The sequence below is a fragment of the Verrucomicrobiota bacterium genome, from assembly GCA_019247695.1.
Lineage (GTDB): Bacteria > Verrucomicrobiota > Verrucomicrobiia > Chthoniobacterales > JAFAMB01 > JAFBAP01.
In genome coordinates, this window is record JAFBAP010000008.1 from 1 (window position 1) to 44,037 (window position 44,037).

Annotated in this window: 46 protein-coding genes and 1 tRNA gene; 38 read left to right on the forward strand and 9 right to left on the reverse strand. The window is 61.2% G+C overall.

Going from position 1 to position 44,037, the window contains the following annotated elements; genetic code table 11:
• Positions 1–292 (forward strand): hypothetical protein (locus JO015_00690; protein MBV9997609.1); only part of this gene is annotated, 292 nt, incomplete at its 5' end.
• Positions 293–420: 128 nt separating this feature from the next.
• Here the strand turns inward: JO015_00690 and JO015_00695 are convergent.
• The gene (locus JO015_00695; GenBank protein MBV9997610.1) at positions 421–1,563 is read right to left on the reverse strand and encodes a two pore domain potassium channel family protein; all 1,143 of its coding nucleotides are present in this window, start codon (positions 1,561–1,563) and stop codon (positions 421–423) included.
• Between the two features lie 251 nt (positions 1,564–1,814).
• Here JO015_00695 and JO015_00700 point away from each other — a divergent pair, with 251 nt between their 5' ends.
• From JO015_00700 to JO015_00725, 6 genes are all read left to right on the forward strand, one after another.
• On the forward strand, positions 1,815–2,606 hold the full coding sequence (locus tag JO015_00700) for a hypothetical protein (GenBank protein MBV9997611.1): 792 nt from the start codon (positions 1,815–1,817) through the stop codon (positions 2,604–2,606).
• 198 nt (positions 2,607–2,804) lie between these two features.
• Positions 2,805–4,178 carry an FAD-binding protein gene (locus JO015_00705; protein ID MBV9997612.1) on the forward strand — a complete coding sequence of 458 codons (1,374 nt, stop codon included), beginning with the start codon at positions 2,805–2,807 and terminating at the stop codon, positions 4,176–4,178.
• On the forward strand, positions 4,178–5,545 hold the full coding sequence (locus JO015_00710; GenBank protein ID MBV9997613.1) for a (Fe-S)-binding protein: 1,368 nt from the start codon (positions 4,178–4,180) through the stop codon (positions 5,543–5,545). The genes JO015_00705 and JO015_00710 overlap by 1 nt, the downstream gene beginning before the upstream one ends.
• 189 nt (positions 5,546–5,734) lie before the next feature.
• Positions 5,735–6,124 (forward strand): acyl-CoA thioesterase, encoded by a 390-nt coding sequence (locus tag JO015_00715; GenBank protein MBV9997614.1) that lies wholly within the window; start codon positions 5,735–5,737, stop codon positions 6,122–6,124.
• A gap of 93 nt (positions 6,125–6,217) precedes the next feature.
• Positions 6,218–6,523: a hypothetical protein gene (locus JO015_00720; GenBank protein MBV9997615.1), complete on the forward strand. Its 306-nt coding sequence runs from the start codon at positions 6,218–6,220 to the stop codon at positions 6,521–6,523.
• A gap of 30 nt (positions 6,524–6,553) precedes the next feature.
• Complete coding sequence (locus JO015_00725) at positions 6,554–7,426, forward strand: aldo/keto reductase (protein MBV9997616.1); 873 nt, start codon at positions 6,554–6,556, stop codon at positions 7,424–7,426.
• A 23-nt stretch (positions 7,427–7,449) separates the two neighbouring features.
• Here JO015_00725 and JO015_00730 read toward each other — a convergent pair whose 3' ends face one another.
• The 3 genes from JO015_00730 to JO015_00740 all read right to left on the reverse strand — a co-directional run bounded on the left by JO015_00730 (position 7,450) and on the right by JO015_00740 (position 9,822).
• Positions 7,450–9,012 carry a response regulator gene (locus tag JO015_00730; protein MBV9997617.1) on the reverse strand — a complete coding sequence of 521 codons (1,563 nt, stop codon included), beginning with the start codon at positions 9,010–9,012 and terminating at the stop codon, positions 7,450–7,452.
• A 248-nt stretch (positions 9,013–9,260) separates the two neighbouring features.
• A complete protein-coding gene (locus tag JO015_00735; protein ID MBV9997618.1) occupies positions 9,261–9,614 on the reverse strand; it encodes a hypothetical protein in 354 nt (117 codons plus the stop codon).
• Positions 9,615–9,745: 131 nt separating this feature from the next.
• Positions 9,746–9,822, reverse strand: a tRNA-Met gene (locus JO015_00740).
• A gap of 183 nt (positions 9,823–10,005) precedes the next feature.
• On the opposite strand from JO015_00740, the gene pdxY reads away from it, so the two are divergent.
• The 8 genes from pdxY (at position 10,006) to JO015_00780 (ending at position 16,619) form a co-directional block, all read left to right on the forward strand.
• Positions 10,006–10,875 (forward strand): pyridoxal kinase PdxY, encoded by an 870-nt coding sequence (gene pdxY, locus JO015_00745; protein ID MBV9997619.1) that lies wholly within the window; start codon positions 10,006–10,008, stop codon positions 10,873–10,875.
• A 21-nt stretch (positions 10,876–10,896) separates the two neighbouring features.
• The gene (locus JO015_00750) at positions 10,897–11,748 is read left to right on the forward strand and encodes an SDR family NAD(P)-dependent oxidoreductase (protein MBV9997620.1); all 852 of its coding nucleotides are present in this window, start codon (positions 10,897–10,899) and stop codon (positions 11,746–11,748) included.
• A 122-nt stretch (positions 11,749–11,870) separates the two neighbouring features.
• Entirely contained in the window at positions 11,871–13,163 is a 1,293-nt protein-coding gene (locus JO015_00755; GenBank protein ID MBV9997621.1) for a DNA integrity scanning protein DisA nucleotide-binding domain protein, read from the forward strand.
• A 337-nt stretch (positions 13,164–13,500) separates the two neighbouring features.
• Positions 13,501–14,676 carry a glutamine-hydrolyzing carbamoyl-phosphate synthase small subunit gene (carA, locus tag JO015_00760; GenBank protein ID MBV9997622.1) on the forward strand — a complete coding sequence of 392 codons (1,176 nt, stop codon included), beginning with the start codon at positions 13,501–13,503 and terminating at the stop codon, positions 14,674–14,676.
• A 395-nt stretch (positions 14,677–15,071) separates the two neighbouring features.
• Positions 15,072–15,290, forward strand: coding sequence for a translation initiation factor IF-1 (gene infA / locus JO015_00765; GenBank protein MBV9997623.1), 219 nt, complete (start codon positions 15,072–15,074; stop codon positions 15,288–15,290).
• A 104-nt stretch (positions 15,291–15,394) separates the two neighbouring features.
• Positions 15,395–15,832 carry a DUF883 domain-containing protein gene (locus JO015_00770; protein ID MBV9997624.1) on the forward strand — a complete coding sequence of 146 codons (438 nt, stop codon included), beginning with the start codon at positions 15,395–15,397 and terminating at the stop codon, positions 15,830–15,832.
• 2 nt (positions 15,833–15,834) lie between these two features.
• On the forward strand, positions 15,835–16,257 hold the full coding sequence (locus JO015_00775) for a phage holin family protein (GenBank protein MBV9997625.1): 423 nt from the start codon (positions 15,835–15,837) through the stop codon (positions 16,255–16,257).
• Complete coding sequence (locus JO015_00780) at positions 16,224–16,619, forward strand: hypothetical protein (protein ID MBV9997626.1); 396 nt, start codon at positions 16,224–16,226, stop codon at positions 16,617–16,619. The genes JO015_00775 and JO015_00780 overlap by 34 nt, the downstream gene beginning before the upstream one ends.
• 53 nt (positions 16,620–16,672) lie before the next feature.
• Here JO015_00780 and mutL read toward each other — a convergent pair whose 3' ends face one another.
• The gene (gene mutL / locus JO015_00785) at positions 16,673–18,568 is read right to left on the reverse strand and encodes a DNA mismatch repair endonuclease MutL (protein ID MBV9997627.1); all 1,896 of its coding nucleotides are present in this window, start codon (positions 18,566–18,568) and stop codon (positions 16,673–16,675) included.
• Positions 18,569–18,719: 151 nt separating this feature from the next.
• Between mutL and JO015_00790 the strand changes: the two genes are divergently transcribed.
• Positions 18,720–19,013 (forward strand): iron-sulfur cluster assembly accessory protein, encoded by a 294-nt coding sequence (locus tag JO015_00790; protein ID MBV9997628.1) that lies wholly within the window; start codon positions 18,720–18,722, stop codon positions 19,011–19,013.
• A 36-nt stretch (positions 19,014–19,049) separates the two neighbouring features.
• A complete protein-coding gene (locus JO015_00795; protein MBV9997629.1) occupies positions 19,050–20,648 on the forward strand; it encodes a hypothetical protein in 1,599 nt (532 codons plus the stop codon).
• 68 nt (positions 20,649–20,716) lie between these two features.
• Here JO015_00795 and JO015_00800 read toward each other — a convergent pair whose 3' ends face one another.
• The 3 genes from JO015_00800 to JO015_00810 form a co-directional block, all read right to left on the reverse strand.
• A complete protein-coding gene (locus JO015_00800; GenBank protein ID MBV9997630.1) occupies positions 20,717–21,859 on the reverse strand; it encodes a sulfite reductase subunit alpha in 1,143 nt (380 codons plus the stop codon).
• Between the two features lie 104 nt (positions 21,860–21,963).
• Positions 21,964–22,947, reverse strand: a complete 984-nt coding sequence (locus JO015_00805; GenBank protein ID MBV9997631.1) for a DUF21 domain-containing protein — start codon at positions 22,945–22,947, stop codon at positions 21,964–21,966.
• Positions 22,944–24,206 carry an HlyC/CorC family transporter gene (locus JO015_00810; GenBank protein MBV9997632.1) on the reverse strand — a complete coding sequence of 421 codons (1,263 nt, stop codon included), beginning with the start codon at positions 24,204–24,206 and terminating at the stop codon, positions 22,944–22,946. Before JO015_00810 ends, JO015_00805 begins: the two co-directional genes overlap by 4 nt.
• A gap of 203 nt (positions 24,207–24,409) precedes the next feature.
• On the opposite strand from JO015_00810, the gene JO015_00815 reads away from it, so the two are divergent.
• From JO015_00815 to bioD, 20 genes are all read left to right on the forward strand, one after another.
• Positions 24,410–24,904, forward strand: coding sequence for a DUF309 domain-containing protein (locus JO015_00815; protein MBV9997633.1), 495 nt, complete (start codon positions 24,410–24,412; stop codon positions 24,902–24,904).
• A gap of 52 nt (positions 24,905–24,956) precedes the next feature.
• Entirely contained in the window at positions 24,957–25,907 is a 951-nt protein-coding gene (locus JO015_00820; protein ID MBV9997634.1) for a D-alanyl-D-alanine carboxypeptidase, read from the forward strand.
• Between the two features lie 215 nt (positions 25,908–26,122).
• Positions 26,123–26,602, forward strand: coding sequence for an Lrp/AsnC family transcriptional regulator (locus JO015_00825; protein MBV9997635.1), 480 nt, complete (start codon positions 26,123–26,125; stop codon positions 26,600–26,602).
• 23 nt (positions 26,603–26,625) lie between these two features.
• Positions 26,626–27,810, forward strand: coding sequence for an aminotransferase class I/II-fold pyridoxal phosphate-dependent enzyme (locus JO015_00830; GenBank protein MBV9997636.1), 1,185 nt, complete (start codon positions 26,626–26,628; stop codon positions 27,808–27,810).
• Positions 27,811–27,846: 36 nt separating this feature from the next.
• Positions 27,847–28,599 carry a nucleotidyltransferase family protein gene (locus JO015_00835; protein ID MBV9997637.1) on the forward strand — a complete coding sequence of 251 codons (753 nt, stop codon included), beginning with the start codon at positions 27,847–27,849 and terminating at the stop codon, positions 28,597–28,599.
• A 20-nt stretch (positions 28,600–28,619) separates the two neighbouring features.
• Positions 28,620–29,297 carry a CAAX prenyl protease-related protein gene (locus JO015_00840; GenBank protein ID MBV9997638.1) on the forward strand — a complete coding sequence of 226 codons (678 nt, stop codon included), beginning with the start codon at positions 28,620–28,622 and terminating at the stop codon, positions 29,295–29,297.
• Between the two features lie 143 nt (positions 29,298–29,440).
• Positions 29,441–30,316: a polyprenyl synthetase family protein gene (locus JO015_00845; protein MBV9997639.1), complete on the forward strand. Its 876-nt coding sequence runs from the start codon at positions 29,441–29,443 to the stop codon at positions 30,314–30,316.
• A gap of 640 nt (positions 30,317–30,956) precedes the next feature.
• On the forward strand, positions 30,957–31,271 hold the full coding sequence (rplU, locus tag JO015_00850; GenBank protein ID MBV9997640.1) for a 50S ribosomal protein L21: 315 nt from the start codon (positions 30,957–30,959) through the stop codon (positions 31,269–31,271).
• A gap of 49 nt (positions 31,272–31,320) precedes the next feature.
• The gene (gene rpmA / locus JO015_00855) at positions 31,321–31,593 is read left to right on the forward strand and encodes a 50S ribosomal protein L27 (GenBank protein ID MBV9997641.1); all 273 of its coding nucleotides are present in this window, start codon (positions 31,321–31,323) and stop codon (positions 31,591–31,593) included.
• Between the two features lie 72 nt (positions 31,594–31,665).
• Positions 31,666–32,127 (forward strand): tRNA (cytidine(34)-2'-O)-methyltransferase, encoded by a 462-nt coding sequence (locus JO015_00860; protein ID MBV9997642.1) that lies wholly within the window; start codon positions 31,666–31,668, stop codon positions 32,125–32,127.
• A complete protein-coding gene (locus tag JO015_00865) occupies positions 32,120–32,821 on the forward strand; it encodes an ABC transporter ATP-binding protein (GenBank protein MBV9997643.1) in 702 nt (233 codons plus the stop codon). Before JO015_00860 ends, JO015_00865 begins: the two co-directional genes overlap by 8 nt.
• Before the next feature lie 2 nt (positions 32,822–32,823).
• Positions 32,824–33,702 carry a branched-chain-amino-acid transaminase gene (gene ilvE, locus JO015_00870; GenBank protein ID MBV9997644.1) on the forward strand — a complete coding sequence of 293 codons (879 nt, stop codon included), beginning with the start codon at positions 32,824–32,826 and terminating at the stop codon, positions 33,700–33,702.
• Between the two features lie 171 nt (positions 33,703–33,873).
• The gene (locus tag JO015_00875; GenBank protein MBV9997645.1) at positions 33,874–34,359 is read left to right on the forward strand and encodes a UvrB/UvrC motif-containing protein; all 486 of its coding nucleotides are present in this window, start codon (positions 33,874–33,876) and stop codon (positions 34,357–34,359) included.
• Positions 34,356–35,477 (forward strand): protein arginine kinase, encoded by a 1,122-nt coding sequence (locus tag JO015_00880; protein ID MBV9997646.1) that lies wholly within the window; start codon positions 34,356–34,358, stop codon positions 35,475–35,477. Before JO015_00875 ends, JO015_00880 begins: the two co-directional genes overlap by 4 nt.
• Positions 35,477–37,945 (forward strand): ATP-dependent Clp protease ATP-binding subunit, encoded by a 2,469-nt coding sequence (locus JO015_00885; GenBank protein MBV9997647.1) that lies wholly within the window; start codon positions 35,477–35,479, stop codon positions 37,943–37,945. The genes JO015_00880 and JO015_00885 overlap by 1 nt, the downstream gene beginning before the upstream one ends.
• A gap of 470 nt (positions 37,946–38,415) precedes the next feature.
• Complete coding sequence (folP, locus tag JO015_00890; GenBank protein MBV9997648.1) at positions 38,416–39,261, forward strand: dihydropteroate synthase; 846 nt, start codon at positions 38,416–38,418, stop codon at positions 39,259–39,261.
• Positions 39,261–40,085 (forward strand): TIGR00159 family protein, encoded by an 825-nt coding sequence (locus tag JO015_00895; GenBank protein ID MBV9997649.1) that lies wholly within the window; start codon positions 39,261–39,263, stop codon positions 40,083–40,085. Before folP ends, JO015_00895 begins: the two co-directional genes overlap by 1 nt.
• A gap of 8 nt (positions 40,086–40,093) precedes the next feature.
• A complete protein-coding gene (locus JO015_00900; GenBank protein ID MBV9997650.1) occupies positions 40,094–40,246 on the forward strand; it encodes a hypothetical protein in 153 nt (50 codons plus the stop codon).
• Positions 40,247–40,368: 122 nt separating this feature from the next.
• Positions 40,369–41,721, forward strand: a complete 1,353-nt coding sequence (glmM, locus tag JO015_00905; protein MBV9997651.1) for a phosphoglucosamine mutase — start codon at positions 40,369–40,371, stop codon at positions 41,719–41,721.
• Complete coding sequence (gene bioD, locus JO015_00910) at positions 41,718–42,362, forward strand: dethiobiotin synthase (GenBank protein MBV9997652.1); 645 nt, start codon at positions 41,718–41,720, stop codon at positions 42,360–42,362. The genes glmM and bioD overlap by 4 nt, the downstream gene beginning before the upstream one ends.
• A gap of 7 nt (positions 42,363–42,369) precedes the next feature.
• Here bioD and JO015_00915 read toward each other — a convergent pair whose 3' ends face one another.
• Positions 42,370–42,528 carry a hypothetical protein gene (locus tag JO015_00915; protein MBV9997653.1) on the reverse strand — a complete coding sequence of 53 codons (159 nt, stop codon included), beginning with the start codon at positions 42,526–42,528 and terminating at the stop codon, positions 42,370–42,372.
• 295 nt (positions 42,529–42,823) lie between these two features.
• Between JO015_00915 and JO015_00920 the strand changes: the two genes are divergently transcribed.
• On the forward strand, positions 42,824–43,855 hold the full coding sequence (locus JO015_00920; protein MBV9997654.1) for a chemotaxis protein CheB: 1,032 nt from the start codon (positions 42,824–42,826) through the stop codon (positions 43,853–43,855).
• The last annotated feature ends 182 nt before the right edge of the window (positions 43,856–44,037 follow it).

Sequence of the window (44,037 nt, forward strand, 5' to 3'; positions counted from 1 at the left end):
CAGCTTTGAAGGGCTGCTGCCGGCGGCCACCCGGGCCAAGGCGCTGCGGGCGCGGGGGCAGTTTGAACGCTTGTACCTGGTGGTCGATCAGCAGCAGCGCTGGCAAAGCGCGCTGTTGCCGGTGCCGGCCTCGGTGCTGCTGGACCCGTTGCTGGTGGGCGAAAAGCGGGAGGGCTTCCGCAGCCGCTATTACCTCATTGACCAGTTTGACCTGACGCACGCCGAGGACTACCTGGCCAGCGAATTCCTCTGCGAACCGGCTGAACCCCGGCCCGCTGAAGATCGAAGTTAGTCTTGCGGGCGAGTCGCGGCCCGGATTCGCACAGTAAAACTCTATTGTGAACTGACCCGGTCGCGTTGAACCACCGGTCCGGTGCGGGTGCATGCCCCCCACGCGCCGGCTTCCGGTTCGTGTCCGTGTTACTCGGCCGCGGTCCGGAGGTCGCTGTCCCCGGTCACCTCATCCCAATCGTACCCCAGGAATAGGGCGAATCCGGCCAACTCCAACTCCCAGCCGTGACGACGACGGCGGTATTCGCGCCAGCCCGCCTCCGGATCGGAAGGAAGGCGAACACCCGCACCTTTTAACCGGCGCAAGGTATCCTCGTAACGGTGACGCCAGCGCGCGGGCTCCTCGGTCGTGGGCACGCTCTCGCGGCCGGGTTCATCCTCTGCGATGGCCGTACCCCGGCCCACCCCGACGGCGACGGCGAGTTCAGAGAGCACATGGCGGCCGGTTTCCTCCAGGGTTCGCAGCTCAGGATGACGGCAAAGATCTTCGTAAGCCTGGCTGTCCAGGCAGGCCCGTGTGACTGCGCAACCCTCGAGCACGAGAAAGAGCATTCGAGGCAAACTTTTGTGCACCTGCGTGGGATGGAAGTAGTGGATAAGCGGGTGCTCGATGTGGCTTTCCAATAACCCTTGAAGGTCCCGGGCGGCGCTCGCAAAGAGCGATTCAAGCCCGACAAAGCGGCCGTTTACAAAATGGTGCACGAGCAGGCCGGCGACATCGGCGCCTTGGCGAGCCTGGTGATAGAAGGAAAGGGCCACCGCGCGTTTGCGTTCCAGGGCTACAGTGAGGGAGACGAGGTAGGTAACGCCCAGGGAAATAAAGGCAAAGCCGGTAAGCGCCTCACTCAGGGACAGCAGGCGCATCGCCGTCGAGCGCGGGGCGATGTCGCCGTACCCCAAGGTTGTAAAGGTGATCCCGCTGAAGTAAACGGCTTCAATCTCGCGCGAGCTTTCCGCCTTTGCACTGACGATGAAGCTCGCCGGCATGTGCGGCAGGTAAAGGAACGCATAGCCGATGATCAGCAAGACCACCAAGCCGGTAACGAGGCCGGGTAACAGCAACGGACCTACGCCGTTAAGCAGGCGATGACGGCCGGCCCGCGAGCGGCGGAACGCCACGGCGCGCGCCAAACGCCAAATCGTGCGGGTAAGCGCTTCGCTTACAGGGCCCGAGCGGCCGCGTGCATGGAGGATGGTGCCGTAGATATCAACGGCCACCAACCCAAGCAGGCCGAAGCCGAAGGCGGTAGTGATCTGAGCAGCAACGTCCATTCCCTTTCACTGTACCTTACCGGAAACCCGGCGGCGGGGGTGCAAAAACACTTCCAGCCGCCCGGATGGCCCGACATTTCAGTTCTCCCGCAGGCGTAAAATCAGGTCAGGGCGACGCCGGCATGCGGATTTTCAACGGCGCGCCGTGCACCCCCCTGACCGGATGGGAGTAACGGGTTGCACGCCATTTGGAAACCCTTTTCTTTTAAGTACATAGAAATACCGTTCGTCTTGCGATTGGGAGTGAAGCGATGCTGCACCTGAGCGAATCTGACTTACGTTTCCTGGTAGAAACGGTGGCCACCAACCGGCGCGATTACGATCACGTGGTCGACCTCGTGCGCGGGAAGGATGATCTTCTCGAGCCGATGCTTGACGATCCGAAACTCGTGGAGCGGCTGTTTCGCGAAGAGGAAACGTTTGTCCGTGTCTCTCCGCATCTGCTTTTCTCGGTCCTTCTTCGCCAGATACGAAGGGAACTGGAAAAAGAGGTATACGTCCTCGAGGTAGACTCGAGGGGGAAACGTATCCCGGTGTTTGAGGCCCCGGCTGTCGCGGCATTGCTCGCGAACCAGGCGACGCGGGATTACCTCGCCGAAATGCTTGCCGCTTTCGCGCGAACCAGCAGCGGAGTCATCTACTGGAAAGAGCATGGCACCTGGCATAAAAGGCGATTCAGCGACATCGACATGGACGACATGATCGAACTCGCCCGCATCATTGACCCGGAAACGCGCCCGGCGCTCTACAAGCGCATCGCCGATATCGCGTTGTTTCTAAGCGGCATCTTTCCGGACCACACGACCGCGGTGACTCGCCGGAAGGGTGCGCTCTCCGCAAAACGGACGCTCGCGGATTACGAGCAGGAGGGGATGCGCTTTTACCGGGTCGCCGCCCAGGAGACGGACCAAGGTCACTGGCGACCGGTATTCGAGACGCTCGCGGAAAAATTTTCCCTGGCCAGGCGGGCGCTCAACACATTGAGCGATCGCTATTTCAGGACGCACCGGGCCCGGTATTTTCAGTTTGGGGGCCAGAGCTAGCCGGGCGGCATCCGATAGAGATCATGGAAATTGCCGCCAGGCTTTACCAGAAGGCCAGGAACCTGTAGTCTCTTCGCCGGGATGACGCTCCGGCGAGGCGACGCTCATGCGCCGTCTCGCCGCGCGCATCGTTTATCCGGTTCCCCACCGCCCCCGTGCGCAGCACATCTAAAGTTCAGAAACGGACGCACCCGCTCCATGCAGAAAACAGCCGCCGACCTTAGCCGACTGTTCGGCTCCGAGCGCGTCCTTTGGGAACGCGAACACCTGGCGACCTACGGGTTCGACGGCACGGCAGCCTTGTCCGGTGAACCCGGATGCGTGGTGCTGCCTAAAACCACGGATGAGGTCGTCCAGGTGGTCCGTTACGCCGCCGCAAACAGGATTCCCGTCGTCACGCGCGGCTCCGGCACCGGGCTGAGCGGCGGGAGTGTGCCGGTACCTGACTGCATCGTGCTCTGTCTGGTGCAGATGGACCGCGTTCTCGAACTCGATCGAAAGAACCTCACCATCCGGGTTGAGAGCGGGGTGATAACCCAGAAAGTCGCTGACCTGGCGGACGCCGCCGGGCTGCTTTACCCGCCCGATCCGGGTTCGATGCGGATCTCGACCATCGGGGGCAACGTGGCGGAGAATTCGGGCGGCTTGCGTGGCCTGAAGTACGGGGTCACGCGCGATTACGTGATGGGACTCGAGGTCGTGCTGGCCAGCGGCGAGGCGGTTTCTTTCGGCAACAAATGCGTCAAAGATGTTGAGGGTTACTCGATGAAAGACGTCTTCATCGGTTCGGAAGGCACCCTGGGCATCATCACCCAGGTACTTTTGCAGCTGGTGCCGAGACCGGCGGCGAAGAAGACTTTGCTGGCCACCTTTGAGCAGATGGATGCGGCGGCGGAAACGGTATCGGCCATCATTGCCGCCAAGATCATCCCTTGCACCCTGGAGTTTCTGGACCGGATCACGATCAAGTGCGTGGAAGACTATGCCCATGTGGGTCTGCCGCTGGATGCCGAAGCGATCCTGCTCATGGAAACGGACGGTCACCCCGCGGTGGTTGAGGAGGAGACGCAACAGATGGCGGCGATCGCGCGCGAGCATGGGGCCCGGGCCGTGCAGGTGGCCGCGACCGCAGAGGAAGCCGGCCAATTGGCGACCGCACGCCGGATGGCTTTTTCGGCGCTGGCGCGGTTTTCGCCTACGACGATCCTGGAAGACGCCACCGTGCCACGCAGCGAACTGGCCAACATGATCCGTTTCATCCAGCAGACGGCTGCAAAATATAACGTGCCCGTAGGCACTTTTGGCCACATGGGCGACGGCAACCTGCACCCGACCTTTTTGACGGACGAAAAGAACGTGGACGAAATGGCACGGGTGGAAAAGGCGATGCACGAGATCTTCGAGCGTGCGGTCGAACTGGGCGGCACGATCACGGGTGAGCACGGAGTCGGATTGGCGAAAAAGGCATTTCTGCCCAAGGCGATCGGGGATGCGAGCCTGGACGTGATGCGCCGGTTAAAGCGCACGCTGGACCCGGACAACATTCTGAACCCCGGAAAAATTTTCGATTGATGGCTGGTCCGGAAGAGTTACACCAGGCTGCCGTCCGGATCGGCCGGGCTAACCCGGAAGGGCGGCAGGGGCAGTCGAGGTACCTGAAGCGCCTGGACTATTCGGTGCTCCAGCAATGCATCCACTGCGGCATGTGCCTCCCGACGTGCCCGACCTACGACGAAACGAAGCTGGAACGCAACAGCCCGCGGGGCCGCATCGCCCTGATGCGCCGGATCGCAGACGGCCGGCTCGAGGTGACGCAAGCGTTTGGCCAGGAACTCTATTTTTGCCTCGGCTGCCTGACGTGTGAGACCGTATGCCCGGCCGGGGTACGGTACGGCGAGATGTTTGAGCACGCCCGTGCCGACATCGAACAGGCGGGCGTGATGCGCAACCCCCAGCGGGACGTCGTTCGTGCGTGCACCCTGAAGTGGCTCTTTACGCATCCGCGAGCGTTGCGGGCGATCGGCCGGCTGGTGTGGCTTTACCAGGCGAGCGGCCTGGAGTCCATGGCGCGGCGTTTGAAGATCACCTCCCTTTTGCCGGGCAGGCTGCGGATGCTCGAGCCGCTGACCCCGCGGATGCAGCGGCATTTTTCCGACCAACTCATCCACCCGGTCGAAACGCCGCCGGACCGGAGGTTCCGCGTCGGTCTGCTGACCGGCTGCGTACAGGATTTGGCTTTTTCCCATGTAAACCGGGATACCGCCGACGTCTTGCTGGCGAACGGTTGCGAGGTGGTCACCCCGCGAATGCAAGCCTGCTGCGGGTCGATCCACGCGCATAACGGCGAGCTGGAAACCGCCAGGCAAATGGCCCGGCGAACCCTGGATGCGTTCGATCTTGAAAGCCTCGACGCGATCATTACCAATGCCGCCGGCTGCGGCACCCACCTTAAGAATTACGGTCACCTTCTTCAGGGGGATCCCGGTTACGCAGAACGCGCCGCGAAATGGCCGGCCAAACTCCGCGACATCCACGAATGGCTGGCCGAAATCGGGATCCGGACGCCGGCGGGCTCACGGCCGCAGAAGGTCACTTATCACGAGGCCTGCCATTTATGCCACGGCCAGAAGATTACCCGTCAGCCGCGCCAAGTGCTTAAAGCCATCCCCGGACTGGAACTGGTGGAACTGCCCGAATCGACCTGGTGCTGCGGAAGCGCCGGCATCTACAACATTACCCAACCGGAGATGTCGCAGAAACTGCTCGGCCGGAAAATGCAGAACATCGAAAAGACCGGCGCGACGACGGTAGCCTCGGCTAACCCGGGCTGCTCGGTGCAGCTGCAGGCAGGCGCGCGCCAGGCGAATAAGGGGTGGCGGATTATGCATCCCATCTCGCTTCTGGCGCAGGCCTACCGCGAGGCGGGTAACGGTCGTTGAGTTCGGGGTTCGATCACACGGCGACCACGGCAGGAATCATCCGCAGAACACGCAGAAGAACGCAGAAAAGAGGAAACCTCCACAGACTACGCAGATTAAGGACCCGTGGGGCGAGGCCGCTCCAGACCCTACTCGCCTGGGGTATGGATGCGTTCTTCTGCGTATTTTGCGGATGTGTCGCAACCTACTATGTCGGATCCCAACCAACCACCTGAACGCGAACCCCTGATCCGCGCGATCGCGATGCCCGCTGACGCCAACCCGGCAGGCGATATTTTCGGCGGCTGGCTAATGTCACAAATGGACCTTGCCGCGGCTAACGCCGCCGCCCGTCGTTCCCGGGGCCGCTCCGTCACCGTGGCGGTAGATGGCATGGTGTTTCATGAGCCGGTCTTTGTCGGGGACGAGGTGAGCCTTTATGCGACCGTGTTGCGAGTCGGCCGGACGTCGATGACCATTCGAGTTGAGGCTTGGCGGCGGCGACTGGTTGCCGAGACTCAGCACAAGGTGACGGAAGCCACCTTCACCTTTGTGGCCATCGATGAAAATCGAAAACCGCGGCCGGTACCGCCCGCGTAGAAGTTATGGTCCGAGCGAACAATGCCGGCTGGGCCAGGCGGCTCGGCTTGCATGCAATCCTTTTTTCACCGTGTTTGCCCCCGAGAAAATTTTATGAGCGTGAACGATGACCAACCGCTGCCTGTTCGGTATCCGGTGACGCAGGAAGACGCCACACGTCTTCACGAAAAGCAAGTGAAGTTCGAGGGGGTCCCCGCCGATTCCGGGCCGCAGGCAGGAACCTCCGTGTCCGGGGAAGGAACCCTGATGGTTTACAGTGACGGCCGGGAAGGCTGGGCGGAAATTCATTCCGACGCGCACCTGGGCCCCATCCCGGTCGGCCGGCAGATCATCGCCCTGGCCGAGGAAACGTTCCGGCGAATCGAGGAAACGCCCGAGGGATTGTTTTTACGAGGTTGAACGCGACCGCGAAAGAGGGAAGCTCCCGTTATGACGGTTCCCCATGACTTTTCGTTTCCGGATGGCGCCACGGTACGGCGGCTCGGTTATGGCGCGATGCGCCTGACGGGTCAGCCGAGCAACTTCGGCCCGTATGCAGATTGGGAGCAAGGCAAGCGCCTGTTGCAGCGTGTGCTCGAACTCGGGGTCAACTTCATCGACACGGCGAGGGCGTATGGGCCGGGATGGAACGAGAAGCTGATCAGCGAGGCTTTGCATCCGTACCCGAAAGGTTTGTTCATCGCGACGAAGGGCGGTGTGGTGAAGAAATCGGTAACCGAACGGCACCTGGACGGTAGTCCGGCCGGCTTGCGCCGTGACTGTGAAGAAAGCCTCAAGAACTTGCGGGTGGATTGCATCGACTTGTACCAGTTGCATTGGGTGGATCCCCAGGTGCCTCTGGCCGAGTCGGTGCAGGGGTTGATTCAGCTCCGGGACCAGGGCAAGATCCGGCGCCTCGGTTTGTCCAATGTCACCCTGGACCAGGTCAAGAAAATCGTCGCACTGACTCCGGTCGCGTCCGTCCAGAACCGGTTCAGCGTGGCGGAACGTGGAAGTGATCCGATCGTGGATTTTTGCGCTCAGGAAGGCATCGCCTTTTTGCCGTATGGCCCGCTGGGTGCGGACCCGATGCAGCCAGGCGCGCCCCTCGCAGCAGGTGAAGGCGCCCTTGGCGACGTCGCGGGTGAACTTAAAGCCACCCCGACGCAGGTGGCCCTTGCCTGGCTGCTTCATCGGGCGCCTAACGTTATTCCCATCGCCGGGACCCGATCCGAGCTGCACCTGCAGGAAAACGTCCGGTCGCAGGAATTAACTCTGTCTCCCGAACAATTGGAGCGGCTGTCAGGTTTGGCGCGGGGCTGACCCCTGCCCCGGCCCAGACGATCTCAATGCTCCAGCGCTCTCTGAACGGCGCACTGCAAATCCTGTATCAGGTAAGGTTTGCGGAGCGCTCCGCGAAACCCGTTCTCGCGGTACTCGCTAAGGAGCGGCTGGTCGAAGAAACCGCTCGTGACGACCAGGCGGGCGTCGGGGTTGGCGGCCAGGATGGCGGCGGCGATTTCACGCCCGCCGATCCCTCCCCGCAAGGTGAGGTCGGTGATGACGCCATCGAACCCGTCGCCTCCGGCGTGCGCTTCGTGGTACGTCTGAATCGCCTGTTCGCCGTCATCGGCAGTGGTGACCCGGTAGCCGAGTTTGGTCAGGAGCTTGGCGGTTAGCCGCCGGACGGGCTCTTCATCTTCCACCAGGAGGATACGCGCCAAACGAGTCCTTGCGGCAGGCAGTGGGACCGGCTCTTCCGGTGCCACCGGGTTTCCCTCTGCGGAGGGCAAAAAGAGGGTGAACGTCGAACCTGCACCCGGCGTGGACGCGACCGTCAGGAGTCCCCCGTGCTGTCGCGCGATCGAATAGCAAACGGCCAGCCCCAGGCCTTGCCCGGCGGGTTTGGTCGTATAAAACGGTTCAAAAATGCGCAACAGATCTTCCGGGGCGATGCCCGGGCCGTTATCGCTGAAATCGATCCGGACAAATTTGGTGCCCACCGTGGCGGCGAGTTCGGGCGGCAAGGGGACGTCTGCGACGACGTTGCGGCCGGAGATGCGCAGGGTGCCCCCGCTGGGCAGCACCTGCACCGCGTTCAGGGCGAGGTTCTGAACCACTTGGTTCATCTGATCCTGATCGAAGCTGACCGAGGACAGGTCCTCGTCGAGCGCAATCTCCAATCGCACGGCCGTTCCCGCCGTCGCGAGCCGGGCGACTTCTCGGACCACCTCGCCCAGCGGCTGGACGCGGCGTACCGGACTGCCGCCGCGCACGAAACGGAGCAATTGCTTCGCGGTTCCTGCCGCCGCGTGGCATGCCGCCTCGGCGTCTTTCAGCGCGGCGTGGGCGTCAGCGCTTGCCACCATCGTCCTGGCCAATTGCACGTTGCCGACGACGGAAGTGAGAAAGTTATTGAAGTCATGGGCGATTCCGCCGGCCAGCACCGTGAGAGGCTCAAGCCGCTGCAGCTTGCCGAGCTCCTGCTCGTGTTGCTGGCGCCAGCTTTCGTCGTGAAGAATCAAGATGACGTCCGCGGTACCTTCCTGGCCGGCATCGACCGGGATGATCCGATAACTCACCCACCGCTCCCGCCCATCCCCATCGACGATGCAGCCCGACTTGGGCGTTTCCACCGGTCCGCCGCTCCATGGGAAACGGACGGGCCTGCGGTCCGGCACCGAGAGGAGCCGTACCAGTTCGTCAACGGGCAGGCCAAGGGCAGGCTGATGAGTGATCTGGAACCATTCCTGGGCGGACCGGTTCACCGCGCGGGTAAGTCCGTCACGGCCCACCATCAGCGCGGCGTCCCAGACGTGGTCAAAGGCGATGGAAAACCAGCGTTCCCGTTCGGAAATGCGGGGGTGAAACTCTTCGCGACCAGGGTGAATAGCGAAAGCAGAACTCATAGCATAGGACGCTGGCACGATTTACGAGCGGTCCATGCGGCGGTGCCGGTAGCGGCACCAAAGGTTCCAACGGTCGTTCTCACGGATGCCAGTATCGACCGGAGCGAAGGCCGATTAAATTTCTCAGACGATGAAGTACGCGGAAATGACAGCGTAGCGGAGCTCACCCCTTTCGAGCCTGCGTAAGGACTTGCCCGGGCGGGGTCGGGTGTGCACGCACGAGCGTTGCGGAAATCAACCCGGGTAAATCATCCCAGGTATAACACCTTTCCGGCTGCATCCAGGACCGACACGGCGTTTCTGGGGTCGATCAGGGTAAACGAGACGCTCGAACCGTCCTCGAGGCGTAGTTCCAGTTCACCGTCGCCATCTGCCGCCTGCATCACCCTAGCTCCGGAAGGCACCTCTCTCACGGGTGCACCCGTTGCCCTGACGCGCATCAGCGTCCCGTCCTGGAAGCGAATCGTCACCGTGCCGTTGGCATTCTCGAAATCAGCGGCGGGCAGTCCTTGAATCACGTCAGTAAGCTTCTGGTTTGAGGTCATCGCAACGTTCCTAAGTTCGGGTTCGGTTCGCAGGCAAGCCACGATTTGCGCGTGCATTCGGTGACAAGCGCAAGGGTACTTGATTTATAGCTCAATTGCTTCATCCGGTCCGAACGCTTGCACGGGGGGTTTTTCAGAATGGCCCACGTGATATCCCCTGTAGATCGCGCGACCCGAGCAGGTCAAGATGGTTGCGGGGGCGGGATTTGAACCCGCGGCCTTCAGGTTATGAGCCTGACGAGCTACCAGGCTGCTCCACCCCGCGCTTAAAGAGGAGGATATATCCACGGTCCAAGCCGGAGCTGCAACAAAAAAATCGGCGCCGGTGTAATTTTCCTTCCGCAACCGGCGCCGCGTCGGCCGAGGGTAAAACGCCTTTCCTGAGAACCGCTCGGGTAAGGCCGGCCAATACCCACCTTCCCGATATTCCGCCTGAATTCCATCCGCCATGCCCATCTCTATTCCGTTCCATCTGCTATCGGTCCAATCGAGTGTCGCGTACGGCCACGTCGGCAACAACGCCGCCGTTTTTCCTTTGCAACTTCTCGGCGCGGAGGTCTGGCCGGTGAATACCGTGCACTTCTCCAACCACACCGGCTATGGGGCCTGGCGCGGCATCATCCTGCCGCTCGAGGCGGTTTCCGAGATCCTGCGTGGGATCGAGGAACGCGGGGTGTTTCCCCAATGCGCGGGCGTGCTGAGCGGTTACCTGGGTGACGCCTCGTTGGGGGAAGCGATCCTGGCAACGCTGGCGCGCATTCGGCAGTACAACCCTCACGCCGCGTATTGCTGCGATCCGGTCATGGGTGATGTCGGCCGCGGCTTTTTCGTCCGCCCGGGGATTCCGGAATTCATGCGGGACCGCGCCGTGCCGTCGGCGACCATGACAACGCCCAACCAATTCGAGCTGGAATTTCTGACGGGGGCTCGGGTAACTACCCTGGCATCGGCGCTGGAGGCCGTGCAAGGCCTGCGCCCGCGCGGCCCAGCGATTGTGCTGGTCAAGAGCCTTCGCCATGCGGACACGCCAGGGAATGAGATCGAAATGCTGGCGGTCGGGCCGGGCGAGGCTTACCTGGTGGCTACGCCGCTGCTGCCGATTCAGGTTAACGGCGCCGGAGACGCCACCGCCGCGCTTTTTTTCGCGCATTACCTCCTGACGGGATCGATCAAGGGCGCGCTGGAAGCCACCGCCAACAGTATTTTTGCGGTCCTGGAGAAGACGGTTGAGATGCAGACGCGCGAAATTCAGCTGGTGGCGGCGCAGTCGGCGATCGTGGCTCCTCCGCGACGCTTCCACGCTCGGCGGGTGGCGTGAAAGCCCGGCACGGTTTTGCGTATGCGTTCCATCGTCATTACGGGAGTCTCCACCGGGATCGGCTTCGCCGCGGCCGAACTGCTGGTCCGCCGCGGGTTCCGCATCTTCGGAAGCGTCCGGAACGGAGAGGACGAGGAGCGTTTGCAACGGCAGCTCGGGCCCGGGTTCAGGCCACTCCGGTTTGACGTGACCGACGAGGGCGCCGTGCGCGCCGCGGCGTCCCGCACAAGCGAGGAACTCTCCGGCGAACCGCTTTTCGCGCTGATCAACAATGCCGGCATCTGCGTCGTGGGCCCGCTCACCCACGTCCCCCTTGCCCGGTTCCGGGAACAAATGGAAGTGAATTTGATCGGGGTCTTGTCGGTAACCCAAGCGTTTCTTCCGCTCATGCTGCATCCGGACCACGCGCACGGTCACCGCCCGCGGCCGTGCGTCGTCAACGTCGGATCAATTGCGGGTAAAGTGGCCTCCCCCTTCGCGGGCCCCTACTCCGCATCCAAATTCGGGCTCGAAGGCTTTTCTGACAGCCTGCGCCGGGAGTTGATGCTTTTTGGCATCGACGTCGTCCTGCTGCAGCCCGGTCCGGTGGTCACACCGATCTGGGACAAGGCTGAAGCGCGCGTGCTCGACGATTATCCAGGGACCCCCTACGAACGGCCTTTGGAGAAATTCCGTAGCGTCTCGATGCTGGAAGCGAAGCACGCGTTTGCCCCTGCGCTCGTGGCGGAAAGGATCTACCGCTTGCTGCATCGGCGGCGGCGGCGCGCGCGCTACGCGATCGTGCCGAATCGCCTGATCAACTGGACGCTTCCGAGATGCTTGCCGGATAAAGCGCTGGATTTCTGTATCGGGAAGTTTTTCGGTCTGATCTGATCAAAATGATCCGCGCGAGTCCGACGGCGCGGGCCCGCCCGCACACGCGTGCGAGGCAAGCCGGCGTTGGCAAACCCGGCAGGTGCTGTTAGGGTAAGGGCCTCGCAGTCGTAAATCTTGTCATGACGCATCGGCTCCAAAGTTATCTCGGCTATTCGTACCCGGCGCAACTTGCGGAATTCGTAAAGCGGGAGTGGCCGGAGCAGGCCCGTAAAGCCCAGCCGAGCGACGTTCACCTTCGACAGTTGCTCGATGCTGCTTACCACGCCAGCCTGTTGCGCGAGGAACAGCGGCCCGTCACCTTTCGCCTGCTTTTCGGCGGTCCGGACGAACTGCCCGTGGATGCCGGTCCGCCAACGGGCCTTTTGCCGATCAAACTTGACCGGCCCCGCCCGTTCAATGAACAGGAAGTGCGCCGTATCTCAGTGGCAGCGGATTTTTTCCGATCGCTCATCGCGGTATCGGCCGATCCGGATAATGAGCTGCGCATCTGGGGCATTCTGGTTTCGGGCACGCGATGGGTCAACCAAGTGGACGGAGGCCGATTCATTGACGGGATATTGCCGCTTCGCTTGGTGGTGCAGGCGCCTGCCCCCGGTCGCTTGACGGTTTGCCTTGGCCAGCAACGGATCGCGGCGTTGACCGGCGGACGCATGCAGGGCTTGGCGTTTGACCTTTTCCAATCGCAGTGGCTCGTCGACGCCTTTGCCAACGTCAGGAAAAACGCGCTCCGGTCGTTCTTCGACAAAACGAGCGGCTACCCGCCCGTGCCGCCCAACAGCGATTTCATGCGGGTAATGTCGCAGAACGTGCTGCGCCGTGCGCTAAGCGTGGTGCGCAATTCCAAACACGGCGGCACTCTGGTTTTCATCGAACCCGAGGAGGAAGCTGAGCTCAAGCGTGAGAACGGTCCGCTTCGCTTCAAGTACCGCATTGCCGATACGGGGGCGCGGACGCGTTACCAAGCCCTGTTAAGGCAGGCCGTCATTCGTCTGCAGGAACTGGTTCACCAGGAAAAGCTGCGCGAGATCAGCTGGGCTGAATACCAACGCGTTCCGGATGAGGAATTGAACCGGCTGGACGAGGCGTTTTTTGAATTCGCGCACTTCCTCGCTGACCTGATGGCAGTGGATGGCGCCCTGGTGGTCACGAAACGCATGGAACTCGTCGGTTTCGGCGCCGAGTTGCGCGCGGAAGCGCCGGGCCTGGCCAGCGTGCGCCGCGCCCTCGACGTGGAGGCAACCTTGTGGGCCAAAGAAGCGCTGGACGACGTCGGCACGCGTCACCGCGCTGTCTACCGCCTCTGTGAGGAACATTCAAACTGCGTCGCGATCGTGATCTCCCAGGACGCGGCCGTTCGCTTCGTCAAAAACCACAACGGTGCGGTGACGTACTGGAACCAGCTATCGTGGTGAACGGGTAACGGGTAACGGGTAGCGGGTAGCGGGTAGCGGGTAGCGGGTAACGGGTAACGGGTGGCGGGTGACCGGCGGGTGCATTTGCCGAGGTTGCTTGCACCTGTTCTCAGGACGGTTGAGCTGTCGTTGCCCCGGAGGGATCGCCGGGACAAAAATAGCTCAACAAACTTGAAAACCGGTGTAGGCAGCGGCGCTGCCCGAACGATTGTTGTTCCTCCCATTTCAAGAAAGGTTGCGAACGCCGTCAACGCGTTACCCGTTACCCGTTACGCGCTACCCGTTACCTGTTACCCGATTTGACGCTGGGAGCCTATGCTCCCATATTGCGGCCCGAATGAAACCAGCCCTCGTAGCGCTTGAGGATGGACGGGTCTTCCAGGGTGAAGCGTTCGGCACCCATGGAACGACGGCCGGAGAGATTTGTTTCAACACCTCAATGACCGGGTATCAGGAATTGCTGACGGATCCTTCTTACCGGGGTCAGATCGTCACGATGACCTATCCCCTGATCGGGAACTACGGGGTGAATGATTTTGACGACGAGAGCAGCCAGCCGCACGTACGCGGTTTCGTGATTGGCGAGTTGTCGCCCGTGGCGAGCAACTGGCGGGCAGGCGCTTCCCTGGAGGATTACCTGCGCAAATGGAACATGTGCGGGATCCAGGGAGTGGACACCCGTGCGCTGACCAAGCATTTGCGGGTGCGCGGGGCGATGCGGGCCTGCCTGACGCATGAGCTTACGGCGGCGGAGGCCATCGCACGCGCGCAGGAAACCCCCTCGATGATCGGATCTGATTTCGTCAAAGAGGTGACGACGCTGCATAGTTATGATTGGGATCCTGAGGACCGGCTGAGCCGTGCATGGAGCATCGTGAAAGGCAATCCGGACCAGGTTGACGAGGTCACCGAGAATGGCCAGGTTTTTAAGAAGCTGCCGCCCGTCAAGCATCGGGTGGTGGCTTATGATTTCGGCATCAAACGCAACATCCTGCGCCGCCTCCGGCAACACGGTTTCAAGGTGACCGTCGTGCCGGCAACCGCCAAAGCGGAGGACGTGCTGGCGCTGAAACCCGAAGGATTGTTTCTGTCCAATGGTCCCGGCGATCCGGCTTCCCTGACGTATGCGCACGAAGAATTGCGAAAGCTGATCGGCAAGGTGCCGATTTTTGGAATCTGCCTGGGCCACCAGTTGCTCGGTTTTGCCTATGGCGGCCGGACATTCAAGCTGAAATTCGGCCATCGGGGAGCCAACCAGCCCGTCCAGGATCTGGCGACCGGGAAGGTGGCCATCACCTCTCAGAACCACGGGTTTGCCGTCGATTCCGATTCACTACCCGCAAACGTGGAAATCTCGCACGTCAATCTGAACGACGGCACGGTTGAGGGAATGCGGCACCGCGACTTTCCGATTTTCAGTGTGCAATACCATCCCGAAGCAGCGCCGGGCCCAAACGATGCCAGCTACTTCTTTGATGCGTTTGTCCGTTTGGTTGAGACCGGCCGCCCGTAAACGGGAGGGTCCCCACGGCCATTCAGTTAAGGGCGGTGGGCCGGGCGTGGCCTTCGTTCTGGAGGAACGGCTGATCCTATACCATTCAGGCAGCGATCTCGGTAGAATGCCGGCTGGACCCGGCCCGTTGGGCCTAGACCGTTTATACGGTCTGATAGGTGTAAAGCCGGCTGGGCACCTCAACCCTTGGGGGAACGCCCGCACAGCGCCTGGAGCCCCTGCCTACGATCAGCTGTCCCCCCGGGACCAAAGCAATACCCGGCCTTGTATCCTTAACTAAATGCCCGTGGGCTGAACCCTGGGCAAAGTTTTGCCGGGGCCGAAAAGGCTCGGGTGCGGTCCCGGCGGTGATTGGGAAACGTTGCGCACGGTAGGCTCTCGGGTCACAGTTGGGCATGGCGAAAGAAGAGCCATTGATCGCGCAAGGAGTGATTTCAGAGGTGCTGCCGAATACCATGTTTCGTGTGTCGCTGCCGAACGGCCAAAAAGTTCTTGCGCATATCAGTGGTAAAATGCGCAAACATTTTATCCGCATTGTGCCTGGGGACAGGGTGGAGGTTGAGCTTTCGCCCTATGATCTGACCAAGGCACGCATTATCTTTCGCGAAACCTGATCCTGAACTCACCCTAGGGGATGACGCAGACCTTGATTTCTCAAAAAGCAAACGAGAGAGTGCCGCCGATTCGCCCGGATGCGATCAATGAAGAAAGGTAGATTATGAGCGAACAGACCAATCCAGAGCAGCCTGGTTACCCGGGCTCGGGTACAACCCCGGAAGCAGCCGGCAGTGCAGGAGGGGCGCCCGGAGCGCCGGGACAACCTGGCTATTCGGCGCCGCCGCCCAACGCGGGACAGTCGGCAGACGCGGCCAAAGACCACGTTCAAGCCGCAGCTGATGATTTCAAGGCCGCGGCATCCGCCAAAGCCGACGAAATCCGGCGGGCAGCGGAACAGAAGGCTGAGCAGCTTCGTTCTCAGGCCGAGGCACGCGCCCGTGAGTTCCGGGACACGGCCCAACAAACCTGGGGCGATGCGCGCAGCAAGGCAAAGACGTGGCAGACGGAAGGCGAAGCATACGTAAGGGACCACCCCGCCCAGGCGGTGCTTGCGGCCCTCGGGGCAGGATTCGTTTTAGGTTTGCTACTGCGTAAATAGCCATGACGTCGATCCCTGCGTCGGAGCCCGGACCTGCCACCAGGGTGTCGGCCGGCGAGGCCATGCGGGAATGGCTCGCTTCGGTTCTGAAGTTTCTCGAGCTCAAGCTGCAGTTGCTTGGGTTTGAAGGGCGCGAAGCCGGTGTCCACCTACTGATCCTGGCGGTGTTGATCGCCAGTACCCTCGCCTTATTGGTGATGGCGCTGATTTTCCTGGCCGTATTTTTACTGTTCATCATCGTCAAGATCACCGGCTGGGAGTGGGGCTGGGCAGCGCTGCTTACGGCGGTGATCCTGATGGTTTTGAGCGGCGTGACCGCTTTCATGGTTCGTACCAGGATCACCAAGCCTTTGTTCACTCTTACCCTTGCCGAGCTTAGAAAAGACCGCGAATGGCTAAGACAGACGCGCGAAAGCAGCAAATAGTTGAGGAATTGGCTCAGGTGCGGAGCCGGTTAGCTACTGAGACGCACGTGGTGGCCGAAAAGCTGAACGTGTCACGGCATCTGGCAACTTCGTTGCACAGACACTCGTTTCGCTGGGCCGGTGCCGCGGCGCTGTTCGGCTGGATTCTATCGCGGTTGCCTGCCAGAAAACAGCGCGTTTATCTGGAAACCGGCAGAGACGGTGAGGTGCGCCGTAAGCGGACCAAGGAGGTGGGCTTTGCGGCTGCGCTGATGGCGGTCGCCTGGAAGGGGATCTGGTCAGTCGCCAAACCGATGCTGACGGCTTATCTTTCCAGCCGGATTGCAGGACGAACCGTGAAACCCGAGGCGCGCGCGAGCTGAGGAGTTCCTCCGTTTTTGGCCGACGGCCGCCTGCCCGTCTGCGGAGGCGGCCGTCATGTTTTGCGTCCGAATTTCTTCTCCAGCTCCAGGTAGGAAATCTGGATCAGGGTAGGCCTCCCGTGCGGGCAGCAGTACGGAAGGTCGCAGGCCAGCAGATCACGAACCAGCTGCTGAATTTCCGGCGGCCGCAGCTCGTCGTTGGCTTTCACGGCGTGGCGGCAGACAGTTTTCGCGATGACGTCTTCGCCGATGCGCAACCGCGAGGTGGACGCGGTCATTGACCGCAACTCGTCGACGAGCCGGCGCATCGCGCCCGCGGGGTCGGCAACTTTAAAGAATTGGGGAACCGCGTCAATCTTGAGGGTCGCTTCACCAAACGGTTCCAGGGCGAACCCCATCCGGCTGAGGGACTCCAGGTTCAAACGAATCCAATCATAATCCTTCGGCGTGATCTGGACGGTGATGGGGATTAACAAGCGCTGGCTTGGCACGCCTTCGCTTTCAATCTGGCGGCGTAACCGCTCAAACAGGATACGCTCGTGCGCCGCGTGCTGGTCCAGCAGCACAAGGCCATCGTTGTTTTCCATCAGCACATACAGCTTGCCCAGAACGCCGAGCACCTTCGGCACTGCGACGTGAACCGGCGGGCCGGAAGACGGAACCGCGACGGGGGCGGTTTCGGATCGCCGGCCGGGCTCCGGGCCGGGTTCGTCTTCAACCGGGGCCGGGCAGGCCGCCGCTGCGGTTTCCGGCGCCGCTGAAGCCGGGACTTCCGGGGCTTCACCCGGCGGTTGGTGCGGGCGGGAAGGAAGTTGGGCCCAGTCTTTTCGTAAGGAGAATTGTTCGGCAGGCGGGATCAGCGGTTGCGACTCGGACCCCGGTCGCGGGGCCGGCGGAGGCTCACTTGCCGGCGCCGCGGCCCGTTCGGGAGGCGTGAACGCGGCTGACCAGCGGGGCCGATCCGCCTCCAGGGTCTTCCGGACGGCGTTGGCGATTACGTTCCGGACGGTCATGGGGTCCCGGAACCGCACTTCGCGTTTGGCGGGATGCACGTTAACGTCAACGTCTGTCGCGCTCAATTCAAGGAAGAGAAACGTCACCGGGTATTGTCCCTTCATCAGGGCGGTGTGGTAGCCTTCGCGCAAACCCTGGTTAATGACCGAATTCTCCACGGGGCGTCCGTTGACGAAAATGATCTGTTCGACGCGAGTCGCCCGGCTCACCCCCGGCTTCCCCAGGTAACCCCTTACCGCCAGCCCGCCTTCTTCATACGCCTCGATCTCGAGCAATTGGCTGACGATTTCACTCCCGCGCAGGTCACGGATCCGATCAACCAGTGCCCGTGCCGGCGGCGCCTGGAAAACGAGCGCCTGGTCACGTACGTACACGAAGCCGGCCTGGAAATGGCCGATGGCCTGAAGCAGCAACTGGTGCTGCACGTGATGAGCTTCCGTGGCCTCGCTCCGTAAGAACTTGCGTCGGGCGGGCAGATTGTAGAACAGCGACCGCACCTCCACGGTGGTGCCCGGCGCTTCCCCGCTAACCCTGACCGACTCGATTTTGCCGGCATTCACGATTATTTCCGTGCCTTCCAGAGTGCCGGGAGGCCGTGTAACCAGCCGAAAGCGCGCGACGCTGGCGATGCTCGGCAACGCTTCTCCCCGAAACCCGAGCGTTGAAATCCGGGCCAGGTCCGCGCCCGACCGGATCTTGCTGGTGGCATGGCGTTCGAGCGAGAGAAGGGCATCATCCCGGTCCATGCCGGCCCCGTTATCCACAACCCGGATCAGGGATGCGCCCCCCCGGCCGATGGCTACCTCAATGCGATCAGCGCCGGCATCGAGGCTGTTCTCAACCAGTTCCTTGACCACCGAGGCAGGACGTTCCACGACTTCGCCGGCCGCCACTTGGCTGGCCACCTCATCCGGCAAAAGCGCAATCTTACCCATCAATCCGGCTCGTCGCAGCCGCCCCAGTCTGCCACCAAAGCCCGGTGAACGCAATGTCACTCACGCCCGCGTTGACGGGTCCGGGCCTTCGCGGTTAAATGGTAACGTGCTTATTACAGTTTCTGACGCGGCCATTCAACAAATCCGGGTTATGCTGGCGGAAACGCCGGAATACCAGGGATGCGGATTGCGCATTTCGGTGGAGAAGGGCGGCTGCGCCGGCATGCAGTATGAGATGCACTTTGATCGTGCCAGCGAAACCGACTATCGTTATACTCGCGACGATGTCGATGTGATCGTCGATCCGGAAAGTGCCCCTTACCTCGACGGCTCAGGCGTCGACTATGTAGAGGGATTGACGGGGGCGGGATTTCGGATTGTGAATCCGAACGCGGTACGCAGCTGCGGTTGCGGCAGCTCTTTTGAGGCAATGCGTACCGCGTAAGCTGTCCTCTGGCACCAGCGTGGTCTGACAACGTTCATGAAAACAGCAGAGGTGGGTCGTTCTACAAAGCGGGTGGTTGCTCCTCCGCCGGAGAACGGCAGTCTTTTCGGCTGGACAGTCTTTATCCTGTTACTTTGCGGCGGCGCGGTGGCGTGCTGGATCGGCACGTTCTACGTTTTCAGCCACCCCGAGCAACCGTTCAGTTACCGGCTCCTGGCCAAGCTGCACAAACTTGACCCGCCGAAACGCTTTACGCTGACCGCGGCCCCGGCGGGCGAATTTCTCGGCCCGGAACGGCTTCTGGAACGGTATGGCGCCATGTCGCAAAACGAAATCACCGACCAGAGCGACAACCTCCAGCGGAGTTACCTCCGCAACTACGACCACCAAACGTATAAAGTTCCGTATCTGATCGGAAAATACACGGTTCTCGATGCGTATCCGTTGGCCAACTCCAAATATTTCAGCTCGGGCATGGCCGTGGTCGCCCAGTCGGTGGAGGTGCCGAACATTTTTATCGAACACGTTTTCCCGGCGGATAAAATGCACATGGCGGCTATGCAGCGCATCCTGGCGACGGGCCTGATCATTGAATTCCGGCGTTCCTATGACCTGTCGGCCATCGTGCACGTCGCAAACCTGGGCAACGGACGCCTCCTCTTCACCTGCGTCCCGCTGCTGTACGGGCCGTACGGTACGACCCAGAACGGCGCAGGGTTTCAGCTTGATCCGCCCAAGGAACTAAACGTCCAGGCCGGGTTACCGACGGTAAACCTGGTGCAGATTGAGAATGCGGAACGCAAGCTGGCCGAGTACCGGCGAGTGGCGGGCACCAGGGTCGCGGCAACGGCCGAGACGCCCGACAAGGCTCCGAAGAGCTTGACCGGCACGCCTGAACTGGCCTTGAACGGCGGCAGCGGCACGCAGGCAGCAAATAGTGGCGCTGCGGGACAGGCCCAGGCGAACGCGGCTCCGGCTCAAGCGGTCGCTTCACCTGCGGTGCCGGCGGCCTCGCCGGCGCCCGCCCTTGTACGGGTCGCCAAAGCGCTCCCCATAACCACGCCGTCCTCGCCCGAGACGATGCCTTCGGCTCCCAAGGCGACCCTGGTGAAAGCGGCTCCGGTCGCCCTGGTCACCAACACCGGCGGGGCTCTCCCCGTGACTGTTCCGCCGGCGCCCAAAGCTCTGCCCGTGACAGCCGCCCCACCCGCCGTGCCTGCGGCTCAGCCGGTCCTGACCACATCGCCGCCGCCCGACACCACCGGGCAAGTCGGCACCTGGGCAACGTACCGGCCGGGGCAAATGCCGCGCGGCCGGCTCCTGGATGTGCAACAAACGTCGGAATTGGCTGAACGCGGCGTTGGGGTGGAACCGATGTACCTGCGGGGCGACTTCTCCGTTACTGCCGCTCGGGAAAACCGGGCGGTTTTACGGCCTAAGCAGTCCTTGGCAGAACGAATGCTGGGCCGCGGTAATGCTCGCATCATCGTGGAGTACCCGCGAGGGTTGGCCGCCCCGGCGGAAGGCGAGTCGTTTCAACGCGGCTCGGAGCGCCCTTTCCAGGTGGTCGACGTCCGGCGCGGCGCAGACGGCCAGGTTAACATCTACGTCCGCGAGGTAACCACCGCGGAGTAAGCGAAGGTGTCGAGTGTCGAGTATCGGGTTTTGCCCCGGGACTTCCGCTTTCTCAGGTCCCCACCCGCTCAGTACACGTCCCGCTTGTAACGCTTCTCTTTACGTAACCGCTCGATGTAGGCGGCAGCATCCTCAACGCTTTTTCCGCCTTGCTCTTCGACGATCTTGTGAAGAGCGACGTCCACATCCTTCGCCATGCGGGCGGCGTCACCGCACACGTAGAAATGCGCGCCGTCCTGGAGCCAACCGTAGAGTTCTTTGGCCTGCTCCAACATGCGGTGCTGCACGTAAATCTTATGAGCCTGGTCGCGCGAGAACGCCGTATCAAATCGGGTCAACACCCCTTTTGCCTGCCACTGCGCGAATTCTTCTTCATAGAAGAAATCGCACTTCGACCGTTGCTCACCAAAGAACAGCCAGTTCTTGCCTGGCGCGCCAATCGCGGCGCGCTCCTGCAGGTACGCCCGAAACGGCGCAACCCCGGTGCCGGGACCGACCATGATGATGGGCACACTCGGATCTTCGGGCAGACGGAACCCTTTCGCGACGTGGACAAACATGGAAACGGGTTCACCAGCCGGCACCCGGTCCGCCAGAAACGAAGAGGCCACCCCGGCACGCACGCGCCCATGGCTTTCATACCGCACGGTGGCGATCACCAGGTCCACTTGCTCCGGCCGGGCTTTCAGGCTTGAACCGATGGAATAGAGCCGCGGCTGGAGCTTTCTCAACGTCGCCACAAACTCCTCAGGGCTGAATCGTACCGACGGGTTATCGAGCAGAAAATCGATGAGTTCGAGGCCCCAGAGGTAATGCTCCAGGTCCTCCTTGCGATCGGGGTGCAGCAATTCCTTGAGGTCGGTCGTCCCATCGGACTTCTGCACGATGGCGTCAAGAAACTGCTTCGACGGCTGGGTGATCTGGTAGTACCTGATCAGCCCTTCCCGCAACGAAAACGTCTCGGCCTCCTTGGTCGTGACCGGTTCTTCACCGCTGAGGTGCAGAGCGTGAAGAATCTCCTCGACCAGTTTCGGGTCATTTTTCGGGAACACACCCATCGAGTCGCCCACCTCGTAATGCATCCCGGACCCGGCCAGTGAGAATTCATAGTGCCGGGTTTCCTTCTCCGAGCCTTGCCGGTTGAGTTTTCGGTTGACCAGAAGTCTTGCAGGAAATGGATTTTTCCGGTTGTAAACCGAAATCGTCGACATAAGGGCAGCAGGATACCGACGCGGCCGTCGGGTTCAACCGAAATTGATAAACCGCCGCGAAGCCACAAGCGGATATCATTTGTGGCCCTTGCGGCATTCCTTTCTCACGTGCGAAGGGTCCGGCTCTGCGGGGCGGGCGTTTCGGTTCCGGTGACGCGAACCAAGGGGTTCAGGAGGTTATACAGGCTGACGACGCCGACCGCACTGCCTTGCTCATTCACGACCAGAGCGAAGTGCTGCGGCGTCGCCCGCAATCTGCGCATGGCGCGTGACGCTTGTTCGTCAGCCCGTACCTGGACGATTCTGCGGACGTAAAAACTAACGGGCCGCTTGGGTGACCGGTCGACCACGAGATCAATGGTGTTCACCAGGCCGATGATCCGCCCGTCACGTCTGAGGACGGGAAACCGCTCGGTCTTGGTACGGTGCGACAGGTTCACCACTTCTTCGACGGTGGCCTCGGCGCTTACGCAGGTCGTCTGGGCAAGGGGCACCATAACGTCGGTGACCTTGACCGTGCGGAAGTCGACCGCGTTGTGAATCATCTGGCGTTCGAAACTTGTCAGGGTGCCCAGGCGCTCGCTCTGGGTGACGATGTACTTCAGGTCTTCGCGCGCGACGAAGATCTCCCGGGCCGGCCGGTGCCGCAGGATCAGTTTCGCCACGGGCCGGGAGAGAACCACGAACGGCCAAAGGAGCATCGAGACGACTTCCAGCGGAAGCGCCAGCGCGGCCAGGGCACGATAGCCGAGGCGACGAAAGATCGACTTTGCGCAGAATTCGATGACCAGGAGGAAAAACGGCAGGGCCAAGACCAGCGTCAGGGCGTAGCCCCAGGGACCAAACCGCTCCACCAGGTGGTTGGCGGTGATGACGATGGCCGAGATATTCATGAGGCTGGTCACTACCAGGACCGTCACAAACACCTGGGCCGGACCGTGCAGAATCCTCTGGAGCCGCACCGCCGCAGGGTCACCCTGGCGGGCCAGGTGACGCAACCGGACCCGGTTGAGCGACAATAAGCCGGCTTCAACCCCGGAGAACACGAATGAGAGGGCGAGGCAGACCAGGACCAGCACCCAGCTCATTGTCCCTGCCCGGCTTTCAGGCTGTTCAAGCGTTGGACCCTGACTTCAAGGATGCGTTTGCGGCTGGCTTCCCGAATCTCAAATTCGAGGGGTGGAATCTCGACGCGCGTCCCCGGTTTGGGCAGGTAACCAAGCCGGTTGAAGATCAGGCCGCTGATCGTATCGATGCCGTCATGGACCAGATCGACCGAGGTCACTTCGCTTAAATCGTCCAGGCGAGCGCTTCCGCTGGCCAGCCAGCGTCCGTCACCCGCGTCCTCGATGTAAAGGGCCTCGTCGGAACGCGGTCCCGTATCGCCGAGGATCTCCTCGACCAGATCATTAAAGGTCACCACCCCCTCGGTCCCGCCGAACTCATCGAGAATGATGGCCAGCCGCTGCGGGTGCGTGAGAAAAGCCCGGAGCAACTCGACGGCGCGCATCGTTTCCGGCACGAAGGACGGCGGTTCAAGGAACTCCGTGTAATGCCGGCCTGGATCGAGCAGAAATGCTTTGACGTCCAGAATCCCGAGGATCTCATCGGGACTCTCGCCGTACACCGGTACCCGGCCGTGGCGGCGCAGCCGCAGTTCGCGGATCGCTTCTTTATTAGCGAGCGTATCCGGAATGGTGAACGCGTCGACCCGGGGCGTCATGCAATCCCGGACGACCTTGTTGCCGAGCTTGATGATCGCCTCGATCATTTCGCGTTCGTCATCACTGAGCTCTCCTTCTTCCGCGCTCAGCTCAACGAGGGTGAGCAATTCCTCGTCCCCGAGCGGTTCGCTCCCCTCACCCGGCACCCGGGCGAAAAGGTCCGCGATCCGCAGCGAAACCCGCTCCAGCGCGCGCGAAACCGGGGCAAACGCGGGCAACATTCTCGGGAGCACGGACACGGCGGTATGGACGAAGCGAAAGGGATCCGCCAGCGCGAAAAGCTTGGGCAACAGGTCGCAAACCACGACGATCAATCCGAATATGCCCAGCGTCTCCAGCCAGTTCGGGACCGGGGTCGAGAGGTAATTGGCCAGCGCCAGGGAGAGCACGATGAGCGGGATGTTGACCGCCGTATCGGTGAGCAGGATTACGCTCAACACCGTGCGCGGCTTGCTCATCAGCCGCTCAAACTGCGCCGCGGTTTCCGGATCCCGCTTCCGCCATCGGTTCAGGTAAAGCTTGTTGAGGGAAAAGAGCGCCGTTTCCATTCCGGAAAAGAAAGCCGACGCCGTCGCGAGTACGGATACCATCAGCACGGCAACCAAAAACAGCTCAGTCGACATCGTCTCGAATTGGGAACCGAAGCCTCACTGGCCTCACTGTTATGACGCGCGTGGCCGGGAGATGCAAGTTCCCAAAGCACCGCCACCGCCGCACCGGCGGAAAAGTCTTCACCCGGACATTGCGTCGCACAGCGCCGTCACCGAAAATCAAATAATTCCATTGCGGCACAAAAAACAATGCCGGATTCAGCAGCCGGGACAGTATGGCGTCGAACCGAGAACCAGACGGAAGGAAAAAAGGGGACCGGGTACGGATTCTCCTGCAGAACCTCAGCGGGCCGGTAAACCCGGAACAGGACCCATTGTACCTTGGCTACTTCTGGTTGTTTAATGAGCGAAAGTACTACGAGGCGCACGACATCCTCGAGCACCTGTGGCTCAATACCTCCGGCGTTTCCCACCGTTATTTCAAGGGATTAATCCAGTTTGCGGGTGCGTTTGTGCACTTGAAAAAGCATTATGAACGGCCGGATCACCCCGTCGACAAACGCCGGCTTGCCCCTGCCTGGCGCCTTTTTCGCCTTGCCCAGACGAATCTGCGGCCATACGCACCGGCTTACCTCGGATTCGACGTGCGTGCGGCGCTGAGTCTGGCTCAGACCTACAGGACGCTGCTGGAAGTTTCACAATTCCAGGAGAATCCCTGGGATCCGAAGCATCCGCCCCAGCTCGAGCCTCCCGCCCAGGTCCGGCGGTGAGATCCCCATTTGCCTTACCGGCGAAGCACAATACACTGTGCGCGGTTCGACCATGCGCAAATTTTTCAAGCTCTCGTTCCTGGCCGCGGTTCTCACTCTGGTTGCGGTGCCTGCGCGCGCCCAAATGGCGGTTGCGGCGTACGTCCTGGAGGACCATGCAACCGGTTACATCCTCGAATCGTACAAAGGCGACCAAAAACGTCCGATCGCCAGTTTGACCAAGATTGCCACCACGAAGATCGTCCTGGACTGGGCGCAGCGGACCAATACCGATCTTTCCCAGCAGGTGATTGTGCCCGTTCAGGCCATGGGTCCGGGCCTGACGAGCCCCGTCGGGCTGGTGCCGAACGATCTGGCGAGCTACCGCGACCTGATCTACGCGGCGTTGCTGCAGTCCGACAACATTGCCGCATCGACCCTCGCTTTCTATGTGGGTTCAGCCCTGCGCGCGCAGGGGGGCCCGGAACTGCGGGATCTGGCCGCCATCGACGCCTTTGTGGCCCAGATGAACGCCTTGGCCCGGGAACTCGGCATGGAGCGCACGCTCTTCGTAAATCCTCACGGGCTGGAGCCGCCGCGGGGCTTGCAACCTTATTCAACGGCGCTCGATCTGGGCAAGCTTACCATCTACGCCATGCGTGATGCGGCCTTCCGTTTCTACGTCTCCCAGCGGGAGCGTAAGGTTGCAGTCACCCGTAACGGGCAGGTTCTGCAATTCGTGTTGCGCAACACCAATGAGCTTGTCGGGACGGCCGGGGTGGACGGGGTCAAAACCGGGACCACGGCCAAAGCGGGCAACTGCCTGATTTTATCCTCGCAACACGATCCCGAGGTCAAGCAGCAGGGTGCCACCACGCTGGTAACGCCACGCCGGGTAAACGTCGTTGTCCTGAGTGCCGCAGACCGGTTCGGGACGGGTAGCCAGCTCCTCGCGCGCGCATGGTTGTTGTACGACCAATGGGCGGCGGCGGGCCGCCCGGCGGCCCAGCCCTCTCCGCGTTAAAGACCGTTAATTTCGGTCATAAGGTAACGCTATATGTACAAAATGTGGCTCCGCGTGATAATCTGCGCCGATTAACGCATGGCAACAACCGGCAAACATCCGTCTGCGGCCGCTTTCGTCAGCACCCGGTTTGCCGCCACGGCGGCCACCCGTTGAGGCGTGGCCCGGAGTCTCCCCGGCAACGCCGCGTTGCACCCTGCCACCTACACCTTACCATGGATCCTCTGCTCGAATTGCTGCACCAAAACGCGAAGCTAAGTCGCGAAGATCTCGGTCGAATGTTGAAGTTGTCGCCCGCCGAGATCGACGAACGGATCCACCGTTACGAGGCTGACGGCTGGATTCTGGGCTACCAGGCCGTGATCGATCCCGAGAAGGTGGATGCCGATGCCGTCACCGCTTTCATCGAAGTGAGCATCACTCCGGAACGCGGCGGCGGTTTCGATCGTCTCGCGGAACGCATCGCAAGGTTTGATGAGGTCAAGACCTGCTGGCTCATGAGCGGTGGCTACGATCTGGCCGTCATGGTCGAGGGGGATAACCTGCGTGAGATTGCCCGGTTTGTCTCGGAGAAATTAAGCACGGTTGAAGGCGTGATCTCGACCGCCACGCGGTTCCGGCTCAAAACGTACAAGCAGAACGGAATGCTGCTCAGCCGCGGGGAACGCGCGGAACGTCTGGCGGTTGCACCCTGACGCGCGAAATCGCGAAATCGATTATGAATACCGCTCTTGATCCCGCGCGTTTTGTTGCCGAGCACGTTAAAAACATCCCTCGCTCGGGTATCCGCGATTTTTTTGAGATCGTCCAGTCGATGTCTGATGTCATTTCGCTCGGCATCGGCGAACCGGATTACGTCACCCCGTGGCGGATCCGTGAGGCTGCAATCTTTGCATTGGAGAAAGGCAGGACCGGTTACACCTCCAACCTTGGGTTGCCGCGACTGCGCCAGGTGATTTCACGCTACCTGGAACGTCGCTACGATCTTTGCTACCAGCCGGACGCTGAAATCCTCGTCTCGGTGGGTGTGTCGGAGGCCCTCGATGTGGCGCTGCGCGCCACGCTGAACCGCGGCGATGAGGTCATTTACCACGAGCCAAGTTACGTTTCGTACCGTCCGAGCATCGCGCTGGCAGGGGCCACGGCCGTCCCCGTGCAGACGCGGGCGGAAGACGCGTTTCGTCTGCGCGGGGAGGCGTTGCGGGCCAGCCTTACCCCCCGGACCAAAGCGCTGCTGCTGAGTTTTCCGACCAATCCAACCGGCGGCGTGCTCGAGCGCGACGACCTGGCGGCGATTGCGGAAGTTTGTACCGAGCATGACCTCCTGGTTTTTGCCGACGAGATCTATTGCGAACTCGTCTACGACGGGGTTCAACACGTCTCAATCGCATCCTTGCCGGGCATGCGGGATCGCACGGTGGTTCTCAACGGCTGCTCCAAATCGTATGCCATGACCGGGTTCCGCGTTGGGTATGCGTGCGCGCCCAGCGCGCTCATCGAGGCGATGATGAAAGTGCACCAGTACGCGATCATGTGCGCGACCAGTATTTCGCAGGAGGCGGCCATTGAAGCGCTTGAGAATTGCGACCGCGAAGTCGCCGCAATGCGGGACGATTACGAGCGGCGCCGCAATTATGTGGTCGGCCGGCTGAATGCCATGGGATTGCCGTGCCACGCCCCGAAGGGCACATTTTATGTCTTTCCTGAAATTGCGCCCACCGGACTGAGCAGCCGCGACTTTTCGTTGCAACTGTTGAAGAAGCACAAGGTGGCCGTGGTTCCCGGTATGGCTTTCGGTACCAGCGGGGAAGGATTTGTGCGGTGCTGCTTCGCGACCGGGCTCGACCAGCTGCGCGAGGCGATGGACCGGATGGAGAGGTTCGTCCAAGACGCCCGCGCCTGATCAGGCGGCAACACCGGCGCGAACGGAAAGATCTTCATGGACCCAGTCCCTGACCCTATCACCCGTGCAGTCATCCTGGCCGCCGGACGAGGCACGCGCATGCGGGAACTCACTCACGAGGTGCCGAAACCGATGGTGCGCGTGGCCGGTCGGCCGGTCCTCGAGCACATCGTGACCGGCCTCGCCTCAGCCGGGATCAACCAGATCCTGGTGGTGGTCGGCTATCGCAAGGAGGTCATCACGGACTATTTCGGCAACGGGTCGCCGTTCCGGGTCCGCATTGATTACGTCGAGCAGGTGACCCAGGATGGCACCGGCCGGGTGGTGGCGCTGGCGCGCGCGTTCGCCGGAAGCGCGCCGTTTCTGCTGAGCTACGGCGATATCCTCGTCAATGCCTCATTTTACCCGCAGCTGCTCCAACTCGATGATGCCGAGATGCTGCTGTCGGTGCGCCGGTCGACCGATGTTTCCAAGGGCGGAGCGGTCTACCTCAATGGCGCGATGGAGCTTACCGACCTGAAGGAGAAACCTAAACCGGGAGAAGCGGCCACGCCGTGGTATAACGCCGGGATCTATACCTTTCGGGAAAGCATTTTCGCCTACGTGGCCCGACTGCAGCCCAGCCCCCGCGGCGAATACGAGCTTACCGACGCCATTCGCTCAATCGCACAGGCCGGCCGGAAGGTCCGGGCCATTGAGGTGACCGGTGACTGGGTGGACGTGCGCGACCCGGAAGTACTGGCCGAGTTGAATCGACGGCACGCGCAGGGCCGCCGCGAGCCGCCCTGATCTGCATTCAACCTGGCCTCATGCCGACCTCAATCGCCGTCGAGCGGCGTTCCTCAGCCCACCCTTTCGTCGTTCCGTTCGGGATCTTTGCGGCGTTCCTCATCCTGAACCAACTCCTCGAGACCGCCTGGCCCGACGCAAGATTTCTGGTTTACCCCCTGCAGACCCTCGTCTGCGGCTATGCCTTGTGGCATTACCGCCTGGCCTACGGACCGCTTCGGGCCCGCGGCCTGGGGTTCGGGGCCATCACCGGTGTTCTCGTTCTCTGCTTCTGGGTGGCGCCCCAGCTCTTCGGCTTTGCGCCGCCCCGCACCGGCGGGTTTAATCCTGAGCGCCTGGCCGCCTTTCCCGGTCTTTATGCTCTGACGCTGGCAGTCCGCTTCTTGCGGCTGGTCATCGTGGTGCCGATTCTGGAGGAAGTCTTCTGGCGGGCGTGCGTCCTGCGCATCCTGATCCGGCCGGATCTTTCGAGTGTTCCATTCGGCGCTTTCAGCTGGAGCAGTTGCCTGGCAACGGCGGGCCTGTTCGCCATTGAACATCAACCACCCGATTGGCCGGCCGGCTTTCTGGCCGGCCTGTTGTACAACGCCGTCGCTTACCGGACCCGGAACCTGGGCGCTTGCATCTTTGGCCACGCGCTGACCAACCTGGGCCTGGGCATTTACATCTGCGCTACCCGCCAGTGGGGCTTCTGGTGAGAAAACCGGTGACGCGTAATGGGTAACGTGTAACGAGTAACGAGTAACGCGTAATAGTTGCCGCCATTATCCTGGTGGGTTACACGACGCCGTAGCCCATTACCCGCTACCCGCTACTCGTTACCCGCTCCTCGTTACTCTCCATGAAAGAATACCTTTTTGCCCGGCAGAAAATGGTCGATGCGGCTCTCGACCGTTTCCTGCCCAAGGCCAGCGTGAAGCCTGCAACCATTCACAAGGCCATGCGCTACAGCGTGTTTGCCGGAGGCAAACGCCTGCGTCCGATCCTTTGCCTCGCGGCCGCGGAATGTTGCGGCGGCGATCCGGCGGAAGCGTTGCCCCTGGCTTGCGCGGTGGAATGCATCCACACCTATTCTTTGATTCATGATGACCTGCCCTGCATGGACGACGACGATTTCCGTCGCGGCATGCCGACGTCCCACAAGGTTTTCGGAGAGGGCATCGCCGTATTGGCGGGAGACGCCCTGCTTACGTATGCGTTCGAACTTGCTTCCCAGGTGCCGGGGTGGCCCCGGTACTCGCCTCGTGACGTGATCCGGGAACTGGCCGTCGCGAGCGGGAGCCGCCACCTGATTGCCGGCCAGGTGATTGATCTGGAGAGCGAAGGCAAGAAGGTTCCTTTGCCGTTGCTGAAGTTCATCCACGAGTCCAAGACCGCCGCGCTTCTCCGTTGTTCCCTGCGGCTGGGGGCCATGAGCGCCAACGCGGGCCCGGCCAGGCTCCAGCGTTTATCGGATTTCGGCCAGGCTTTGGGCCTCGCCTTCCAGGTGATCGACGACATCCTGGATGTAACCCAGACCACGGAAAAGCTCGGAAAGAGCGCCGGCAAGGATCTTGCCTCTGAAAAGGCCACTTACCCCGCCCTGGTTGGGCTCGACAAATCGCGCCGGACCGCACGGCAACTGACCGAACAAGCGCGCGAGGCGCTCAAACCGATCGGCAAACCGGCCGCCGACCTCCTTGCGCTGGCCGATCACCTGCTCCAGCGGGATTTCTGAGAAGAAAATGCCGCAAATGACGGAGCGGCTTACGCCGGTTCCCGAAGGGAGCCCTCCTCGAAGCCTTCCTTAGACCCCTGAGCTTTACCCGCATTTTTTGAGGGCGGCGCGGGGACGGCCGTGACCGTCTTACGGCCCGAAGGGCCAAGGGAACTTAGCCCAGGGTAAACCCCTCGACCTGATCCGCGATTCTGCCAGCATCAGGCAAGACCCGGCACGCGCCACGCGTCCGCTCTTCTCTCTATACCGTTTCGACGGCTATGGAGGTAAAATTTTGTCTTCCTTCCCAGGTGCCCTGCCGGCGTTACACCTATTAGACCGTATAAACGGTCCAGGCCCAACGGGCCGGGAGGCGGTTTGATGGCCTGAAGGGCCGTAAGACGGTCACGGCCGTCCCCGCGCTGCCCTCAAAAAATGCGGGTAAAGCTCAGCCTTAGGCAGAGCGTGGTTAAAGCCGGACGCTGAAGTGGCCGGTCGAAGATCGCTCGCGGACATTCCGGGGCAAAGAACGACGTCCGGTACTCGCCACGGCGTTCCATCATTTGCGGCATTTTTCCGGTTGTGGCATTCGTGGCATTTTGCGCTTGTCATCCCTGGACAACCGTGGCACTTTGGCCTCCTTTTTTAACTACCAGTGACCATGGCGTACGCAATCATTCGAACAGGGAGTAAACAATACCGGGTCAGCCCTGGCGATACCATCGCGGTGGAAAAGCTGCCGGCCGAATCCGGTGCCAAGGTAACCTTTAGCGAAGTGGTGTTGCACGTCGAAGGCACGGAGGTCAGGACCGGTACCCCGTTCCTGAACGGGGCAAAGGTCACCGGTGAGGTTTTGGAACAGTTCAAGGACAAAAAGGTGATTGCATACAAGTTCAAACGGCGGAAAGGTTACCACCGTACCGTGGGCCACCGCCGCCGGTTGACGCGCGTGCGGATCGAGTCGATCGAACTTTAGAGTCCTTCCAGGGGTTTTGGCGGTTTTAATTTAGTCTAAGTTTTCCTTTATGGCGCATAAGAAAGGCCAGGGCAGCGTCAAGAACGGGCGTGACAGTGCCAGCAAACGTCTTGGTGTGAAGAAATTTGGCAGTGAGCAGGTTGTTGCGGGTAACATCATTATCCGCCAACGGGGCACCAAGTTCTTGCCGGGTAAAAACGTGGGGTTGGGGCGCGACTACACAATCTACGCTTTGGTGGACGGCATCGTACGGTTTGACCGTGAAGGTCGCCGCGTGAATGTCGATCCCGTAGCGGAGGCGCTAGTGAGCTCGCAAAGTTGATACCGGCTATAAAAATTCCCTCCCGACGGAAAAGCGCCTCAAATCCCGAGGCGCTTTTTTTATTTATCGCGTATGTTTAACGTCGTCCTTGTCGAACCTGAAATACCGCCTAACACGGGCAGCGTGGCCCGGCTTTGCCTGGCCACGGGCAGCACGCTTCACCTTGTGAGGCCGCTCGGTTTTTCCACAGACGATCGTTACCTGCGCCGGGCCGGCATGGATTACTGGACGCAGGTCCGGCTGTATTACTGGGAATCGCTCGCGCAGTTCCTTGACGAAACCGCGTCGGCCCCGGGGCGTTACTTTCTCACGACCAAGGCAACCCGCCGGTACTGGGAGACCCGTTACCGGCCCGAGGATTTCCTGGTGTTCGGCCGGGAAACGAAAGGCTTGCCCGAGACACTCTTGCAAGCGCAACCGGACCATTGTTTCAGGATCCCGATGCGGCCGGAAGCACGGAGCTTGAATCTGGCGACCGCGGTCGCCATCGTACTGTTTGAAGCCGTCAGGCAAACCCAAACCTGTGATTTCTGAACCTCAACTTGTCGCGCGCGATCTGCGCCGTTCGTTTCGGATCGGTTCGCGCCGGATCGAGGTGCTGCGAGGCATCAGCCTGACGGCCATGCGCGGTGAAGTCATTTTCCTGTGCGGCGCCTCGGGGGCAGGCAAAACAACCCTGCTGTACTCGCTGGCTGGCCTGGAGCGGCCGGAAGCCGGGGAAGTCCACTTCGAAGGCAAGCCGCTCTACCGCAATTCCTTTGAGGACGCCAGGTTGCGCAACCGCAAGATGGGCTTTGTCTTTCAAAGCTACTTTCTGCTGCCCGAGTTAACGGCCCTTGAGAACGTCCGGCTGCCATCCCTGATCCGGAGCCGCTCGCAGGACAACCTGGCCGCGTCCTACCTGGAGCGGGTGGGCCTGGCGGACCGGATGCATCACCTGCCGAGCGAGATGTCCGGCGGCGAACAGCAGCGGGTCGCAATCGCACGAGCCCTGGTGAACGATCCTGCCATCCTCTTTGCCGACGAACCGACGGGCAACCTGGACTCGGCCAGCGGCCGGGCCGTCATGGAGCTGCTCCTGGAACTGGCGCGGGAAAAACAGCGCACCCTTTTGGTCGTAACCCACGACCGGCAACTCGCCGGTCTGGGAGACCGGCAGATTTTTATCCGCGACGGCCTCCTGGTCCACCAACCCGCCGCACCCGTCCTCTCAACCTCATCGTCCTGAACATGAACCTCAAAATTTATCTCGACGGAAGCTTCTATGACCAGGCGGAAGCAAAGATTTCCGTTTTCGATCACGGCCTGCTTTACGGCGATGGCGTCTTCGAGGGGATCAGGTTCTATCATGGCCGGGTATTTCGCCTGGAGGAACACATGGAGCGTTTGTACGACTCAGCGCGAGCGATTGCCCTGCAGATACCGATTTCAGCCGGCGAGATGATCGCGGCCACGCTTGAAACGGTGCGCCAGAACAACCTGCACGACGGGTACATCCGCCTGATCGTCACCCGCGGCGTCGGTTCCCTTGGTCTCAGCCCGGACAGTTGCCGTCGGGCCAGCGTCATTATCATCGCCGCGTCGATCGCCCTTTATCCCGAGGAACTGTACGAAAACGGCCTGACGATGATCACGTGCGCGACCCGGCGCATTTCGCCCGCGGCGTTGAGCCCGCGAATCAAAAGCCTGAACTACCTTAACAATGTCATGGCCAAAATCGAAGCGCAGCACGCAGGCGCGGCTGAAGGGGTCATGCTGAACGATCAGGGGTACGTGGGGGAGTGTACCGGTGATAACCTGTTTATCGTCAAACACGGCCAAATCTGGACGCCCCCCCTTAACGCAGGCCTGCTGAACGGGATCACGCGCACCGTGGTCTTTGAACTTGCCCGAGAATTAAACCTGCCCATCGGCGAACGTGAACTCACCGTTTACGACCTTTACACCGCGGACGAATGTTTCCTGACCGGTACGGCCGCCGAGGTCATTCCCGCCGTGGAACTGGATCGCCGTCCCATCGGTAACGGCCGTCCCGGACCCATTACCTTACGCCTGATTGCGGGCTTCCGTGATTTGACACGTTCCTCGGGCACCCCGATTTATGTTTGATCGAGACAAAGGACCCCACTTGAACGGCGCTGGCCGGACCGCGCGCGCGGCAGCCCGTAACGGCTGCTGCAACGCAGCAATCCGCTACAAACGTCCTCGCCTGTATTTTGTGTTTGAGTCGACTTTGTTTCAAGTCACCAACCCATTATCCGTCTGAAAGGAGAGAGGTGTATGACGTGTGATGTTTGTAAAACCAACACCGCCACGGTTTACCTGACGCAGATCGTCGACGGGAACATGAAAAAGATTAATCTCTGTGAATCGTGTTCCAAAGAAAAGGGCGTGTCAGATCCGACCGGCTTCGCGCTTGCCGACCTGTTGCTTGGCCTCGGCGAATCTCAGCAGGTGGAGCCGGCACCGGCCGCCGAACAGTGCCCGGTCTGCGGGTTCACTCAGGCTGACCTGAAAAAGACGGGTCGTCTCGGCTGCAGCGAGTGTTACCGGACGTTTTCCGAAGGGCTCGCCTCTCTGATCAAGGCGATGCACAAGGGCACACGACACACCGGCAAGATTCCGGCTCGTCTTTACCGCAACCTCGCCCGTTCTGACCGGTTACACGAACTTCGGCAGAACCTGCAGGAAGCGGTTCTCAAGGAAGATTACGAATCGGCGGCGTCGATCCGAGACGAAATCCGCCAATTGGAAATGGAGACATGAGCGCAAAAATTGCATCCATTCTGGCCGCGCCGGGAGACTGGTTAGCGCCGGATGCCGGCCATCACCCGATCGTCATCAGCAGCCGGGTCCGCCTGGCCCGCAATCTGGCCAAGGTACCTTTTCCGGGTTGGGCCAAAAAGGCGGAACGCATCCGGATCCTGGATGAGATCAAGCCGGGCGTTGAAACGCTGACGGCAATGCGGGGCGCCTTTTCTGAACAACTGAATGACCTGTCGGCAACCGAAAAGCAGGTGCTGGTGGAACGGCACCTGATCAGCCGTGAGCATGCCGCCAAAGGGATGGGCAGCGGCGTGGTAATCAACCCCGCGCAGACGCTCAGCATCATGATCAACGAAGAGGATCACCTGCGCATGCAGGCGATCACCTGCGGGCTGGAGTTGATGAAAACCTTTCAGATGGTCGATGAGGCAGATACCTCCCTTGAATCGCATCTCGATTTCGCGTTTGACCCCGCCCTCGGGTACCTGACGGCGTGCCCGACAAACGTGGGGACCGGCATGCGGGCCTCGGCGATGGTGCATCTGCCGGGTCTGGTCCTGAGTGAGCAGATCAACCAGGTGATCAATTCGGTAAACAAGATCGGCCTGGCCGTCCGGGGCCTCTACGGTGAGGGCACCGAGGCGATGGGCAATCTGTTCCAGGTCTCCAATCAGACGACCCTGGGCGAAAAGGAGGAACAGATCATCGAGCGGCTCACCAAGGTCATCGAAACGCTGGTGCAACGGGAAAATCAGGCGCGCGAGAACCTGATGGCAACCCGGGAACGTATGCTCATGGACCAGGTAGGCCGGGCGTACGGGATCCTGACGCATGCCTTTTCGATCGCCTCCAAGGAGGCATTGAACCTGCTCTCCGTGCTGCGACTCGGAATTGACTTGGGGTTTTTCCCCGAACCGTGCCGGGCGCAGATTAACCAATTGCTCATGGACACGCAGCCCGCACACCTGCAACACCTGTCGAAACAGAAACTGGCACCCGAGGATCGAGACTGCTTGCGGGCGGACATCGTCCGCGAAAAGTTGAAAAATTTCCCTAATCCACCTAGTAATAAGACGCCGGGTGACAGAGCGGCAGACCCGGCCTCGGAATCGCAATGATGAACAATTTTACTCCACGTGCACAACAGGTATTAGCGCTTGCGCGTAAGGAGGCTGATCGGTTCAACCATAATTACGTGGGGACTGAACACCTTTTGCTCGGGCTGATCAAACTTGGCCAGGGAGTTGCCGTGAATGTCCTCCAGAAAATGGGCCTCGACCTCGAGACCGTTCGGATGGAGGTCGAAAAACACGTCGGCTCGCACCCCGAAACCAAGATGGTCGGGAACATCCCGTATACACCGCGCGTTAAGAAGGTGCTCGCATTGGCCGGCAAGGAAGCCAAAGCCCTGAATCATTCTTACGTCGGCACGGAACACATTCTGCTTGGGCTTTTACGCGAGGGCGAAGGGGTCGCGGCCAGGGTTCTCAAAAGCCTGGAAGTCGATATCGAACGAACCCGAAACGAAATTTTAAAAGAATTGGATCCCAATTTTACACCGCCTGAAAACGAGGCTGAGCCTCCGCAGGAAGGCAGCAAGAAAGATGTTAAAACGCCTGCTCTGCGTGCGTTTGGTCGCGACCTGACCGAACTCGCGAAGAAAGGCGAGCTGGACCCGGTGATCGGTCGCAAAAACGAGATCGAGCGCGTGATCCAGATTCTCTGCCGGCGCACCAAGAACAACCCGGTTCTTCTGGGGGAAGCCGGCGTGGGTAAAACGGCAATTGTAGAAGGGCTGGCGCAGGAAATCGCCTCCGGCAACGTTCCGGAACTGCTCCGCGACAAGCGCGTGATCACGCTTGACCTGGCTTTGATGGTTGCCGGGACAAAATACCGCGGCCAGTTCGAAGAGCGAATCAAGGCCGTGATGGACGAGATTCGTCGCTCAAAGAACGTCATCCTTTTTATCGATGAACTGCATACGATCGTGGGTGCAGGGTCGGCTGAGGGCGCCATGGATGCGTCCAACATCATCAAGCCGGCGCTGAGCCGCGGTGAACTCCAGTGCGTGGGGGCGACCACCCTGAACGAGTATCGCAAGTACATCGAGAAGGATGCGGCGTTGGAACGCCGTTTCCAAACGGTCAAAGTGGAGGCGCCCTCGCCTGATGAAGCGGTCCAGATCCTCAGGGGTCTGCGTCCGAAGTACGAGGCGCATCATAAGGCCAAGCTGACCGACGAAGCGCTGGATGCCGCGGTGAAACTTTCCGATCGCTATCTGACCGGGCGTTTTCTGCCGGACAAAGCCATCGACGTCATGGACGAAGCCGGTGCCCGCGCGCGCATCAACGCCATGACGCGTCCGCCGGATGTCAAGGAGATCGAGAAGGAGATCGACGGCATCCGCGGCAACAAGGAGGCGGCCATCAAGGCCCAGGATTTCGAGAAAGCCGCTGCCCTCCGCGACTCCGAAAAACAGGCGAAGGACCGTTTGGAACGGATCCTGGCGGAATGGCGCGAACAGCGGGAAGAGCGCGAAGTGCTGGTGACGGCTGACGACATCATGCACATCGTCTCGAAGTGGACCGGCGTGCCCCTTCAGCGGATGGAGGAACAGGAAACGCAGAAACTCCTCAAGATGGAGGACGAACTCAAGCAGCACGTCATCGGCCAGGATGAAGCGGTCGTCGCGATCAGCAAGGCGTTGCGCCGTTCCCGTGCGGACCTTAAAGACCCGCGGCGTCCGATCGGTTCCTTCATCTTTCTGGGCCCGACCGGCGTCGGCAAGACGTTCCTCGCCCGTTCGCTGGCGGAATTCATGTTCGGAGATCCGGATGCCCTGATCCAGATCGACATGTCCGAGTACATGGAAAAGTTCACGGCGTCTCGCCTGATCGGTTCGCCGCCGGGATACGTCGGGTACGAAGAAGGCGGCCAGCTTTCCGAAGCGGTTCGCCGCCGGCCGTATTCGGTGGTGCTGTTTGATGAAATCGAGAAAGCCCACCCGGACGTGATGCACCTGCTCCTGCAAATCCTGGAGGAAGGCAAGATCACCGACAGCCTCGGGCGTAAGATCGATTTTCGGAACACGATCATCATCATGACGTCCAATGTGGGCGCGGAACTGATCAAGCGGCAAACCAGCATGGGGTTCGGCGCGCAGCTCAGCAGCCAGAACTACGAGCAGATGCGCGACAAGATTCTGGAGGAATCGAAGCGGGTGTTTAAGCCGGAGTTTCTCAACCGTTTGGACGACCTCATCGTGTTTCACACGCTCGAGCGGCCGGATCTCGTCAAGATCGTCGATCTGGAAGTGGCCAAGGTGGTGGAACGCGTTCGCTCGAAGGATATCCGGATCAGCCTGGATCCGTCGGCGGTCGAATTGCTGATCGACAAAGGCTACGACCCGACTTACGGCGCTCGGCCGATGCGGCGTGCGGTGGAACGCTACCTGGAAGATCCGTTCGCGGAAGAATTACTGCGCAGCAACATCAAACCGGGCGATACGGTGGAAGTGCACGCCGCAGGCGAACGCCTGGCTTTCAGGGCGGTCCAACCCGAGCGCAACGAACCTGCGAATGCCTGATTAATTACTTACTAAAGCAACCAACCTTAATCGTCAGATACGGAAAGGCCGGCGAAATGCCGGCCTTTCTTTTTAATTGCCACAAATTAAGAAGTGGCGGGTAACGGGTGCCGAGTGCCGGTCACACCGCGGGCACAACGTAAGAGTTCACACGGCGAACACGGCGGGAAGACAAGATTATCCAGCAGCCGACGTTCGGCTCTCAGCAAGGATTACGCCGTCTTTGTCCCGGAGCGGCGGTAGCCTGGAACTTTAATGCCGAGCACGCTCGCCGCTCCGGGGCAAAGACGGCGTAGATTCTCGGCGTGCCTGACCAGCCCACCGTCACTCCTGGCATTCGTCTTCCCGCCGTGTTCGCCGTGGCCCGCCGTGTTCGCCGTGTGAACTCTTACGCTGTGCCCGCGGTGTGACCGACACCCGCCACTTCTTCGTTTGTGGCATTTTTCCGCTTGTGGCATTTGTGGCATTCCATGGAGTGGCAGATGCGCGGATCGAGCCTCGATTTCACCAGGTCGGGCCAGCTCATGGGCATCCTTAACGTTACGCCCGACTCGTTTTCGGACTCCGGTAGCTTTCTTGATTTTGCCGCCGCCATGGCTCACGCGCGACGGCTGATCGCGGAGGGCGCGGCGGTGATCGACGTCGGCGGCGAATCCTCCCGGCCGGGCTCCGATCCGGTCAGCCTCGAGGAGGAACTCCGGCGCGTCCTCCCGGTGATACGCGCCCTGCACGGGGAGTACCCTCACCAGCTCATCTCCATCGACACGTACAAGGCGGAGACAGCCCGGCAGGCGTTGGACGCTGGTGCCTCCATCGTCAACGATATTTCAGCCCTGCGCGCCGATCCCCAAATGGCAGCGGTGGTGCGCCGTTATGGTGCCGGGGTGATTTTGATGCACATGCAGGGCACACCGAAAACCATGCAGCGTGCGCCGCGCTACGATGACGTGGTGAGCGAGGTCATCCGCTTTCTCCGGGAGCGCCGGGACGGCGCGATCGCGGCCGGAATCGAACCTGGCTGCATCGCACTCGATCCGGGTTTTGGATTCGGCAAAAACCTGGCGCATAACCTTGCCCTGCTCCGGTCAGCCGGCCAGCTCCGGTCGCTGGACCGGCCGTTGGTAGCCGGCATTTCCAAAAAGTCAACGCTGGCTCGTTTGCTGGGCGATCCGGGCCTGGCAATGTCTGAACGCGTCTGGCCTGGCGTTGCTTTTACCAGCTACCTGCGAGAACATGGGATAAAACTCCTGCGGGTCCACGAGATCAAACCACACCTCGAAGCCTTGCGGATGACGGAGGCCATCCTTGCCGGTTAATGGATTTAATCACAACTTTCATCCGGAATAATTGGAACGGCGGGATCGAGATCCTGCTGCTGACCGTTGCCATTTATTATGCCTACCTTTATTTCCGAGGCACTCGCGGCGCGCGGATCCTGACCGGGGTGGCGATCGTCTTCATCGTCCTTACCCTTGTCTCACAACTCCTGAACCTGACGGTGATCAGCTGGCTGCTGCGCAGCCTTTCAGCGTTCATCGCGATCGCCCTTGTCGTGATTTTCCAACCTGAACTGCGCCGGGTGATGACGGAACTGGGGAGTGGCCGGCTGTTCTTTACGTCTGCGACGCAGAAAAAGGAAACCATCGACATCATCACCGAAACGGTCTTCGAATTGTCCAACCGCCAGGTCGGCGCCTTGATCGCGATTGAGCGTGACACCGGCATCCGGAGCTTTGCCGAGAGCGGGGTGAACCTCGACAGCGAAATCTCACAGGAATTGCTTCTGACGATTTTCTACCCTAAAACCCCGCTGCACGATGGCGGCGTAATCATCCGCGAGGAACGAATCCAGGCCGCGGCTTGCGTTTTCCCGGTGAGCCAGCGCGAGGACCTTGACCGTACGTTCGGCCTGCGCCACCGCGCCGGGCTCGGCATCTCCGAAGAGTCGGATGCCGTCGCTATTGTCGTTTCGGAGGAGACCGGGCATATTTCCCTTTGTTACCGTGGCCGGATCGAACGCGGCTTCAAAGTCGGCCAATTTGAAAAGAGGCTCTCCGAGCTTCTCCTGCAGGTCGACGATCAAACCGAAACAGGTTCGGAAAAGACGCTCTCCCATACGGAGGCCGGTCCGGTCGACTGATGCAGCCCATGAAGCGTCTCTTTTTCGATAACTGGCAGGCAAAGTTGATGTGTTTGATCGTCGCAACGGCGGTTTGGTATCTCATAAAGAAGAACGTGGATTCGGTCTCCGAACAGATTCAGCCGGAGCGCCGGGCGATCCTCCCGGCTCCGGGCCGGTAACTGCTCGTCGCATTGCGGTTGAACGGGACGCGAGAACGGGCGGGAATCGGAGCGCCGGGGCGGGGAGAGTTTTGCGTTGACCCGCAGGCGATTCCGGCCATGCTCACGCGGTGCGTACGCGCATGTTTGGAACCGATGGCATCCGGGGTTTGGCAAACCGGGAACCGATCACGCCGTTATCGGCCGTGAAAGTCGCGATGGCGGCGGCTGCGGTTCTGGTCGCGCCGAAGCCGTGGAGCACGCGTCCCCACGTGGTCATCGGCAGAGATACCCGCGCTTCCGGCGAATACCTCGAACAGGCGCTCGGGGCTGGTTTGGCGGCGGCCGGCGTGGATGTTCTCACGGCCGGGGTGATTCCCACGCCGGCCGTCGCTTACCTGACGCGCGATTCTGGGGCCGCCTTTGGCGTGGTCGTTTCGGCATCGCACAACCCTTTTGACGATAATGGGATCAAGTTCTTTGCCGGCTCCGGTTATAAGCTGACGGACGCTGAAGAATGGGCGATTGAAAATGCATTCGACGAAGTCGTGCCGGGTTCACCGCTGCCCGTCGGCGCAGGCGTCGGCCGGATCCGATCGTATCCGAGTGCCGCCGGTCAATACGCCGGCTTTGCGGTTTCGACGGTGCCTCAGAACGTCTCGCTCGCGGGCCGGCGCGTCGTCCTGGACTGCGCCAACGGGGCCGCGTATCACACCACGCCTTTGGCGCTGCGGACCCTCGGCATCGAAGTCGAGCTGGCGCACGCCGAGCCCGACGGCTACAACATCAATGCCGGGTGCGGGAGCATGCATCCGGAGGTCATTGCTGAGCGGGTCAAGGCACGGCCGGGTGCAGTCGGGATCGCCCATGACGGTGACGCCGACCGCGTGCTGTTCTGCGACGAAAATGGCGAGATCGTGGACGGCGACGAACTTCTCGCGCTCGCGGCCGCCGACTTGCTGGCTCAGGGGCGGCTCCGCGAGAACACACTCGTTGCGACTGTGATGAGCAATTATGGGCTCGATGCCGCCCTCGCCGGGCGTGGCGCTAAAGTGTTGCGCACCGGGGTCGGCGATCGGCATGTGATCGAGGCAATGGTCGAGCGAGACTTGAATCTCGGCGGCGAACAGAGCGGCCACCTCATCTTTCGCGATTACGTGACCACCGGCGATGGTCTCGTCGCCGCATTGCAGGTACTCGCGACGATGGCCTCGACCGGCCGGCCTTTGTGCGAGCTGCGTAAAACCCTGCGAAAATACCCGCAGGTTCAGCGAAATGTTCGCGTCCGCGAGAAAGTGCCCTTCGGCGAGGTCGTCCCGGTTCAGACGGCCCTCAATGCTGCGGAGGCGCAGCTGGCGGGTTGCGGACGCGTGCTGCTGCGCTACTCGGGAACCGAGCCGAAAGCGCGTCTTTTGTTGGAAGGCCCTGACCAGGGCCAGCTTCTGCGGCTTGCGGACACGCTGGAAGCCGCGTTGCGCTCCAGCCTTGGGGCATGAAGGCCCTCGTAACCGGAACGGACACAAACGTCGGGAAAACCTACGTGACTGCAGGCCTGACCCGCACGGGCCGCCGCGCCGGACACGACGTCATTGCGGCCAAGCCGTTTTGCACCGGGCCGGCCACGGATGTGGCCGCTTTACATGCCGCCAACGAGACCTGCGAGCCTGAGCATGCCATCAATCCGGCCTGGTTCCATACTCCCCTCGCCCCGTTTGCCGCCGCAATGATCGAGGATCGGCACATCGACCTGGGGCGGGTGCACGAGGTGCTGAGGGAACTCGCGTCGCGTCATGATCACCTCCTCGTCGAAGGCGCCGGCGGCCTCGCGGTGCCTATCCTTCGTGACTACGATTTCCGGGACTTGGCGGAAGACCTGGAGCTTGAAGTCGTTCTCGTGGCGGCAAACCGGCTCGGCGTCATGAACCATGTGCGCCTGACCCTGGAAGCCTTAAATCATCGCCGCCTCCATTGCCGGGCGGTGGTGCTCAACGCGGTAAGCGCCCCTGCCCCTGAACCCGATCTCGCCGAAAGCACCAACCCCGCCATCCTTGAACAACTCATTGACGTGCCGCTCTTCCAGGTCGCCCACGGGCAGACCGATTTCAGCGCACTTGTAAATCATCTTCTAGCCGGTTGAAGCACGTTCAGCGGCCGGGAACTAACGCGAGCTTTCCCGTGGTGCGGCGCGACACGAGGTGGCGGTGCGCTTTCGCCGCCTGATCCAAATCGAACTGCGCCGGTTGACCGAGCTTCAGCCAGCGCTGCTGCAGCCCTGCAAACACCCCGGCGGCTCTTTGTTCCAAACTACGGTGGAACTACCCGCCTGGCCCGAATCCGATGCGCCAGGCGAACCCACACGGGAACCGGGGACTGCAAGTTAACGCTGAACCGCTCGCCACACGCAAAAAGCGGCCGTTCGCACGCCCTCAGCCGAACTGCTTGGGACGGTGACGGCGCTCAAACGCTTACGCGCGCAGGGATGCACAGGAAACGCAGTTAAAGATGCCGCAGTGATCGAGGCAATCAGGACGTGAACGGGCCGGACGGCGTGGCCGGCGTTCACTCGTCGCCGTGCCGGGGTTTTTGGAGACCGCCATGCTGAACAAAAACATCATTGTGATCGGGACGTCCACCGGCGGCATTGAAGCGCTGAAGGTACTCGTCGGCAGGTTACCGCCCGACCTGAACGCCTCCATTTTTATTGTCCTGCACATGGGCCCTGACGGTCTGGGCCTCCTGCCCGAGATTCTGGAGCGGTCCGGGCCTTTGCCTGCCTCGAATGCCCGGCAGGGCGAAGCCATCCAGCTCGGGCGCATCTGCGTGGCTCCGCCCGACCACCACCTGCTTCTGGAGTCCACCGGCCATGTGCGGCTCAGCCGTGGTCCGAAGGAGAACCGCTTCCGGCCGGCCGTCGATCCGCTGTTCCGTTCAGCCGCCTATGCTTTCGGTCCGCGCGTCGTCGGCGTGGTGCTCACCGGTTTTCTGGATGACGGCACCGCCGGGCTCTGGGCCATCAAGGAGCGCGGCGGCACGGCCGTCGTGCAAAATCCCGAGGAAGCACTGGCGCCCTCCATGCCCCGCAGCGCCCTTCAGCACGTGCCCGTCGATCACTGCGTCTCCTTGGAAGATGTCGCACCCCTGCTCGTCCAGCTGGCGCGTACGCCCGTAATGCAGAAAGGAGCCCTACCTGTGCCTAAACGACTGGAAACCGAAGTCAAAATCGCCAAGGAAAATAATGCTTTGGAGGCAGGCATCATCCAGTGGGGCGAGCCGTCGCTGTACGCCTGCCCGGAATGCCACGGTGTGTTGTTGGAACTCAAAGAAGGCAGCAACGTGCGCTTTCGCTGCCACACCGGTCACGCGTATTCGCTGGAAGTCCTGATGGCCGAATTCACCGAGCGGACTGAAGAAACGTTGTGGAACGCGATCCGCTCGATGGAAGAAACGCTGCTGCTGCTGCGGCGAATGGCGACACAGCTGAGCGCGCACGGGCATGACCAGGCCGCGGCTGCGCTGGAGCAAAAGATGCGGGAAGCCAAGCAGCGGGCCGACCTGGTTCGCCAAGCCGTGATGCAGCACGAGAAATTCACTCACACGGCGGGCACAGCGGGGGAGACGGGCACGACGTAAGAGTTCACACGGCGGACCACGGCGACCACGGCGAGAAGATTAAATCATCCGCAGAACACGCAGAAGAACGCAGAAAAGAGAAAACATCCACAGATTACACAGATTGACGCAGATTAAGAGGACCTGGCGGCAACCCTAAGCTTCTCGCATCTACCCCCAGGATGCAGCTCCGAACTCCGAAC

Excerpts from the sequence above, each read along its gene's own strand:
- JO015_00845 (MBV9997639.1), top strand. The coding sequence starts at position 29,441 with ATGAAAGAATACCTTTTTGCCCGGCAGAAAATGGTCGATGCGGCTCTC.
- JO015_00895 (MBV9997649.1), top strand. The coding sequence starts at position 39,261 with ATGGATTTAATCACAACTTTCATCCGGAATAATTGGAACGGCGGGATC.
- carA (MBV9997622.1), top strand. The coding sequence starts at position 13,501 with ATGAAACCAGCCCTCGTAGCGCTTGAGGATGGACGGGTCTTCCAGGGT.
- JO015_00860 (MBV9997642.1), top strand. The coding sequence starts at position 31,666 with ATGTTTAACGTCGTCCTTGTCGAACCTGAAATACCGCCTAACACGGGC.
- pdxY (MBV9997619.1), top strand. The coding sequence starts at position 10,006 with ATGCCCATCTCTATTCCGTTCCATCTGCTATCGGTCCAATCGAGTGTC.
- JO015_00795 (MBV9997629.1), top strand. The coding sequence starts at position 19,050 with ATGAAAACAGCAGAGGTGGGTCGTTCTACAAAGCGGGTGGTTGCTCCT.
- JO015_00885 (MBV9997647.1), top strand. The coding sequence starts at position 35,477 with ATGAACAATTTTACTCCACGTGCACAACAGGTATTAGCGCTTGCGCGT.
- JO015_00710 (MBV9997613.1), top strand. The coding sequence starts at position 4,178 with ATGGCTGGTCCGGAAGAGTTACACCAGGCTGCCGTCCGGATCGGCCGG.
- JO015_00805 (MBV9997631.1), bottom strand. The coding sequence starts at position 22,947 with ATGAGCTGGGTGCTGGTCCTGGTCTGCCTCGCCCTCTCATTCGTGTTC.
- folP (MBV9997648.1), top strand. The coding sequence starts at position 38,416 with ATGGAGTGGCAGATGCGCGGATCGAGCCTCGATTTCACCAGGTCGGGC.
- JO015_00875 (MBV9997645.1), top strand. The coding sequence starts at position 33,874 with ATGACGTGTGATGTTTGTAAAACCAACACCGCCACGGTTTACCTGACG.
- JO015_00695 (MBV9997610.1), bottom strand. The coding sequence starts at position 1,563 with ATGGACGTTGCTGCTCAGATCACTACCGCCTTCGGCTTCGGCCTGCTT.
- JO015_00715 (MBV9997614.1), top strand. The coding sequence starts at position 5,735 with ATGTCGGATCCCAACCAACCACCTGAACGCGAACCCCTGATCCGCGCG.
- JO015_00835 (MBV9997637.1), top strand. The coding sequence starts at position 27,847 with ATGGACCCAGTCCCTGACCCTATCACCCGTGCAGTCATCCTGGCCGCC.
- JO015_00700 (MBV9997611.1), top strand. The coding sequence starts at position 1,815 with ATGCTGCACCTGAGCGAATCTGACTTACGTTTCCTGGTAGAAACGGTG.
- JO015_00840 (MBV9997638.1), top strand. The coding sequence starts at position 28,620 with ATGCCGACCTCAATCGCCGTCGAGCGGCGTTCCTCAGCCCACCCTTTC.
- JO015_00735 (MBV9997618.1), bottom strand. The coding sequence starts at position 9,614 with ATGCACGCGCAAATCGTGGCTTGCCTGCGAACCGAACCCGAACTTAGG.
- infA (MBV9997623.1), top strand. The coding sequence starts at position 15,072 with ATGGCGAAAGAAGAGCCATTGATCGCGCAAGGAGTGATTTCAGAGGTG.
- mutL (MBV9997627.1), bottom strand. The coding sequence starts at position 18,568 with ATGGGTAAGATTGCGCTTTTGCCGGATGAGGTGGCCAGCCAAGTGGCG.
- ilvE (MBV9997644.1), top strand. The coding sequence starts at position 32,824 with ATGAACCTCAAAATTTATCTCGACGGAAGCTTCTATGACCAGGCGGAA.
- glmM (MBV9997651.1), top strand. The coding sequence starts at position 40,369 with ATGTTTGGAACCGATGGCATCCGGGGTTTGGCAAACCGGGAACCGATC.
- JO015_00705 (MBV9997612.1), top strand. The coding sequence starts at position 2,805 with ATGCAGAAAACAGCCGCCGACCTTAGCCGACTGTTCGGCTCCGAGCGC.
- JO015_00725 (MBV9997616.1), top strand. The coding sequence starts at position 6,554 with ATGACGGTTCCCCATGACTTTTCGTTTCCGGATGGCGCCACGGTACGG.
- JO015_00880 (MBV9997646.1), top strand. The coding sequence starts at position 34,356 with ATGAGCGCAAAAATTGCATCCATTCTGGCCGCGCCGGGAGACTGGTTA.
- JO015_00800 (MBV9997630.1), bottom strand. The coding sequence starts at position 21,859 with ATGTCGACGATTTCGGTTTACAACCGGAAAAATCCATTTCCTGCAAGA.
- JO015_00810 (MBV9997632.1), bottom strand. The coding sequence starts at position 24,206 with ATGTCGACTGAGCTGTTTTTGGTTGCCGTGCTGATGGTATCCGTACTC.
- bioD (MBV9997652.1), top strand. The coding sequence starts at position 41,718 with ATGAAGGCCCTCGTAACCGGAACGGACACAAACGTCGGGAAAACCTAC.
- JO015_00780 (MBV9997626.1), top strand. The coding sequence starts at position 16,224 with ATGGCTAAGACAGACGCGCGAAAGCAGCAAATAGTTGAGGAATTGGCT.
- JO015_00750 (MBV9997620.1), top strand. The coding sequence starts at position 10,897 with ATGCGTTCCATCGTCATTACGGGAGTCTCCACCGGGATCGGCTTCGCC.
- JO015_00815 (MBV9997633.1), top strand. The coding sequence starts at position 24,410 with ATGGCGTCGAACCGAGAACCAGACGGAAGGAAAAAAGGGGACCGGGTA.
- JO015_00900 (MBV9997650.1), top strand. The coding sequence starts at position 40,094 with ATGAAGCGTCTCTTTTTCGATAACTGGCAGGCAAAGTTGATGTGTTTG.
- JO015_00820 (MBV9997634.1), top strand. The coding sequence starts at position 24,957 with ATGCGCAAATTTTTCAAGCTCTCGTTCCTGGCCGCGGTTCTCACTCTG.
- JO015_00770 (MBV9997624.1), top strand. The coding sequence starts at position 15,395 with ATGAGCGAACAGACCAATCCAGAGCAGCCTGGTTACCCGGGCTCGGGT.
- JO015_00755 (MBV9997621.1), top strand. The coding sequence starts at position 11,871 with ATGACGCATCGGCTCCAAAGTTATCTCGGCTATTCGTACCCGGCGCAA.
- JO015_00830 (MBV9997636.1), top strand. The coding sequence starts at position 26,626 with ATGAATACCGCTCTTGATCCCGCGCGTTTTGTTGCCGAGCACGTTAAA.
- rplU (MBV9997640.1), top strand. The coding sequence starts at position 30,957 with ATGGCGTACGCAATCATTCGAACAGGGAGTAAACAATACCGGGTCAGC.
- JO015_00730 (MBV9997617.1), bottom strand. The coding sequence starts at position 9,012 with ATGAGTTCTGCTTTCGCTATTCACCCTGGTCGCGAAGAGTTTCACCCC.
- JO015_00720 (MBV9997615.1), top strand. The coding sequence starts at position 6,218 with ATGAGCGTGAACGATGACCAACCGCTGCCTGTTCGGTATCCGGTGACG.
- JO015_00790 (MBV9997628.1), top strand. The coding sequence starts at position 18,720 with ATGCTGGCGGAAACGCCGGAATACCAGGGATGCGGATTGCGCATTTCG.
- JO015_00825 (MBV9997635.1), top strand. The coding sequence starts at position 26,123 with ATGGATCCTCTGCTCGAATTGCTGCACCAAAACGCGAAGCTAAGTCGC.
- JO015_00775 (MBV9997625.1), top strand. The coding sequence starts at position 15,835 with ATGACGTCGATCCCTGCGTCGGAGCCCGGACCTGCCACCAGGGTGTCG.
- rpmA (MBV9997641.1), top strand. The coding sequence starts at position 31,321 with ATGGCGCATAAGAAAGGCCAGGGCAGCGTCAAGAACGGGCGTGACAGT.